The organism is Bacillus sp. MN7755 (genome assembly GCF_054771475.1).
The window spans coordinates 1-57,045 of record NZ_BTRL01000019.1 but is presented as its reverse complement, the minus strand read 5'-3'; the positions used below and the strand labels follow the sequence as shown (position 1 = coordinate 57,045).

At 36.1% G+C, this 57,045-nt stretch carries 62 protein-coding genes, 20 tRNA genes, 1 rRNA gene and 4 riboswitches; of the genes, 21 read left to right on the top strand and 62 right to left on the bottom strand.

The window, feature by feature from the left end; all coding sequences use genetic code 11:
* Positions 1-214 precede the first annotated feature (214 nt).
* On the top strand, positions 215-1,870 hold the full coding sequence (locus ACYVEC_RS22100; protein WP_000456268.1) for a Na/Pi cotransporter family protein: 1,656 nt from the start codon (positions 215-217) through the stop codon (positions 1,868-1,870).
* Between the two features lie 33 nt (positions 1,871-1,903).
* Here the strand turns inward: ACYVEC_RS22100 and ACYVEC_RS22095 are convergent, their stop codons facing one another.
* Entirely contained in the window at positions 1,904-2,902 is a 999-nt protein-coding gene (locus tag ACYVEC_RS22095) for a YhdH/YhfP family quinone oxidoreductase (RefSeq protein ID WP_063223716.1), read from the bottom strand.
* 316 nt (positions 2,903-3,218) lie between these two features.
* Here ACYVEC_RS22095 and ACYVEC_RS22090 point away from each other — a divergent pair, with 316 nt between their 5' ends.
* Complete coding sequence (locus ACYVEC_RS22090; RefSeq protein WP_063223715.1) at positions 3,219-4,427, top strand: LCP family protein; 1,209 nt, start codon at positions 3,219-3,221, stop codon at positions 4,425-4,427.
* A gap of 148 nt (positions 4,428-4,575) precedes the next feature.
* Complete coding sequence (locus ACYVEC_RS22085; protein WP_016089221.1) at positions 4,576-5,016, top strand: hypothetical protein; 441 nt, start codon at positions 4,576-4,578, stop codon at positions 5,014-5,016.
* Between the two features lie 60 nt (positions 5,017-5,076).
* Here the strand turns inward: ACYVEC_RS22085 and ACYVEC_RS22080 are convergent, their stop codons facing one another.
* The 11 genes from ACYVEC_RS22080 to ACYVEC_RS22030 all read right to left on the bottom strand — a co-directional run bounded on the left by ACYVEC_RS22080 (position 5,077) and on the right by ACYVEC_RS22030 (position 12,829).
* Positions 5,077-5,841, bottom strand: coding sequence for a sulfite exporter TauE/SafE family protein (locus tag ACYVEC_RS22080; protein WP_063223714.1), 765 nt, complete (start codon positions 5,839-5,841; stop codon positions 5,077-5,079).
* Between the two features lie 33 nt (positions 5,842-5,874).
* Positions 5,875-6,354, bottom strand: coding sequence for a DsrE/DsrF/DrsH-like family protein (locus ACYVEC_RS22075; protein ID WP_000437730.1), 480 nt, complete (start codon positions 6,352-6,354; stop codon positions 5,875-5,877).
* Between the two features lie 72 nt (positions 6,355-6,426).
* On the bottom strand, positions 6,427-6,723 hold the full coding sequence (locus tag ACYVEC_RS22070) for a rhodanese-like domain-containing protein (protein ID WP_063223713.1): 297 nt from the start codon (positions 6,721-6,723) through the stop codon (positions 6,427-6,429).
* Positions 6,724-6,737: 14 nt separating this feature from the next.
* On the bottom strand, positions 6,738-7,097 hold the full coding sequence (locus tag ACYVEC_RS22065) for a rhodanese-like domain-containing protein (protein ID WP_063223712.1): 360 nt from the start codon (positions 7,095-7,097) through the stop codon (positions 6,738-6,740).
* Positions 7,098-7,127: 30 nt separating this feature from the next.
* Positions 7,128-7,358: a sulfurtransferase TusA family protein gene (locus ACYVEC_RS22060; RefSeq protein WP_063223711.1), complete on the bottom strand. Its 231-nt coding sequence runs from the start codon at positions 7,356-7,358 to the stop codon at positions 7,128-7,130.
* A 27-nt stretch (positions 7,359-7,385) separates the two neighbouring features.
* The gene (locus ACYVEC_RS22055) at positions 7,386-8,516 is read right to left on the bottom strand and encodes an MBL fold metallo-hydrolase (RefSeq protein WP_063223710.1); all 1,131 of its coding nucleotides are present in this window, start codon (positions 8,514-8,516) and stop codon (positions 7,386-7,388) included.
* A gap of 56 nt (positions 8,517-8,572) precedes the next feature.
* A complete protein-coding gene (locus tag ACYVEC_RS22050; protein ID WP_098555124.1) occupies positions 8,573-9,115 on the bottom strand; it encodes a sulfurtransferase TusA family protein in 543 nt (180 codons plus the stop codon).
* A gap of 88 nt (positions 9,116-9,203) precedes the next feature.
* Entirely contained in the window at positions 9,204-9,467 is a 264-nt protein-coding gene (locus ACYVEC_RS22045; protein ID WP_000456206.1) for a metal-sensitive transcriptional regulator, read from the bottom strand.
* A 185-nt stretch (positions 9,468-9,652) separates the two neighbouring features.
* Positions 9,653-11,317, bottom strand: a complete 1,665-nt coding sequence (gene cdr / locus ACYVEC_RS22040; protein WP_063223708.1) for a CoA-disulfide reductase — start codon at positions 11,315-11,317, stop codon at positions 9,653-9,655.
* 209 nt (positions 11,318-11,526) lie between these two features.
* Positions 11,527-12,111, bottom strand: coding sequence for a DUF3238 domain-containing protein (locus tag ACYVEC_RS22035; protein ID WP_063223707.1), 585 nt, complete (start codon positions 12,109-12,111; stop codon positions 11,527-11,529).
* Positions 12,112-12,244: 133 nt separating this feature from the next.
* The gene (locus ACYVEC_RS22030; RefSeq protein WP_460508316.1) at positions 12,245-12,829 is read right to left on the bottom strand and encodes a DUF3238 domain-containing protein; all 585 of its coding nucleotides are present in this window, start codon (positions 12,827-12,829) and stop codon (positions 12,245-12,247) included.
* A 146-nt stretch (positions 12,830-12,975) separates the two neighbouring features.
* On the opposite strand from ACYVEC_RS22030, the gene ACYVEC_RS22025 reads away from it, so the two are divergent.
* Entirely contained in the window at positions 12,976-13,446 is a 471-nt protein-coding gene (locus ACYVEC_RS22025; RefSeq protein WP_063223705.1) for a MarR family winged helix-turn-helix transcriptional regulator, read from the top strand.
* A gap of 107 nt (positions 13,447-13,553) precedes the next feature.
* Here ACYVEC_RS22025 and ACYVEC_RS22020 read toward each other — a convergent pair whose 3' ends face one another.
* From ACYVEC_RS22020 to ACYVEC_RS22010, 3 genes are all read right to left on the bottom strand, one after another.
* Positions 13,554-14,816 (bottom strand): neutral/alkaline non-lysosomal ceramidase N-terminal domain-containing protein, encoded by a 1,263-nt coding sequence (locus ACYVEC_RS22020; RefSeq protein WP_460508312.1) that lies wholly within the window; start codon positions 14,814-14,816, stop codon positions 13,554-13,556.
* A 107-nt stretch (positions 14,817-14,923) separates the two neighbouring features.
* Positions 14,924-16,339 carry a stage V sporulation protein SpoVR gene (spoVR, locus tag ACYVEC_RS22015; RefSeq protein ID WP_063223703.1) on the bottom strand — a complete coding sequence of 472 codons (1,416 nt, stop codon included), beginning with the start codon at positions 16,337-16,339 and terminating at the stop codon, positions 14,924-14,926.
* A 114-nt stretch (positions 16,340-16,453) separates the two neighbouring features.
* Positions 16,454-17,014 (bottom strand): nitroreductase family protein, encoded by a 561-nt coding sequence (locus ACYVEC_RS22010; protein WP_000214810.1) that lies wholly within the window; start codon positions 17,012-17,014, stop codon positions 16,454-16,456.
* A 240-nt stretch (positions 17,015-17,254) separates the two neighbouring features.
* Between ACYVEC_RS22010 and ACYVEC_RS22005 the strand changes: the two genes are divergently transcribed.
* From ACYVEC_RS22005 to scrK, 13 genes are all read left to right on the top strand, one after another.
* A complete protein-coding gene (locus ACYVEC_RS22005) occupies positions 17,255-17,851 on the top strand; it encodes a hypothetical protein (RefSeq protein WP_063223702.1) in 597 nt (198 codons plus the stop codon).
* A 126-nt stretch (positions 17,852-17,977) separates the two neighbouring features.
* Positions 17,978-19,495 carry a spore germination protein gene (locus ACYVEC_RS22000; protein ID WP_063223701.1) on the top strand — a complete coding sequence of 506 codons (1,518 nt, stop codon included), beginning with the start codon at positions 17,978-17,980 and terminating at the stop codon, positions 19,493-19,495.
* Positions 19,492-20,574 carry a Ger(x)C family spore germination protein gene (locus tag ACYVEC_RS21995; RefSeq protein WP_063223700.1) on the top strand — a complete coding sequence of 361 codons (1,083 nt, stop codon included), beginning with the start codon at positions 19,492-19,494 and terminating at the stop codon, positions 20,572-20,574. The genes ACYVEC_RS22000 and ACYVEC_RS21995 overlap by 4 nt, the downstream gene beginning before the upstream one ends.
* A 16-nt stretch (positions 20,575-20,590) precedes the next feature.
* Positions 20,591-21,700 carry a GerAB/ArcD/ProY family transporter gene (locus ACYVEC_RS21990; RefSeq protein ID WP_063223699.1) on the top strand — a complete coding sequence of 370 codons (1,110 nt, stop codon included), beginning with the start codon at positions 20,591-20,593 and terminating at the stop codon, positions 21,698-21,700.
* Between the two features lie 45 nt (positions 21,701-21,745).
* Positions 21,746-22,255, top strand: a complete 510-nt coding sequence (locus ACYVEC_RS21985) for a PCYCGC domain-containing protein (RefSeq protein WP_000761021.1) — start codon at positions 21,746-21,748, stop codon at positions 22,253-22,255.
* A 116-nt stretch (positions 22,256-22,371) separates the two neighbouring features.
* Positions 22,372-22,620 carry a YhdB family protein gene (locus tag ACYVEC_RS21980; RefSeq protein WP_001195459.1) on the top strand — a complete coding sequence of 83 codons (249 nt, stop codon included), beginning with the start codon at positions 22,372-22,374 and terminating at the stop codon, positions 22,618-22,620.
* A 165-nt stretch (positions 22,621-22,785) separates the two neighbouring features.
* Positions 22,786-23,205: a disulfide formation protein C gene (locus ACYVEC_RS21975; RefSeq protein ID WP_000532269.1), complete on the top strand. Its 420-nt coding sequence runs from the start codon at positions 22,786-22,788 to the stop codon at positions 23,203-23,205.
* A 12-nt stretch (positions 23,206-23,217) separates the two neighbouring features.
* Positions 23,218-23,637 carry a thioredoxin family protein gene (locus tag ACYVEC_RS21970; RefSeq protein WP_000738460.1) on the top strand — a complete coding sequence of 140 codons (420 nt, stop codon included), beginning with the start codon at positions 23,218-23,220 and terminating at the stop codon, positions 23,635-23,637.
* Between the two features lie 72 nt (positions 23,638-23,709).
* Positions 23,710-23,925: a DUF1540 domain-containing protein gene (locus ACYVEC_RS21965; protein ID WP_063223698.1), complete on the top strand. Its 216-nt coding sequence runs from the start codon at positions 23,710-23,712 to the stop codon at positions 23,923-23,925.
* 117 nt (positions 23,926-24,042) lie between these two features.
* Positions 24,043-25,029 carry a LacI family DNA-binding transcriptional regulator gene (locus tag ACYVEC_RS21960; protein WP_063223697.1) on the top strand — a complete coding sequence of 329 codons (987 nt, stop codon included), beginning with the start codon at positions 24,043-24,045 and terminating at the stop codon, positions 25,027-25,029.
* 129 nt (positions 25,030-25,158) lie between these two features.
* Entirely contained in the window at positions 25,159-26,538 is a 1,380-nt protein-coding gene (locus tag ACYVEC_RS21955) for a sucrose-specific PTS transporter subunit IIBC (protein WP_098555119.1), read from the top strand.
* Between the two features lie 14 nt (positions 26,539-26,552).
* Positions 26,553-28,028: a glycoside hydrolase family 32 protein gene (locus ACYVEC_RS21950; RefSeq protein ID WP_063223695.1), complete on the top strand. Its 1,476-nt coding sequence runs from the start codon at positions 26,553-26,555 to the stop codon at positions 28,026-28,028.
* Entirely contained in the window at positions 28,025-28,966 is a 942-nt protein-coding gene (scrK, locus tag ACYVEC_RS21945) for a fructokinase (protein WP_063223694.1), read from the top strand. Before ACYVEC_RS21950 ends, scrK begins: the two co-directional genes overlap by 4 nt.
* Positions 28,967-28,977: 11 nt before the next feature.
* Here the strand turns inward: scrK and ACYVEC_RS21940 are convergent, their stop codons facing one another.
* The 3 genes from ACYVEC_RS21940 to ACYVEC_RS21930 all read right to left on the bottom strand — a co-directional run bounded on the left by ACYVEC_RS21940 (position 28,978) and on the right by ACYVEC_RS21930 (position 31,028).
* Entirely contained in the window at positions 28,978-29,229 is a 252-nt protein-coding gene (locus ACYVEC_RS21940) for a hypothetical protein (protein WP_000834195.1), read from the bottom strand.
* Between the two features lie 104 nt (positions 29,230-29,333).
* Positions 29,334-30,095 (bottom strand): L,D-transpeptidase, encoded by a 762-nt coding sequence (locus ACYVEC_RS21935; protein ID WP_063223693.1) that lies wholly within the window; start codon positions 30,093-30,095, stop codon positions 29,334-29,336.
* Between the two features lie 66 nt (positions 30,096-30,161).
* A complete protein-coding gene (locus ACYVEC_RS21930; protein ID WP_460508299.1) occupies positions 30,162-31,028 on the bottom strand; it encodes an SDR family oxidoreductase in 867 nt (288 codons plus the stop codon).
* 201 nt (positions 31,029-31,229) lie between these two features.
* Between ACYVEC_RS21930 and ACYVEC_RS21925 the strand changes: the two genes are divergently transcribed.
* Positions 31,230-32,531 carry an NCS2 family permease gene (locus tag ACYVEC_RS21925; protein ID WP_063223691.1) on the top strand — a complete coding sequence of 434 codons (1,302 nt, stop codon included), beginning with the start codon at positions 31,230-31,232 and terminating at the stop codon, positions 32,529-32,531.
* Between the two features lie 62 nt (positions 32,532-32,593).
* Here ACYVEC_RS21925 and ACYVEC_RS21920 read toward each other — a convergent pair whose 3' ends face one another.
* The 3 genes from ACYVEC_RS21920 to ACYVEC_RS21910 form a co-directional block, all read right to left on the bottom strand.
* The gene (locus ACYVEC_RS21920) at positions 32,594-32,827 is read right to left on the bottom strand and encodes a sugar ABC transporter ATPase (protein WP_098555116.1); all 234 of its coding nucleotides are present in this window, start codon (positions 32,825-32,827) and stop codon (positions 32,594-32,596) included.
* 60 nt (positions 32,828-32,887) lie between these two features.
* On the bottom strand, positions 32,888-33,742 hold the full coding sequence (locus tag ACYVEC_RS21915) for a patatin-like phospholipase family protein (RefSeq protein WP_063223689.1): 855 nt from the start codon (positions 33,740-33,742) through the stop codon (positions 32,888-32,890).
* Between the two features lie 128 nt (positions 33,743-33,870).
* Positions 33,871-34,332 carry a MarR family transcriptional regulator gene (locus ACYVEC_RS21910; protein ID WP_063223688.1) on the bottom strand — a complete coding sequence of 154 codons (462 nt, stop codon included), beginning with the start codon at positions 34,330-34,332 and terminating at the stop codon, positions 33,871-33,873.
* Between the two features lie 140 nt (positions 34,333-34,472).
* Here ACYVEC_RS21910 and ACYVEC_RS21905 point away from each other — a divergent pair, with 140 nt between their 5' ends.
* Entirely contained in the window at positions 34,473-35,654 is a 1,182-nt protein-coding gene (locus ACYVEC_RS21905; RefSeq protein WP_460508294.1) for an MFS transporter, read from the top strand.
* A gap of 22 nt (positions 35,655-35,676) precedes the next feature.
* On the opposite strand, the gene kdpDN is transcribed toward ACYVEC_RS21905, so the two are convergent.
* The 18 genes from kdpDN to tenA all read right to left on the bottom strand — a co-directional run bounded on the left by kdpDN (position 35,677) and on the right by tenA (position 50,648).
* Positions 35,677-36,831: a KdpD-like non-kinase potassium sensor gene (kdpDN, locus tag ACYVEC_RS21900; RefSeq protein ID WP_080468584.1), complete on the bottom strand. Its 1,155-nt coding sequence runs from the start codon at positions 36,829-36,831 to the stop codon at positions 35,677-35,679.
* A gap of 56 nt (positions 36,832-36,887) precedes the next feature.
* Positions 36,888-37,469, bottom strand: a complete 582-nt coding sequence (gene kdpC / locus ACYVEC_RS21895; protein ID WP_063223685.1) for a K(+)-transporting ATPase subunit C — start codon at positions 37,467-37,469, stop codon at positions 36,888-36,890.
* Between the two features lie 16 nt (positions 37,470-37,485).
* Positions 37,486-39,576, bottom strand: a complete 2,091-nt coding sequence (gene kdpB, locus ACYVEC_RS21890; RefSeq protein ID WP_063223684.1) for a potassium-transporting ATPase subunit KdpB — start codon at positions 39,574-39,576, stop codon at positions 37,486-37,488.
* Between the two features lie 13 nt (positions 39,577-39,589).
* Positions 39,590-41,257 carry a potassium-transporting ATPase subunit KdpA gene (gene kdpA, locus ACYVEC_RS21885; protein ID WP_063223683.1) on the bottom strand — a complete coding sequence of 556 codons (1,668 nt, stop codon included), beginning with the start codon at positions 41,255-41,257 and terminating at the stop codon, positions 39,590-39,592.
* A gap of 19 nt (positions 41,258-41,276) precedes the next feature.
* The gene (gene kdpF, locus ACYVEC_RS21880; RefSeq protein WP_000972378.1) at positions 41,277-41,357 is read right to left on the bottom strand and encodes a K(+)-transporting ATPase subunit F; all 81 of its coding nucleotides are present in this window, start codon (positions 41,355-41,357) and stop codon (positions 41,277-41,279) included.
* Entirely contained in the window at positions 41,354-41,458 is a 105-nt protein-coding gene (locus ACYVEC_RS21875; RefSeq protein ID WP_063223682.1) for a hypothetical protein, read from the bottom strand. The genes kdpF and ACYVEC_RS21875 overlap by 4 nt, the downstream gene beginning before the upstream one ends.
* 96 nt (positions 41,459-41,554) lie before the next feature.
* Positions 41,555-41,700: riboswitch (cyclic di-AMP (ydaO/yuaA leader) on the bottom strand.
* A gap of 260 nt (positions 41,701-41,960) precedes the next feature.
* Positions 41,961-42,191, bottom strand: a complete 231-nt coding sequence (locus ACYVEC_RS21870) for a hypothetical protein (protein WP_063223681.1) — start codon at positions 42,189-42,191, stop codon at positions 41,961-41,963.
* 16 nt (positions 42,192-42,207) lie between these two features.
* Positions 42,208-42,594: a hypothetical protein gene (locus tag ACYVEC_RS21865; RefSeq protein WP_063223680.1), complete on the bottom strand. Its 387-nt coding sequence runs from the start codon at positions 42,592-42,594 to the stop codon at positions 42,208-42,210.
* A gap of 93 nt (positions 42,595-42,687) precedes the next feature.
* Positions 42,688-42,835: riboswitch (cyclic di-AMP (ydaO/yuaA leader) on the bottom strand.
* 90 nt (positions 42,836-42,925) lie between these two features.
* Positions 42,926-43,741 carry a bifunctional hydroxymethylpyrimidine kinase/phosphomethylpyrimidine kinase gene (gene thiD, locus ACYVEC_RS21860; protein WP_142332669.1) on the bottom strand — a complete coding sequence of 272 codons (816 nt, stop codon included), beginning with the start codon at positions 43,739-43,741 and terminating at the stop codon, positions 42,926-42,928.
* 6 nt (positions 43,742-43,747) lie between these two features.
* Positions 43,748-44,767, bottom strand: a complete 1,020-nt coding sequence (gene thiF, locus ACYVEC_RS21855; protein WP_063223678.1) for a thiazole biosynthesis adenylyltransferase ThiF — start codon at positions 44,765-44,767, stop codon at positions 43,748-43,750.
* Entirely contained in the window at positions 44,760-45,530 is a 771-nt protein-coding gene (gene thiG / locus ACYVEC_RS21850) for a thiazole synthase (protein WP_063223677.1), read from the bottom strand. The genes thiF and thiG overlap by 8 nt, the downstream gene beginning before the upstream one ends.
* 2 nt (positions 45,531-45,532) lie before the next feature.
* The gene (gene thiS, locus ACYVEC_RS21845) at positions 45,533-45,736 is read right to left on the bottom strand and encodes a sulfur carrier protein ThiS (protein ID WP_063223676.1); all 204 of its coding nucleotides are present in this window, start codon (positions 45,734-45,736) and stop codon (positions 45,533-45,535) included.
* A gap of 15 nt (positions 45,737-45,751) precedes the next feature.
* Positions 45,752-46,861: a glycine oxidase ThiO gene (gene thiO / locus ACYVEC_RS21840; protein WP_063223675.1), complete on the bottom strand. Its 1,110-nt coding sequence runs from the start codon at positions 46,859-46,861 to the stop codon at positions 45,752-45,754.
* Positions 46,854-47,474 carry a thiazole tautomerase TenI gene (gene tenI / locus ACYVEC_RS21835; protein ID WP_063223674.1) on the bottom strand — a complete coding sequence of 207 codons (621 nt, stop codon included), beginning with the start codon at positions 47,472-47,474 and terminating at the stop codon, positions 46,854-46,856. Before tenI ends, thiO begins: the two co-directional genes overlap by 8 nt.
* Before the next feature lie 10 nt (positions 47,475-47,484).
* Entirely contained in the window at positions 47,485-48,486 is a 1,002-nt protein-coding gene (locus ACYVEC_RS21830) for an ABC transporter substrate-binding protein (protein WP_063223673.1), read from the bottom strand.
* On the bottom strand, positions 48,483-49,235 hold the full coding sequence (locus ACYVEC_RS21825; RefSeq protein WP_063223837.1) for an ABC transporter permease: 753 nt from the start codon (positions 49,233-49,235) through the stop codon (positions 48,483-48,485). The genes ACYVEC_RS21830 and ACYVEC_RS21825 overlap by 4 nt, the downstream gene beginning before the upstream one ends.
* Positions 49,235-49,984, bottom strand: a complete 750-nt coding sequence (locus ACYVEC_RS21820) for an ABC transporter ATP-binding protein (protein WP_098555115.1) — start codon at positions 49,982-49,984, stop codon at positions 49,235-49,237. The genes ACYVEC_RS21825 and ACYVEC_RS21820 overlap by 1 nt, the downstream gene beginning before the upstream one ends.
* Positions 49,953-50,648 (bottom strand): thiaminase II, encoded by a 696-nt coding sequence (gene tenA / locus ACYVEC_RS21815; protein WP_063223671.1) that lies wholly within the window; start codon positions 50,646-50,648, stop codon positions 49,953-49,955. Before tenA ends, ACYVEC_RS21820 begins: the two co-directional genes overlap by 32 nt.
* 82 nt (positions 50,649-50,730) lie before the next feature.
* A riboswitch (TPP riboswitch) is annotated at positions 50,731-50,833 on the bottom strand.
* Positions 50,834-50,893: 60 nt separating this feature from the next.
* Positions 50,894-51,005, bottom strand: a riboswitch (TPP riboswitch).
* Positions 51,006-51,274: 269 nt separating this feature from the next.
* Between tenA and ACYVEC_RS21810 the strand changes: the two genes are divergently transcribed.
* Together ACYVEC_RS21810 and ACYVEC_RS21805 are read left to right on the top strand one after the other, a co-directional pair.
* Positions 51,275-52,435, top strand: a complete 1,161-nt coding sequence (locus ACYVEC_RS21810; RefSeq protein ID WP_063223670.1) for an SH3 domain-containing protein — start codon at positions 51,275-51,277, stop codon at positions 52,433-52,435.
* Between the two features lie 5 nt (positions 52,436-52,440).
* Positions 52,441-52,779 carry a hypothetical protein gene (locus ACYVEC_RS21805; RefSeq protein WP_063223669.1) on the top strand — a complete coding sequence of 113 codons (339 nt, stop codon included), beginning with the start codon at positions 52,441-52,443 and terminating at the stop codon, positions 52,777-52,779.
* A 228-nt stretch (positions 52,780-53,007) separates the two neighbouring features.
* Here the strand turns inward: ACYVEC_RS21805 and ACYVEC_RS21800 are convergent, their stop codons facing one another.
* The 23 genes from ACYVEC_RS21800 to rrf all read right to left on the bottom strand — a co-directional run bounded on the left by ACYVEC_RS21800 (position 53,008) and on the right by rrf (position 56,937).
* Positions 53,008-54,159: a DUF3965 domain-containing protein gene (locus ACYVEC_RS21800; RefSeq protein WP_063223668.1), complete on the bottom strand. Its 1,152-nt coding sequence runs from the start codon at positions 54,157-54,159 to the stop codon at positions 53,008-53,010.
* A 295-nt stretch (positions 54,160-54,454) separates the two neighbouring features.
* Positions 54,455-54,874 (bottom strand): CBS domain-containing protein, encoded by a 420-nt coding sequence (locus tag ACYVEC_RS21795; RefSeq protein WP_063223667.1) that lies wholly within the window; start codon positions 54,872-54,874, stop codon positions 54,455-54,457.
* Positions 54,875-55,004: 130 nt separating this feature from the next.
* Positions 55,005-55,076 (bottom strand) — tRNA-Glu (locus tag ACYVEC_RS21790).
* A 1-nt stretch (position 55,077) separates the two neighbouring features.
* Positions 55,078-55,152, bottom strand: a tRNA-Asn gene (locus ACYVEC_RS21785).
* An 8-nt stretch (positions 55,153-55,160) separates the two neighbouring features.
* A tRNA-Ile gene (locus ACYVEC_RS21780) sits at positions 55,161-55,237 on the bottom strand.
* Between the two features lie 10 nt (positions 55,238-55,247).
* A tRNA-Trp gene (locus tag ACYVEC_RS21775) sits at positions 55,248-55,318 on the bottom strand.
* Between the two features lie 6 nt (positions 55,319-55,324).
* Positions 55,325-55,397: transfer RNA gene (locus ACYVEC_RS21770), tRNA-Thr, on the bottom strand.
* Positions 55,398-55,406: 9 nt separating this feature from the next.
* A tRNA-Phe gene (locus ACYVEC_RS21765) sits at positions 55,407-55,482 on the bottom strand.
* Positions 55,483-55,490: 8 nt separating this feature from the next.
* Positions 55,491-55,566, bottom strand: a tRNA-Asp gene (locus ACYVEC_RS21760).
* 3 nt (positions 55,567-55,569) lie between these two features.
* A tRNA-Met gene (locus ACYVEC_RS21755) sits at positions 55,570-55,646 on the bottom strand.
* 25 nt (positions 55,647-55,671) lie between these two features.
* A tRNA-Ser gene (locus ACYVEC_RS21750) sits at positions 55,672-55,764 on the bottom strand.
* A gap of 52 nt (positions 55,765-55,816) precedes the next feature.
* Positions 55,817-55,909, bottom strand: a tRNA-Ser gene (locus ACYVEC_RS21745).
* 20 nt (positions 55,910-55,929) lie between these two features.
* Positions 55,930-56,002: transfer RNA gene (locus ACYVEC_RS21740), tRNA-Ala, on the bottom strand.
* Between the two features lie 15 nt (positions 56,003-56,017).
* Positions 56,018-56,091 (bottom strand) — tRNA-Pro (locus ACYVEC_RS21735).
* A gap of 10 nt (positions 56,092-56,101) precedes the next feature.
* A tRNA-Arg gene (locus tag ACYVEC_RS21730) sits at positions 56,102-56,175 on the bottom strand.
* 3 nt (positions 56,176-56,178) lie between these two features.
* Positions 56,179-56,267, bottom strand: a tRNA-Leu gene (locus tag ACYVEC_RS21725).
* Positions 56,268-56,283: 16 nt separating this feature from the next.
* A tRNA-Gly gene (locus ACYVEC_RS21720) sits at positions 56,284-56,358 on the bottom strand.
* Positions 56,359-56,387: 29 nt separating this feature from the next.
* Positions 56,388-56,468, bottom strand: a tRNA-Leu gene (locus ACYVEC_RS21715).
* Between the two features lie 14 nt (positions 56,469-56,482).
* Positions 56,483-56,558 (bottom strand) — tRNA-Lys (locus ACYVEC_RS21710).
* A 4-nt stretch (positions 56,559-56,562) separates the two neighbouring features.
* Positions 56,563-56,637, bottom strand: a tRNA-Gln gene (locus ACYVEC_RS21705).
* An 11-nt stretch (positions 56,638-56,648) separates the two neighbouring features.
* Positions 56,649-56,732 (bottom strand) — tRNA-Tyr (locus ACYVEC_RS21700).
* An 8-nt stretch (positions 56,733-56,740) separates the two neighbouring features.
* A tRNA-Val gene (locus ACYVEC_RS21695) sits at positions 56,741-56,816 on the bottom strand.
* A 5-nt stretch (positions 56,817-56,821) separates the two neighbouring features.
* Positions 56,822-56,937, bottom strand: a 5S ribosomal RNA gene (gene rrf / locus ACYVEC_RS21690).
* Positions 56,938-57,045: the final 108 nt, after the last annotated feature.

Here is a 57,045-nt window from a genome sequence, read left to right as displayed (position 1 = left end):
CCACCTGAACAATACTATTCTAAAAAGTGTGATTTATTTACAAAATTAAGATTTATACAAGATGAAAACCAATAAAATACAGCTGTTTCTTTAAAGAATTGTAAACTTTTCATCCCTTTGTAAATTTAGTGTAAATTTTACTGATAAATCGTTTACAGTGCCTCAAGGTTTAGTTAATAATTACAGCGTACATGAAATTTAAGGAGTGGAATGCGTGGAATATAATGTTCAAGATATGATCTTCCAGTTCATTGGTGGATTAGGTATTTTCTTATTCGGGATTAAATACATGGGCGATGGACTGCAACAAGCAGCTGGTGATCGTCTTCGCGATATTTTAGATCGCTTTACAACAAACCCACTTATGGGTGTACTAGCAGGTATGTTAGTTACTGTATTAATCCAATCAAGTTCAGGAACAACCGCTTTAACAGTCGGACTTGTAAGTGCCGGATTTATGACATTAAGACAAGCAATCGGTGTTATTATGGGTGCGAACATCGGAACGACAGTTACTGCATTTATTATCGGAATTAAAATCGGAGAATATGCGCTCCCAGTTATGGCAATTGGAGCTATTTTACTATTCTTCTTTAAAAATAAAAAAGTACATTCTGTAGGTCAAGTTGTATTCGGTTTTGGTATGTTATTCTTCGGTTTAGAATTAATGAGCGCAGGTATGAAACCTCTTCGCTCTTTAGAGTCATTCCAAGAGTTAATGGTTAGCATGAGTGACAATCCAATTTTAGGAATTATTGTCGGTACAGTGTTCACTTTAATTGTACAAAGCTCAAGCGCAACAATCGGTATTTTACAAGAACTATTCGGTCAAGGTGCTATTGATTTACAAGCTTCTCTTCCTGTATTGTTCGGTGATAACATCGGTACAACAATTACAGCAGTATTAGCAGCAATCGGTACTTCAATTGCCGCAAGACGTGCAGCATTAGTTCACGTTATCTTTAATATTATCGGTACCATTATCTTTACAATTTTATTAGTACCATTTACAAGTTTAATCCAATATTTCCAAACGTCATTAAACTTAAATCCAGAAATGACAATTGCATTTGCACATGGAACATTTAACGTAACAAATACAATCATTCAGTTCCCATTTATTGCAGTATTAGCATGGATCGTAACAAAAATCATTCGTGGTGAAGATTCATCTATTAACTTCAAACCGCAACATTTAAATCCAATCTTTATTGAGCAATCTCCAGCTATTGCTTTAACTGAAGCTCAAAAAGAGGTTGTGCGTATGGCTGAATTTTCATTACACGGCTTAAAAGAAGCGAATCAATATTTAAATACACAAGACAAAAAGCATGAAAACATGGCTACTCAATTAGAAGGAGCTATTAACAATTTAGATAAAAAAATTACCGAGTATTTAGTTTTACTATCGGAAAAGCCGCTTTCACCTTCAGACTCTGAAAAACATTCCGTTTTAGCAGGTGTTGTTGGAGATATTGAACGTGTTGGTGATCATGTAGAAAACCTAGTAGAACTTGTAGATTTCCAAATTTCAAACCGTGTTTCCCTATCAGACGAAGCACTAGCTGAACTAAATGAAATGCTTGAATTAACAATTTCAACATTACAAGACGCAGTTGAAGCTTTAACAAACTTCGATACTGAACTAGCACAAACGGTTATTGCAAAAGAACGTAAAATCGACCAAATGGAACGTGTTCTTCGTAAACGTCACGTATTACGTCTAAACGAACGTAGCTGTTCAGGTGATGCAAGTATCATCTTCGTTGATATGGTAAGTAACTTAGAGCGTATCGGTGATCACGCTGTAAATATTGCTGATGGTGTTTTAGGTGAACAAGGTAAAATCAATTTAAAACAATCATTATAATAGGAAAGAGACGCTAATGTAAGCGTCTCTTTTTCATTTCATATTTACTATTGTTCTTCCTTTTAACTTTCCTTGCAATATAAGTGTAAACTTCTCATCTAACTCTTCTAATGTACATTCTTCTGTATAAGATAGTAACTCTTTATTTTCCCATTCACTTGCTAAGAGTGTCCATACATCTCTTCTCACATCCACTGGGCATTGCACAGAATCTACCCCTAAAAGGCTTATACCTCGCAAAATAAACGGGTATACCGTTGTTTGTAATTCCTGGCCGGCCACATTACCGCATGTCGTTACACAACCACCATACTTTACCGTTTTCAAAGCTGTTTCTAACATATGTCCACCTACAGTATCGATAACTCCGGCGTATATTCCTTTAAGCATTGGTCTTCCGGATTCATCATTCAATTCCGCGCGATGAATCACCTTTTTCGCCCCTAAACGTAGTAACACCTCTTCCTCTTCCATTTTCCCTGTCGCTCCTACTACGTTATATCCTAACTTACTTAAAATACTAACAGCCACACTCCCTACGCCGCCTGTAGCCCCCGTTACTAAAACATCGCCCATACTAGGCGTTACTCCTGCTCTAATAAGCTTATATACTGATAAAGCAGCTGTAAAACCTGCTGTCCCGTACATCATACTTTCCTTTAATGACATTCCCTCTGGCAAAGAGATAATCCAAGATGCTGGCACGCGAATATACTCTCCGAAACCACCAGAAGTATTCATACCTAAATCATATCCCGTTACAATGACTTGGTCTCCTAGCTTAATAGTTTCATCCTCACTACTCACAACTACTCCTGCTGCATCAATTCCTGGTGTATGAGGATATGTTCTCGTAACACCTTTATTACCTGTGGCTGAAAGAGCATCTTTATAATTTAATGAAGAATAATGAACCTGTATTAATACGTCTCCCTCAGGTAAACTACTTACTTCTCTCTCGACAACGTTTCTTACAAACTGCTTATTTTCTGTTTCGTTCACAACAATTGCTCGGAATGATGTATGATTCATTATGCTCTTTCTCCTTTATCCGTAAAATTCTTCTTTATTATATAGAAAATATACGTACGGCTACTCATTTCTTCTTGGCTATATTTCAACAAATCTTACTTCTCTATTACTTTCTCATAATACATATTTTCATTTCTACTAAAACAACTTATACTTATTCTACATCTCAAAAATAAAATATAGAAAATCTGACTTTTTATAAATAAATTGAATTTTTACGAAATGTAAATGATTTGTAATGTTTTTTTTCGCTAAATTTCATTATAATAAGTGGATATGAGTGTCGTATTTCAATCCAAATGAAGGAGTACAAGAAATGGAGCAAAACCCATCTTTGCAAGAAAATACACGCAGTAAACCGAAAAATAGTAAGAAAAAAATAAAAATTATTATAAGCGTTATTCTATTCTTTTTAATAGTAGGTGGCGGTTATACTTGGTTTTTAGTAAATAAAGCATCTTCTGCTGTTCGAAATGCCGCACACGATTTAGCACGCGGTGATAAATCTGATTTACGTGATAAAGCTGTAAAACCTATTACGAACAATGTCTCTGTCTTAGTAATGGGTGTTGATGAAAGCGATGTCCGCGGGAAAGAATACGGTGAAGCTATAAGAACGGATGCACTATTACTTGCAACGTTTAATAAAGATAGCAAAACTGTAAAACTATTAAGTATTCCACGAGATACATATACTTATATTCCAGTGGAAAAGAAAAAAGATAAAATTACACACGCTCATGCATACGGTTCTACTAAAAACGGAAAAGATGGTGGACCACAAGCAAGTATTGATGCAGTTGAAAAATTACTAAATGTTCCTGTTGATTACTTTGTAAAGTTTAACTTCAAATCATTTATGAAAATTGTAGATGATTTAGGCGGTATTGAAGTCGATGTACCAGTTGAATTTACTGAACAAGATAGTAATGATAATGCTGATGCAATTCACCTAAAAAAAGGTGTTCAAAAGCTAAATAGTGAAGAAGCTCTCGCTCTTGCTAGAACGCGCCACATCGATAGTGATGCAATGCGTGGACAACGTCAACAACTCGTTATTGAAGCAATTTTAAAGAAACTAACAAGCGTTGGATCTGTAACAAAAGTTGGTAATATTATTGATGATATTAACGGGCAATTCGTTACAAACTTAACATTCGATGATATGCTTTCATTCTATAAATATGGGGCGGATTCTTCAATTGAGAAATTACAAATTCAAGGTGACGACTGCTATATGGAAAAAGGTGACGATACATGTAGCAAATCTGCTGGTGGTGGCCGAACGTATTACTACAATCCAGATAAAAAAGAATTAGCAACTGTTACAAACCAACTTCGTACTCACCTTGGATTACCTGCATATACAAAAACAGACTCTGATTCGAAGAAAACAAGTACAGAGAAAACAAAAGAATCTAAGTCTGAAAATTCAAGTGAACGCGAATCAAGTAACAACGAATCTAAAAATAAGAATAAAAATAGCAATGAAGATACAGAAACATCGTCTAACGACAATGAATAAAAAAGAAGTAGTTCTCTATGGAGGTAGAGAACTGCTTCTTTTTATTTCTCTATAATTAAAAATCAGAACTTTCTAACTATCTTTTTTAATATTTTTAAATTATAATAAATAGTAGCAATCTATTCCAATTATCAGGGGGCTCATACATATGAAAGCTGCAGTAAAACATAACATCTCAGATTTTAAAGACTACTTAAAGTCAAACGATATATACATGGAAGAAAATATAGATGAAAATGATGGTTCTGTTCATTTTTCAGTAGGGTTAGAGACAGAAGCTGGAGCAAAAATTCAACTTATCGCTGCTTTCCAAAACGAACATCCTACTGTAGATATATACTGCTTCAATGTTGCTCACGTACCTAATGAAGCATCAACAAATGATATTTTGCACGTTATCAATGAATTAAACACATCTTATCGATTTGCAAAATTCACATTAAACAAGCAAAATGCAATTGATATTTCAGCATCTCTTGCATTCTCAGAACCAAACTTTAATCCAGCACTTGTCTTTGAACATACGAGAATGCTATATAAATTAGCAAATGACGAATATAAAAACTTAATGAAAGTTATTTGGGCATAATCAACCGGTCCTCAAATAGCGGGATAAATAAAAGGATGGGCTGCAAGCAGCGCCATCCTTTTATTTCGATATCATATCAAACCACATCTTAACAGCAGTGCCTACAATCAAAATCGATAACATATATTGTAGTGCTTTTTGATTGATCCTCTTCCCAACTCGCGCTCCAAGCGGCGCAGCAAAGATACTTGCAATCGCAATAATAAGAGCTGGAATTATAACTACTTGCCCAGTTATCACTTTTCCAGTTGTAATCCCTACTGAGGAAATAAACGTAATAGCGATAGATGTCGCTATTGTTGTACGTATTGGTAATTTTAAAATAACTAGCATAATTGGAACTAAAAGGAATGAACCTCCAGCACCTATAATGCCTGACGCTCCGCCTACAATAAAAGCTAACAAGCTTGCTAACCATTTATTATATTTCACTTCATTACCATTATTACGTTTCGGTACGAACATCATAATAGCAGCAATTGTTGCTAATGCTGCATAAACAACATTTACCGTATGTTCCTCCAATACGTTAGCACCAAAACTCCCTATGAAACTTCCTATTAATATACTAGCTCCCATATACACAACTAGCGTTTTATCCATATCATTACTTTTTCGATAGGCCCATGCCCCTGCAAAAGTTGCAAAGAATACTTGCACCGCTGTAATACCACTCACTTCATGTGACGTATAACCAGTAAATCCTAGCAATACCGGAATGTATAGGATCATCGGGTAATTAATAATCGCACCGCCAATTCCAACCATTCCCGATATAAATGATCCTATAAACCCAATTATAAAAAGTAATACGACTAAACTCACCTTATATCCCCCGCCTTCTAAAAAGAAGGTGATTTAAATGAATAAGTTCACATTCCCATCTGAAGCATCTGCTAAATAAGCTCCTACTCCTGCAAACTCTACCCCTTCCATAATCTCTTCCTCTTTTAACCCTAATAAATCTACTGTCATTTGACAAGCTACAAGTTTAATCCCCTGTTCTTTCGCCAAATCCATTAAATCTGGTAAAGGCATCGCATTATGTTTTTTCATAATACCTTTAATCATCTTTGGTCCCATACCGGCAAAATTCATTTTTGATAATCCCATCTTATCAGCTCCGCGCGGCATCATTTTTCCAAATACTTTTTCGATAAAAGTTTTCTTTACCTTCACATGTTCATCTTTCCTTAAAGCATTTAATCCCCAGAAAGTATGAAAAATAGTAACCTCTTGATCATAAGCAGCTGCACCATTGGCAATAATATAAGCAGCCATCGCTTTATCATAATCTCCACTAAACAAAACGATTGTTGTTTTCTTCTGTTGTTCCATGTTGTTCTCCCTCCAATTACCTATAGGGGTATTCGATTGTTTATAAAAAGGCTCAAATCATTTACCTCTGTACTATACGACTTTACCTTCCCAAGCTAACATACCACCTACCATATTGATCACTTGAAAACCATAACTTTCTAAAAACTGAACGGCTCTTGCACTTCTTCCGCCTGAACGACAAACGATAATATATTCCTGTTTTTTATTTAGCTCATGCATACGAAATTCTAATAGCCCTAGTGGAATATTACATGCTTCTGGAATTTTCCCTTCAGCTACTTCTTCTACTTCACGTACATCTATAATATTTACTGCTTCTTTACGTAACAATTTTTCTTCTAATTCTTTTGCTGTCATTTCTTTCATTTTAAATTTCCTCCTCACAAACCATTCATCCCGCCTGAAACATTAATAACATGCTGAAATCCTAATTTCTTTAATACTTTTGCTGCTTGCTTACTTCTCATCCCGCTCTGACAAATAACGATTACTTCCTTATTTTTATCTAACTGACTTGCTCTACTAGCTAACTCATTTAACGGGATATTTTGAAATCCTTTCATATGATTTCCTGTATATTCACCTACTGTACGAACATCGATAAAGTACTTTCCTTGTTTTCCTACTATACTTTTTAATTCTTTTCCGTTTATATTTTGAACACCTTTCACAGGTAAAAAGCGTGAAATAACAAACCATGCAGCAAGTACAATGAAAAGCGTACTTAATATTGTGTTCATATAACCAACCTCTCTATATTTATAAAACTACTACGCCTTCTTAATCCAAAACTTCAGCACATCAGCTTCTTCTACATGCTTTACGATGTCATGACCACTTTTATTTGCCCATGCTGGAATATCCTTAACTGACCCTTTATCCGTTACATGTACTTCTAACACTTCTCCAGTTTGTAACGTATCCATCGCTCTCTTCGTTCTTACAATCGGCATTGGACATGCTAAATCTTTCGCATCTAATACTTGTTTTACATTCATCATCTATTCCTCCAGTTTTTATTTATTTCATTATTCGTGCACTGCACAACGATTTGGACCAATCTCCATTTCACGCTCTTCATCTACACTCGGATGAATTTTACCCATATTTGTTTGGCGGATTTCTTCATATGCATTTGGCTGAGGTGGTAAGTTTTCTGTTACAGTTTTACGGAACTCTACCTCATCCTCAATATTTAACCCTGCATTATACGCAAACAAATCTTTTAATTTTGCGCTAACAATACCACTTTCGTTCATTTCACTTATTTTTGAATAATGAGCCGGTAACACAACTAAATTTTGAGATAGTTCTTTATATCGGCTATACAAAGTATTACGTAAATCACTTACCCAATCTTCAGCCTTCCCAGCAAGATCTGGACGCCCGATTGAATCTACAAATAAAATATCGCCCGATAATAAATAGGAATCGTCTACAATAAATGATGTACTTCCAATCGTATGCCCCGGTGAGTATAATGCGTCAATTTCAATTTTAGTACCCCCCACCGTAATAACAGATCCTTCTACAAGCGGTTCGTATGCGAAAACAACTTCCTCCGCATCTTTTGGCGGTAACCAATACGTACCACCTACTTTTTCCGCTAACTTACGTCCTCCAGAAATATGGTCTGCATGTAAATGTGTATCCATTACATTCGTAATCTTAACATCATGCTCTTTCGCAAATTCTTCATATGCTTCAACTGTTCTTACTGCATCAATAACTGCTGCTTCACCGTTTGAAACGACCATATAAGATAAACAGCCTTTTCCAAGACGGTTAAACTGATACATACTTCCCCCATTTTTTAAATCTCCAACTTTTATAGGCTTTACATATTCACTCCAAGCCTTCATACCACCAGCTAAATAATAAATATTTTCTAATCCAGCCTCTGTTAATTGCTCTGCCACAAATATAGAAGACCCTTCTTTTGCACACACTACTAAAACATCTTTATCTTTAGGTAATTCACTTACAATATGATCTACACCATCTAACAAATCAAAATATGGTTTATTTATAGAAGAAACTTGTTTCCCTTCAATTTTCCATTCTTCATAATCCTTCTCATTACGAACATCTAAAATGAATAACTCTCCGAATAAAACTTTCTCTGCCACATCTTTTGCTTGTAATGATTTAACGCTCATCTTCTTACCCCCTGAGGTATATTTTTATTTAAAAAAATTTAATTCTCTATATTCCCTTACCACTCTACCATACCTGGAATGACATTTTTCACATTTGCATAACCTTGCTCTTTCAACATTTGGCAAGCTACATCACTACGGTTACCAGTTCGGCAAACAACATAAATTTGTTTCGTCTTATCTAATCCTGCGCTTGCTAGTTCACCTAATGGCACCGAAATGGCCGATGGAATATGACCAAAGGCGAATTCCGCCGCTTCACGAACATCTACTACAGTACACTCTTCACCACTTAATACTATATCTTGCAATTCCGCATTCGTAATTGTATGAGGATACTTCACTACTTCATCCACTTCATGCTCATGTGCTTTCCTAACATAATGCATCAAAACATCACCCTCTTGTTTCGTCCCGATATATTGATGCCCTACTTTATTCGCCCAGCTTTGTATGTCTACTGTAGACCCTTTATCTGTTGCCTCAATTTCAATCACTTGCCCTGGCGTCAACCCTTCCATCGCCTTCTTCGTTTTCACAATCGGCATCGGACAAGCCAAACCTTTACAATCTAAACTCATATCCACTTTTATACTCATAGTCGATTCCTCCACAACTTATATACACATACCTGTAGGGGTATGATAAAATGTTTTTGAAAATCTGTCAACACTTACGTTTGACAGATTATCGGCTTTTCACAAGTAATTGAACAGCTTCTTTAATTAACTCTTCATTTGAACCATTACCACTTTCAAACTGTTCACGCAAACATTGCTCTAAATTCGTTCCAACAACAAGTCCAATTGTACGATCAAGTGCAGAACGAGATGCCGTTAACTGTGTAATAACCTCTCGGCAATCTTTTCCTTCTTCCATCATACGAAGCACACCACGAACTTGCCCTTCAATACGTTTCAATCTATTTTTCATATCTTGATTATATTCCATTGTATAATCACCTCATTACCATTATGTCACCATTTATAACTTATGACAATACAAAATACCCTATAGGGTATTTTGTAAACCCCTATTTTTAATATTTATCTTATGAGTTTGCAATGCAAGCAGTTAAACATTAATGTGTAGGCTTTCATCTTCCACTAAATTTTGAAGTGGAAGCTGAAAAAACATTAATATATAATACGGTCTGGTAATACTGTCCCATACAATTTAAAACCACCATCTACATTCTTTACCTTATATCCTTTTTCCATTAACATGCGCGCTGCAACATACCCTCTCATGCCAAGTTGACAAGTGATATATATTTCTTTATCCACTGGCACTTCATCTAAACGATCACGTAATTCATCTAATGGAATATTAATAGAGCCTTTAATCATTCCTTGTTTTAGTTCATTAGGCTCTCGAACATCAATAAGATATCCACCATTTTCAACAATACGATCTATCTCATGCCATTGTACTGTGTACACAAAACCATCTACTATATTACTTGCCGCATACCCTACCATGTTTACTGGGTCTTTTGCAGAAGAATAGGGCGGAGCATATGATAATTCTAAATCTGGCAAATCAATTACAGTTAAATTTGCTTTTATTGCCGTTGCGATAACATCGATACGCTTATCTACACCGTCACGTCCTAACGCCTGCGCTCCATAAATTTTTCCGCCATCTTTATCAAAAATTAATTTTATTAGCACTGGCGTAGCATTCGGATAGTATCCCGCATGCGAATTTGCCTGTACATGTACTACCTCATAGGGTATATTTAATCGTTTTAATATTTTCTCATTTACTCCCGTCGAAGCAACTGTTAAATCAAAAACTTTCGCTACCGAAGTTCCCAGCGTACCTTTATATAAAGAATCCGTATGACCATGAATAATATCTGCTAACATGCGACCTTGACGATTAGCCGGCCACGCTAAAGGAATCATCGTTTCTGTTTCAGTAACAAAATCTTTCACTTCAATCGCATCACCAATTGCATATATATGTGGATCCGATGTTTGAAATTTTTCATTTACTTTTATCGTTCCTCTAACTCCTAACGCTAATCCTGCATCTTTCGCTAAACTACTCTCTGGTTGTACACCAATTGCTAAAATAATCATATCTGTCTCTATGATTGAACCACTTTTTAAACGTACAACAGTCCCGCTCTTTTCTAATGCATCTACACCGTCTTCAAAAACAAGCTCAACATTATGATCTTTCATATGCTCATGCACATACGCTGCCATTTCATAATCGATTGGCGGCATCACTTGATTCGCCATCTCTACGAGAGTAACATCAATTCCTCGTTCTCTTAAGTTTTCAACCATTTCCACTCCAATAAATCCGCCACCAATAACCGTCGCATGATGTGGTTTCTTCTCATCAATATACGCTTTAATACGATCTGTATCAGGTACATTCCGTAACGTAAACAACGCCTTCGCTTCTTCAATACCTGGAATAGATGGAACAATTGGTTTTGCCCCTGGTGAAAGAATTAAAATATCATATTCCTCGTTATATGTTTCATTTGTCGTTACATTCTTTATAGTAATTGTTTTCTCTTCTTTATTAATCTGTACTACTTCACTCAATACACGTATATCTAAATTAAAACGCTTCGACATTCTTTCAACAGTTTGTACTAATAATTTTTGTCTTTCTGTAATGACACCGCCAATATAGTATGGTAACCCACAATTTGCAAATGAAATATACTCACCACGCTCCACCATAATAATTTCATCTTCTTCACTTAAACGACGAAGCCTTGCAGCCACTGATGCTCCGCCCGCAACTCCGCCTACTACAACTATTTTTCTAGACACATTTCAAACCTCCATATTATTTATTATTGAATTTTCTCATGTATCACATACACAAAACCTATACCTGTATGGGTATATGATAAATTATAAAAAATTTAATTTCAATCAATATGTCTTTCTTTCACAAATTCGAAACAAATAAAAAAAGAACCTAGATCTCTCCAAGTTCTTTACAAATGAAGCAACCCATCGTTCCATTACCATACTTCCTATAATCTCTTTGTAAAACTATAATCCATGTTCCCGCCTAGCGCTGCCGCTGTATCACCAGTTTCTCTAAAATCATGTGTATACATTTTTTCAAATAAACCGAAATCTACTTGCTTATAAAATTCAAAACAAGGGAATCCATCATGCTCCCCTTGAATATCCATACCACCATCCTGTTTCACACATACATTTAATACATAATCCACAGGAGGTGCATATACATTTAATGGATTACTTGCACTCGCACTCATTTTGAATTGCACACCTTCAGAATTCCATGTGATATCAGTACACACAATATTTTCTGTACTTGCTTTCCCTGTTCTTTTACTCACAGAACCATCTGGACTTGTAACCTTCTCGGTCGTAATACCCGTGTTCGCATATGAAAACACTTCTTCTTTATAAAAATCAACTACTACCTCTTGCTCAACTCTAGAGCGCATCGTATTTACCGCATGTGGGGTAAATTCACGCGAATCACCTTCGAATTGAACTACTTTTCCTGTTTCCATATCCTTTTTAGCTTCAGTCCAAGACATTGGAATAAATACACTGGCTCTAATTTTCACGATGTTAGTCATAAGAAACACCTCTATAATTTTATTTTAGATACTGAATACTATTGAGTAAAATAGACCATAATTTCAATGCTAAAACCAATAAATTTCTCTTTTACTTTTCTACTTCCTTCTAAAAATAGCGCTATATTTATGTTTAGACTGTCGTTTTAAAGTTATATTCCATCTCTCCAGCTAGTGCTGCTGGAGTATCATTTGTTTCTCTAAAATCATGTGTATACATTGATTCAAACGGACCAAAATCTACTTGTTTATAAAATTCATAGCAAGGGAAACCATCATGTACACCTTCAACATGCACAGTACCACTTTTATTAACTCGTATAGCCAACAAATAATCAGCTGCAGGTGCTGCCGCGTTTAACGGATTACTTGCACTTGCTCTCATTTCAAATGAAACTTCATCCTCGCCCCATACGATATTAGTACATACAATATTTTCTGTATTTGTTTCTCCTTTTTGATACTCAGTTGAGCCATCTGGATTTGCAATCTTCACTGTGACGATACAAGCATCTGCATATTTGAAAATTTCTCTTTTATAAAAATCAATATTCACTTCTTGTTCTAATCTTGAACGCTTTGCGTTCACCGCGTATGGTGTAAACTCACGTGCATCTCCAGCATATTCAAACGATCTTCCTGTTGCAGGATCCTTAATAGGTTCCAGCGATGCATATGGTGCAAAGACACTCCCTCTAATTTTCACAATATTAACCATGTGAAACCTCCATTGATTCTATATTATATAAATCATTATTTGTTCTACCAACAAAATATAGTCAATTTGATTGACTATATTGTATATAGTACAATAGGCATTACATATAGTCAACTTAATTGACTACAAGCGCGGAGGTTATATATATGGATCAAACATTTAACGAGTTAGATCTTACATCGCTTTTATCATTATCATTTAGCACATTAATTACTGAGCTACATGACAGATTAAGTGAATTGGGATTTAAAGATATTAGACCAGCACATGGTTTTATGTTCAAACGCATCCTTCCTAATGGGGCAACTGGTATAGAGCTAGCTGAATATTTAGGGGTTTCCAAACAAGCTATAAGTAAAATGGTGGATTCTCTTGAGAATAGTGGCTACGTTACACGTAAAACACACCCTACTGATAAAAGGGGTAAAATCATTGTTTTAACCGAACGTGGTTTAGCAGTAATGAAAGCAAAAGAAGAAATAGTAGCTGAAATAGAGCAGCGATGGATTGAAAATATAGGTACAGAACGAATGCAAATGCTAAAAGAAGATTTAACAACATTCGTTACTAAAGAAAATACAGAGAAGTTATCATCAAATATACGACCTGTCTGGTAAACAAAAACGAATCCACTTTGATTCATCTTTTTCAAAATGGATTCGTTTTCTACAGATATATTAAAAATCATTAATTTCTTTAAATTTTATTCTACTGAATATATTTTTTACGCGTTATATAATTCCATAATTCTCTTCACAACCAACTCCGCTGTGTTCTCCTCCGGTGGCATCAATAAATTCGTAGTTACCCCATACACAATAGGATTCAACTCTACTTCATATCCACCATATACAAATTCTTCCGTTGTCGGCAAGTAACCAATATACCCGTTCATATATCCACCAAAGAAAGCTAGTTCATTTTGAAGACGCTCTTTCACTTCTAATGACATTTCCGAAAAAGGTTCCATCGGTATACCGGAGAACATACCATCATTAACTTGAAACAGTTGCACTTCTAAATCAATACTTAACTGCCACATACCTTGCTTATATTTCTCTAAAACGATAGTAAGCCATTCATCCGTATTCACGCCCCACTGCTCTTCAGCTAACTGGGCCATGCTTCGTATCTCATCAATTTCAGGAATATCCTTCAACTTCATTTGCATCGTACTCGAAATCGTTCTTACAGTTACAATCGGGCTATATGTAACTGTCGGTAACATCGTTAATACATGTCCACTAAGCATGTAAGCCATTTGTGTTAATGCTTCCCTAGAACCACGATACTTCGCATTCACATTTCCAGCAGCACCTTGCACAATAATAACAGGACAGTTTTTGATTTTCTCAAGAATCTCTCTCGTTATTCCCGGATAATCTGCTGATAATACATCACTATCACCTTTTAAAACATTCGGATGCGCCGTACAAAACACTACAATCCCAGATAACTCTTTCGTTTCAGCATCTCTTATTGCTAACATCCCAATCCGTTTATCTACAACACCCTCTATATTTATTCCCATCTTTGCTCTTCCATCAGATGTTCTCTCTCTTCTGTTTACCCCAATATCACCTGTCGTAACTCCCCAGCCAATTTCACATCGCTTCAAGTTTTTATTCGCAGTAACAGCACCCTGCACTACATTATTTACTAAAATCGTTTTATACGACTGCACTAGCGGATCATCGCCGACTGTCTCTGGACCGGAGTGCGTATGAGTATAAACAACCGTTATTCGCTCAAATGGTACATGAAGCTCACTCGCTACTCGCTCACGAATCATATTCGTATCTTCTACTAACATCCCAATATTATCAATGCTTATAAATACAGTTTTCATTTTACCTTTTTCAAATACAAAAACCGTCCCATAAATACGCTCTTCAATATTATTTATTCCTGTCTCTCTATGATATCCGACAAAATCAATACCTATAGGCGGCGTAATATCCACCTTACATACCCCTACTTTGCTCATTTGAACCTCTCCATTTCTCTATGTAACTCCCTTTTTCAAGAATAGCATATTTGACCTTGTTCCAAATAAAAAAGAACGAACATAGCATTCTATGTCCGTTCTTTCCTTCACACATACTTCCGATGCACCATCTTCCCATCATAAGAAAACACAACGCCCTTACTCTCCACAATTGACTCCATATGCACCGTTCTTCCCCACAGCTGATGAAGATATGGTAATACCTTTTCTAAGTATTTTAAATCAAGCTCGATTCCTTCGTAACTATGTTTAATGTATAATTCTCCGTTCTTTAAGTAGTCTCCGTCTTCTACTACTAAGTACGGGAAGCCGCCATTTGTACGCATATTTACGAGTTGATCACGCACATGTTCCCACTCTTTATCTATTACTTTATACTCTTTTCCTTGGCGCTGGAATAAGTACATATCTTCTCGCATTACGAGGTCTTTATTTAAGTAGTTTCTTAAGAACGATACATCCCATTCAATTTCGCGTACTTCAAAGATTTTGTCACGACCAGACCCTGGTTTTACACCACGGCGTTTCATTTCTTCTGTCGGGTTGTTATAGCGTTCTTCAATATCTTCAAACATTTTAATACCGAGGTAGTATGGGTTAATGCTCGTTTTTGATGGCTGAACGACACCCGCATTAAGCTTTGCAAATTCGATCGCTTCAGAAGATGTTAAGTCCATTTCACGAAGTATGCGCTGGTGCCAGTAGGAAGCCCAGCCTTCGTTCATAATCTTCGTTTCAAGCTGCGGCCAGAAATATAACATTTCTTCACGCATCATCGTTAATATGTCCCGCTGCCAATCTTCTAGCTCACGGCTATATTCTTCAATAAAGAGGAGCAAGTCTTTCTCTGGTTGCGGTGGAATCTTCTTCTTTTTGCGTATATTGGATCGTTCTCTCTTTTTGTTTCGATCATCTAAATTCCATAGATCATCGTATTGTGATACCTTTTTCTTTTCTACTTCTTCTTCTAAATCATCAATACTCCACGCAAGTTTTGGGCGCATGAGCGAAGGATCAATGTGCTCTTGAATGGCAAGTACGGCATCTAAAAATGTTTCTACTTCTTCTTTTCCGTACTTATGCTCATATGCTTTCACCCGTTCAGCTGTCGCTGACATACTTTCTACCATATCTCGCTTCGTATTTGAAAAACGAATATTATTTTTAAAGAAATCACAGTGCGCTAAAACGTGCGCTACAATTAATTTATTTTGAATTAACGAGTTCGTATCTAGTAAAAAGGCATAACATGGATCAGAGTTAATAACGAGTTCGTATATTTTACTAAGACCTAAATCGTATTGTAATTTCATTCTGAAAAACTGTTTTCCAAAACTCCAATGTGAAAACCGCGTTGGCATCCCATATGCACCAAATGTATAAATAATTTCCGCTGGACATATTTCATAACGCATCGGATAAAAATCAAGCCCAAATCCAGTCGCAATTTCCGTAATTTCCGCAATCGCATATTGCAGTGCTTTATCGTCACTTGCTCTCATTATTTTCCCTCCTTACACTTTCCCTTAAGAAAGTGTATGATTGAGAACAAGCTTTCATGAGGATTGATTGCATAATAAAAAGACACCCTCGTAAAAACGAGAATGTCTCATCTATTAACCCTCAATAATCTCCATCTTCTCCGTAATCGGTGTACGAGCTTTTCCTTCTGGTGCTTTATCGAAATAGCCAAGATGAAGAATTCCAACAATACGTTGACCTCTTGTTAAACCAAGTCCTTCTATAAATAATGGATTGTAGTTCAATCCGCCTGATTTCCAAACACAACCTAATCCACGCTCCCAAGCAAGAAGTTGGAAGTTTTGCATAAATGCGCATGTTGCAGCGTAATCTTCGTCACGTTGAATTTGACGTGGATCTTCATTTATATATACAACGATTTGTGCAGGTGTGCTTAAGAAACGATCAGATAAAATTTTACCCCGTTTCGCTCTTTCTTCTTCTGTGAAAGAGTTTAATACTGCATCTACTAATTTCTGACGGCCTTCTCCAATGTATAATTTACAATTCCATGGTTCACGGTGTTTATGATTCGGTGCCCATGTTGCGTCGTTTAATAATTCAATTAATAACTCTTTGTCTACTGCTTTATCTGTAAATGTACGAACAGAACGTCTTTCTTTAATCACATTTGCGATGGAAGTATATGTAGTCATATTTTTCTCTCCCTTATTTTTATCTATATGTATAAGATTATTTTTAGTATTGATATTGATTTTCAATTTCGATTATACCCTAGTTTTTTACTATTAATCAATGTTTTATGTTGGAAAACTTTCAAAACATCATTTCATCATCCTGTGAATAAAAAAACTTAGCTTATTCACAAGTTTTTCACATTTTATGGAAATGATATGTGTAAAGTTTTCCACATTATCCATCTAGGAGGAGTTTATATGTACAAAAAAATCGCAGTAAGTATGACTATGGCAGCGTTATTATTTGGGGCAACCGTCTTCCCTATCCTCGCTGCTACGCCAAAAGAAGTAACATTGCATCACCATAAGCCTATTTCAGAAGAAGAAATGCAGTCACTCGAAAAACTCGGCTATAATAAACATGAAATTTGGAAAGCTGCCCACATTGCAAGAATTAGTAAAAAAGAAATAACAGACGTTTTAGCTTACTATAAACAAAATAAATCTTGGGAGAAAACAGCCGAATATTTCGGTGTAGATCCAAATAAATTGAAAAAGCATCATATGAATAAAGAAACAAAAAAAGCACTACTGCAAGAATTAGCAAATATGCAAAAATCTACACCAGATGGACTAAAACAAAAAATGAAAGAATATAATATCGGATTACGTCAGCTCACGGTATTAACAATCATCTCTCAAAAAAGTAATACTTCCCTTGATGATGTACTAAAAATGAAAAAAGACGGAATGGATATTAAACAAATTGCAGAAAAATTAAATGTAAACAAAGAAGATATACGCGCAGAAATGATTAAATTAGTAAAGTCGATTAAGGAAAAGAAAACAAATTAACACACCAAAAAGGAAGAGATTTTCAATACTCTTCCTTTTCTTTATGAACTTTCAATTTTCAAGTATAAATTCCCGTCTTTCCCAAAAACTAACACAAGTAAATGATATATGTCAGGGGGTGCGAAAATGTTCGGTTTATCATCTAAGAAATCCAAAAAGACTAATACAAAAACACTTTGTTCTATTCCAGAATTTATACAAACCATGACAGAATCTAGCGATTTTGTCTCTTATAACGTACTTGAAGATGAAACGTTATGCTTGTTTTATTATAAATCTGTCGTGGAAGCACTTATTATTAAACAATTCATTTTAACTCCTATAAAAAAGGAATCGGAACAAATCCAAAACATCTCTGATTTATGTAATATCGTCTCTATTGAAGATATTATTACCTCCCCTTCTATTGATGATATTCGTGAGAAATTATTAGGTGGATATATTTTAATACGCTTAAAAAACAATTTGAATCCCGATCAATATGCTTTAATTCGTGCCGAGAGTACTGTTTTAGGAACACGATTATATAACGATACAGAAAATGAGTATAGCGTAATCGGACCTAAAATCGGTTTCGTTGAAAACCTTGATACAAATATACACTTATTACGCCGAAACATTGTAACTGAGCAACTCATTTTTAAAGAAGTTACCGTGGGGTCTATGTCAAAAACGAAAGTAGCAGTTGCTTATATAGACGGAGTTACAAATGAACAATTTATCAATACTGCAATACAACGGCTAGAGGACATTGACTTTGATGTCCCATTTGATGCAACTATGATTGAGCAATTTATTAGTGATAATAGCAATTCACCTTTCCCTGTTCTATTACCTACAGAACGATTAGATCGAGCTGTATTTGCTTTAATTAACGGAGAAGTTTTAATTTTAACAGATGGCTCTCCATATGCTTTATCAGGACCAACAACGTTACTGGATTTTTTCATTTCACCAGAAGATTATTATTTACCGTGGATGATTGGATCTTTCTTTCGTATTATTCGTTTTTTCGGAGCTATATTTTCTCTTTTTTCCTCCGCTATTTATACAGCGGCTTTAACATATCATTATCAAATGATTCCTGCCGATTTACTAGGTCCTATTATTTTCTCGAGGGCTAACGTACCTTTCCCTCCTATTCTAGAAGCACTCTTTTTAGAAATTACAATCGAATTGCTTCGTGAAGCGGGAGCGCGTTTACCGACAAAAGTCGGACAAACAATTGGGATTGTTGGTGGGATTGTAATTGGACAAGCATCTGTTGAAGCAGCTTTAACGAGTACAATTCTATTAATTGCAGTTGCTTTATCCGCCCTTGCATCTTTCACAACACCGACTGTGAAGATGTCTTCTACTATCCGTTTGTTACGCTTTCCGCTTATTCTTTTAGCTGGCGCATTCGGAGGATTAGGCCTTATTGTCGGATTTGTATTTATTTTAGCTCATTTAATTAAATTAAAATCACTTGGATCACCTTATTTATTACCTTTATATCCATTTCGTGGTTTAGGTACAGCAGAAGGTTTTCTTCGATTACCATTTAGTCAAACGGCACAAAGGCCTTCTTTCCTTAGACCAAAATCAAAATGGCGTTATAATCCGAATAAAGCAAAACAGAAACGTGATGGTGATAATGAATGAAAAAACTTTTATTGTACCTTATTATTATCTTTTTCATTCTACAAACTGGCTGTACACAAACGTATATAGTGGATGCACAGCGTATTATTCATATTGTTGGATTCGACATCACAAAAAACAAAAGATTCCAAGGGACTATCTTATTCCCAGAGTACACACATGGTGTAAAGTCTAAACCAGAAACTCAATCAACATCTGCCCGTTCACTTGAGACAATCGCCTCACGACTAAATGCGAAATCGCCTCACAATGTTGTTGTAGGTCAAATGCGTGTCGTCCTATTTGGAAAGGCTCTAGGAGAACGCGGAATGGGAGAAATTATTACTAACTTACAACGTGACCCAAATATCGGGCGTGATGTACAACTAGCAATTGTAGATGGATCGGCTGAAGAACTTTTAAATTACGGAAAAAAAAATGGATCGTTATATATTGCTGATTTACTCGAGCAAAATATAAGAAATGAGAACATTCCACAAACCTCATTAAACATTTTTTTATATAATTACTACTCTTCTGTATGTGATGCCTACGTCCCCTATATTAGAATGGGCGATAATCATTCTGTCGCTGTCAAAGGACTTGCTTTTTTAAAAGGCGATAAAGTCGTTATGTATACGGATAAAAGACATTCTGTTTTAGCAAAATTACTTATTAATCCTACGAAAAATGGACGTTACGAGGCAGCGATAACAAAGGATAAACATAAAGGTATGGTTGTTATACAAAACTTAGCTGGGAAAAATAAATATGATATAGATCAAACTGGCGACATACCTAAGGTAAAAATCCATTTAAAATTAAATGGATTAATTAAAAACTCTCCTGATTGGATTGATTTAAGAAAAAAAACAAATATCAATTATATAAAAAAACAAATTGAACGAAACGTTGAAAAAGACTGCGAAGATTTAATAAAACAATTTCAAGAAAAGGAAATTGATCCTTTAGGAATACGAGATGAAATTAGAAGCCATACGAGAAAATGGAATATAAAACAAATTCGAAATATGTATAAAAATGTAGCAGTGGATATAAATTTAGATCTTAATATTGTACAATCTGGAATCGGGGAATAGTGAGGTGAAATAAGCAATGAATACAATGAGTAAAGCAAAGACAGTCTCTCCATACTTTGCATTTATCTTATTACATTCTCTTCAAATTGGAATAGGAGTTCTTGGATATCAACGTGTAATTTTAAAAAACGCTGGTTATGATGCCTGGATTTCTCTCATTATTGCGGGAATTGCAACTCATATTGTGCTGTTTTGTATGTTAAAAATGTTAGAAAAAGATGGAGATTTAATTAGCATTCACACAACAACTTTTGGAAAATGGATTGGTTCTATATTTTCCATGATTTTTACTCTTTATTGCTTATTATTCTGCCTTACTGTTCTTCGTACATATATGGAAGTAATACAAGTTTGGATTTTCCCTACTATTAAATTGTGGAAACTTACACTTATGTTTTTATTAGTCACTTACTACATTATAAAGGGCGGCTTCCGCTCTGTGACAGGGATATGCTTTTGGGGAATTGTACTTCCTATTTTCGTTGTATTCTTTTTAATCTATCCAATGAAATATGCTCATTTTCGTAATATTTTACCTATTTTTACACATTCACCTGTTGACATACTTATATCTGCAAAACAATCTGCATTAGAGTTTCTTGGCTTTGAAACAATTCTTATCTTCTATCCACTTATTGAAAAAGGAAAATCTTTAAAAAGATGGGCTCATGCAGGAATTGTTTTTAGCACTTTAATTTATGTAGTTTTAGCTATTGTATCTTTTATGTATTATAGTGAAGGACAATTAAATCATACTATTTGGCCTACTTTAACAATGTTGAAAATAATTAAAGTTCCTTTCATTCAACGGTTTGAATATATTATTATTTTTGTTTGGTTTTTAATTATTTTGCCGAACCTTTGTTTAACTATTTGGTCATCATGTCAAACGATGAAGCGTTCATTTCATATTTCATTTAAATTTACATTACCGTTTTTTATTTTCATCGTTTTTATAGCTTCTTTATTTTTTAAAAACCGTGAAAGTATAAACACATTAAATACAATACTGTCTCAAGCTGGCTTATATATTGTATACGCTTATATCCCGATTTTATTTCTATTCCATTCACTACGATGGCATTTCAAAAATCGGTCAAAAAAATCTTCACCCGACACACCATAATCTCTGATACAATTTGATTAATACATTTGTAAAGGGGACAAGCGTATGAAGAAATATGTATTTTCTTTACTTGCAGTACTGAGTTTAATTCTTGCTGGATGCGGAAGCAGTGGTACAAATGAAAAAAAATCATCTGAATCAAAAGAAGAGCACGACCATGCATCGCACACTCAGCAAGCTGACATTCAAGAGAAAACAAAAGGAGTCGACACACTTCCTACCTTCCTAGACAAGCTTGATCCACAAATGAAAGATATCTACACTGTCGCTGGACAAAATGCAGAGCTATTAGATTGGATTCCATGTTACTGTGGTTGCGGTGAAAGTGTAGGACATAAAAATAATAAAAATTGCTTTATTCGTGAAATTAAAAAGAATGGTGAAGTTGTTTGGGATTCCCATGCAACGACTTGCGTCAATTGCTTAGAAATCGCTGTTGAATCTGCTTCGATGAAACAAAAAGGAAAATCAACGCTTGAAATTCGTAACTATATCGATAATAAATACAAAGAAGGTTATGGCAAACCAACACCTACGCCAATGCCAAAAGCTTAAAAAACGAGGACACACCTCGTTTTTTTCATTCACTTTTTTTCTTAACAAATTCTTTCAAGTGTATTTCTCCTTACTTATCACACACTATATATAACTCTCGGTAAGGAGGGTACACAGTGCAAACATATAACGATTATGATAAAGCTCTCTATTACACGTATTGCTGTAATTGGGATAAATTACTCGTTCTCATGGTTCAAACGAACGATCAATTATTTTCTAAGCGTATTGAGCATTTTTTACACGCTTATCAATACAGTAAAGAACTGCCAGAAGTTGATAAACAATTGCAGCTCCTATTTCAATATATTGACCACGCATCCCAAAAGTCACATGTAGAAGAAGTAGAGCAAATTCAAATGTAAAATATAGCGCTATTCTCTTCTGGAGAATGGCGCTTTTTTAAAATATTTATATCAATAAAAGTTTCCCCTTATAAAACTTTTATTGATAAACATATTTTTTCTTTCTTTTCTGTGCCACTTCATACTATAATTTAGTATGTAACTATTATAAGTGAGGTATAAAATATGGGACGAGAAAAAAAGCAAGAATATGCTTTACTTACCGCTTGGGGAGCTTCTTTTATCGCTACACTAGGAAGTTTATACTTTTCCGAAATCATGAAATTTGAGCCTTGTGTTCTTTGTTGGTATCAACGTATTTTTATGTATCCATTCGTGTTATGGCTCGGTATCGCTGTAGTAAAAAAAGACTATCGCATCGCAAGTTATTCTTTACCAATTGCAAGTATTGGTGCTTGTATTTCTTTATATCACTATGCGATTCAAAAAATCGCAGCATTTTCAGCTGCTGGGGCAGCTTGCGGTCGTGTACCATGTACGGGAGAATACATAAACTGGTTCGGCTTTGTGACAATCCCGTTTTTAGCACTTATCGGCTTTATTACAATCGCTGTTTGTAGCTTTATTGTCATCAAAAACAAATAAGGAGATGAAAGAATGAAAAAAATGCTTATATTTGGCGGTATTATTATCGTCTTATTTGCGGCAATCTTTGCTGTAACACAAATGGAAAAGAAAAACGCATCGACAGATGAAAAAGGTTACTACTCAAATAAAATTTCTCTTGAGGATCTCAATAAAAATATAGAAGATAAAAAAGAACAAACGATTTACTTTTATCAAACCTCTTGCGTTCATTGTCAAAAGGTCTCTCCTATTGTTGTACCTTTAGCGAAAGATTTAAATGTTGATATGAAGGTAATTGATATTGAAAATTTAAACGAGCCTTGGGATAAATACAATATCCAAGGAACACCGACAATTATTCATTTTAAAGATGGTAAAGAAGTAAGCCGTATTAGCGGAGAACAATCAAAAGAAAAATTCAAAGAATGGTTTGAACAAACGAAGAAATAACGAGAAAAGGAAACTCCTTCTACACATGAAATGGGCGTAAATTCCCAAACTAATGTATAAGGAGGGGGTTTTATGCCAGAAGTAAGATGCTCTGTTTCCAATTGCTCATTTTGGGGACAAGGTAACTTTTGTCAAGCCAGTGCGATTATCGTTCAGCCAGATGCAGATGAATCGGGTCAAACTGAAAATGATTCGTATACAAGTGCAGTTTTAACAAACGAGACGCTAGAAAGTTCTGTAGCAACGAGTGTAGAAACTTGTTGTCATACTTTTAAACCAAGGTATTAACACATACTCCACCTCATATACGTGAGGTGGTTTTTTCTTTTCCTCTTCTTGTTTACGTCCTCCCCAATTCTCCCTATAATAAAATTAATATTTTTATGAATATGAAGGTGAAATAATATGACTAAAACAATTGCAGATATCGCCAAATTGGCTGGAGTTGCAAAAAGCACAGTTTCTCGTTACTTAAACGGTGGATACGTAAGTGATAAAACAAAACTTAAAATCGAAAGTATTATTCAAGAAACAAATTTTTCTCCCAATACATTTGCTCAAAGCTTAAAAGCAAAAACAACAAATTTAATTGGTGTTATTATCCCCCGATTAGACTCCTTCGCTACAATGAAAACACTTATTGGGATTGATAATACGTTACAGAAAAATAACTATCAAATGCTTGTAGCAAATGCAAATCAAACAATTGAAACTGAAATACAAGCAATGGAAAACTTTATAAAACAAAGAGTAGCTGGCATTATTTTATTAACCAAAACTTTAACAAATAAGCATCAACAAATTATTGTTAATTCAAATATCCCTATTTTATTCGTTGGGCAAGAATATAAAGATCAATATTGCCTCGTTCATGATGATTATGATGCAGCTTATGAGTTAGGAGCATACGTGTTATCACAAGGGCATAGAAATATCGCCTATTTAGGAGTAGAGAAAGATGATATTTCTGTTGGTATAAATCGAAAAAACGGTTTTCAAAAAGCCATTGAAAATTTAGAACCAACTTGCAGTGTTTGTTATTACGAAACATCTTTCCAAATAGAAGATGCCATGAAACAAGTACAACATATTTTAAGTAATAACCGTCCAACGCTTATCGTATGTGCTACAGATAACATTGCACTTGGGGCAATGAAAGTCATTCACTCCCATTCTCTTTCTGTACCAAATGATATTTCTGTAACAGGATTTGGGGGATATGATATTTCAGAAATGGTACACCCTAGCTTAACGACAATTGCGTTTGACTATGAGTATGCCGGAAAGCTTGCTGCCACTTCTCTTTCACAGCTTGTCGAAAACAAAACTATACCAAAAATATTACACTCTCGTTATACATTAAAAATCCAAGAAAGCGTTGACAAAATTTAAAGGCACTCTATAATAAAAATAAAACCGGTTCCACATAAAAAAACAGGATTCTTCACATCAATTCCCTGTTTTTTTATTTTAACTATTTACGGAACCGGTTCCACAAAAATATAGTAAGGGGGAATTTTTATGAATATGAAACAAATTGCAACACAAGTATTACAAAACATCGGTGGAAAGGAAAACATTGTTCGCGCTACACATTGCGCTACTCGCCTTCGTCTTGTACTAAAAGATGAAACCAAAATAAACGCCTCCGAAATCGAAAACATCGATGAAGTGAAAGGTGCTTTTGCAACGACTGAACAATACCAAATTATTTTTGGAACTGGCATAGTAAACAAAGTATATGCTGAGTTTTCGAAACTAATTGGAATATCTGAACTGGATTCTACAACATCAAATGATATATCTAAGAAAAAAATGAATCCCATTGCTCGCCTAGCAAAGACATTATCTAATATTTTCGTTCCAATTATTCCAGCTATCGTCGCAAGCGGTTTACTTATGGGATTACTCGGAATGTTGAAAGCGTTTAAATTAATTCCTGGAGATCACTCACTTATCCAATTACTTGATATGTTCTCAAGTGCAGCTTTCATTATTTTACCTATTTTAATTGGGGTTAGTGCCGCTAAAGAATTTGGTGGAAATATTTTCTTAGGCGCAGTTGTTGGTGGTATATTAACTCACCCAAGCTTAACGAATCCTTGGACTCTTTCAAATGCAAAACCAACTGTTTTACATTTTCTTGGTATGAATATTGATATGATTGGCTATCAAGGCACTGTTTTACCTATTCTGTTATGTGTATATGTCATGAGTACAATTGAAAAAGAACTTCGAAAACGCGTTCCGAACTCTTTAGATTTATTAGTTACACCATTCTTAACGATTATTATAACTGGCTTTTTATCACTTATTATTATTGGACCAATTGGATATAAAATCGGTGACGGCATTACGTACCTTTTAAATACAATTTATCAATTTGCAGGACCAGTAGCTGGTCTTATATTCGGTGGTCTATATTCAACAATCGTTCTTACTGGCTTACATCATAGCTTCCATGCTATTGAAGCAGGCTTACTCGCAAATAAAGATATCGGTGTCAATTTCTTACTCCCTATTTGGTCAATGGCGAACGTTGCTCAAGGAGGGGCTACTTTAGCAGTTTATTTCAAAACAAAAAACAAAAAAACGAAAGAAATTGCAATTCCAGCAGCAGCTTCAGCATTTTTAGGAATTACAGAACCAGCTATTTTTGGTGTCAATTTAAAACTTGGTAAACCATTTATTGCAGCAGCTATTGGTGGCGCAATTGGTGGCGCTTACGTTGTTTGGATGCAAGTAGCGGCTAATGCATACGGTTTAACAGGTATTCCAATGCTTACAATTGTTGCACCTCTTGGCATAATGAATATGATTCACTATATAATTGGATTAGCTATTGCAATTATCACTGCTTTTGTTGCCACATTCATTTTATATAAAGAAAGTAAACAATAGCGAGGAGAAAACCTATGTCAAAATATAAAACAATATTGCAATCTGATAAAGACGAATTACATTCTTTATATGAAATTGCAAACCAAGATTCATGGAAACCAATTTATCATATCCACCCATCCTTTGGACTAATGAATGATCCTAACGGTGTATCATACTACAATGATGAATATCATGTTTTTTATCAGTGGTATCCATTTGGTCCCATTCACGGAATGAAGCATTGGGGGCATGTGAAATCAAAAGATCTTATTAACTGGGAGCGTATGCCTGTAGCTATCATACCTACTGAAAGCTATGAATCGCACGGTGCATATTCTGGGAGCGCTATCGTAAAAGACGGACTTCTTCACTTACTGTATACAGGAAATATAAAAAAATCTGATAATTCCCGTGATGCAAAACAATGTATGGCAACAATGGATTCTCAATATAAGATGACGAAATATAGTAATAATCCTATTATTGATGTAATCCCTGACGGATATACAAAACATGTGCGTGATCCAAAAGTATGGAAACATAACGATATATACTATATGTTACTCGGTGCACAACGCAAAAATAAAACTGGAACTCTTTTACTATATAAGTCACAAGACCTATACAATTGGAATTTCCAAGGTGAAATTACAACAAACTTAAAAGAATTTGGATTCATGTGGGAATGCCCCGATTACTTCCAATTATCGGGGAAAGATGTACTTCTCTTTTCACCTCAAGGAATTGAAAAAGAAGAAGAAAATTTCCAAAATGTATACAATGTTGTTTATGCTATAGGACATTTCGATATTGAAAATTTACATTTCCATGTTGATTCATATTACGAGGTTGATAAAGGATTCGATTTTTATGCCCCTCAAACTCTAAAAGACTCTACTAGTCGCCGCCTATTGTTTGCTTGGGCAGGATCGAGTGAAATCACATATCCTTCTGATGATTATATGTGGGCTCATTGTTTAACACTTCCACGTGAACTAACATTAGAGGACCACATATTAAAACAAAAACCAGTTTCAGAACTAGCAAAACTACGAACAACAAAAAAAGAAATTTCAGGAGATATAAAAGCTGGATTAAATATATTATCAACACTTGATCATGAGGACTCTTATGAATTAATTGTCACTTTCAAAACAGAGAATGCAAACCTATTCGGACTTTCTCTTTTCCATAATGAAGAGGAATGTTTTCCAATTACATTTAATCGGAAAGAAGGTACTGTTTCTATAGACAGGAGCAACTTCTGCCATCAATTTGGCGGAGAATATGGTTATGAACGCTATAAAAAAATTAATATTCAAGATACGATAGAACTACAAATATTTGTAGATACAAGCATCGTGGAAATTTTCTTATGCGATGGTTCAACAGTCTTTACGTCCCGAGTTTTTCCTCGAAAAGACTTGAAACATCATATAGCAATCTTTTCAGATGCAAAACTAAACTTTATCATTACACAATATAAGCTGAAAAGAGGGATTGTATGAGAAATGTCTTTTGTATCGGTGAACTATTAATTGATTTCGTTTGCCGAAATACCAATGTTTCTTTAGTAAACGGTTCAAATTTCGAAAAAAAGGCTGGTGGAGCACCTGCTAACGTTGCTGCTGCTATTACAAAATTAGGTGGACACGCTACATTTATGGGACAAGTAGGAAACGATCCATTTGGTGAATTTCTTGAACAAACTTTACAACATGCATATGTGGACACTTCCATGCTCATCAAGGATAAACAAACCACACTTGCATTCGTATCTATCGATCAAAATGGTGAGCGTGATTTTACCTTTATGCGTGGCGCAGACGGTGAATATCATTTCAATAGCATTGATTTATCAAAAATAAAAACGAATGATTTAATCCATTTTGGTTCAGCGACAGCTTTATTGTCCAGCCCGTTAAAAGACACATATTTTCAACTTCTACAACATGCAAGAGAAAGTGGCCAGTTTATTTCTTTTGATCCAAATTACCGAAATGCGCTCATTACAAATACCGAACAATTTATTCAAGATTGCTTAACTTTTATAAAACATGCTCATTTTGTAAAAGTAAGTCAAGAAGAAGCGATTATGCTTTCTAAAGAGAGTGATTTACAACAATCTGCACTCAAATTATTAAATCATGGTGCGAAAGCCGTAGCTATTACACTCGGAAAAGACGGTACTCTTCTTGCAACAAAGGATAAGCAAACTATTGTACCTTCTATCTCTATTCAACAAGTTGATACTACTGGCGCTGGTGATGCTTTCGTTGGAGCAATGTTATACCAAATTGCTAAAAGTGAACAAATGTTTCTTCATAATTTTGAAGATTTAACAACGTTTATCTCCTTTGCAAATAAAGTAGGTGCTCTCACATGTACAAATTACGGAGCCATTTCCTCTCTTCCATCATTAACAGATGTAAAAGCATACGAGTAATCGTATGCTTTTTACATTCCCCTCCAAAAATCATGCATAATAAAAAAGTACAAAATAACGAGAACTGCCGTCCCGCATAAGGTAATACGCCGATATATACTCTTCTCTCCTTCCCTTGCCTTAACAAACGCCCAAATAAATCCGAAGAACAATATTAAATCAACATATGGAACATAAAACGAAAAGACGAGAAACGCATACAAATACACGATAAATAAACAGGTCGTTACTAAGAAAACTTTAAAAGCAAATTCACTTTTCATAATGTAACCGCCCCCCTATCCGTACTGTATTATATTCAGCAAAATACAATAGTTGCAGTTAAACTCAAAGTAGAAATAAGCTACCGTCTATAATACGGTAGCCATTACGGAACATTATATTTCCGTTTATATATATTACTTAAAGTCGAAGAAGGAATTTGTTCATAACGAATTTTTTCTCCTGTTTCATCCACAATATACAAATTGTTTCCTATATAATATATTCCATCTTTTCGTTTTGAGTACACTGCATATCTTTCGTTTGGCAATACCGTTTTCACTTTCGTTAGCTGCCCATTTGGTTCTTGCCAATATATATCGGCACGGTCTACTAACGTAAGCATGCCAATTTGCTCTTCTTTTACTTTACGACCACTCCAACTCACAACGCGGTAACCAAGCTTATTTGCTTCATATTCGGGGCTCGTATGAAAACGAGAAATGATTACTTTTGTTTGTAATTGGACTCGATCATATAACCACTGTATATCCCTGTCATGCATGCGAATACACCCATTTGATTCCCTACTTCCAATCGTCCATTCCCGATTTGTCCCATGAATCGCATATTCATTCTTATCTAGCCCAAGCCATCTCGTACCAAGAGGGTTATTTGGTGCACCCCCAGCTATTTTTTTTCGATGGTATTCTTTATTTTTATATTTAGTTATAATACAAAAATTACCTTCAGGCGTAGGTGTACGATCTCTTCCAGTTGTTACGGGGAATGTTTTTGTATAATTTCCATTTTCAAAAAAAGACAACTGGTTTGTCGTAAGATTCACTAATATTAAATGATCTGTATCAGCAAAAGCACTAACCGGTAGGATGAAAAATAATAGTATGACGAAACATAACTTTTTCATCTATATCCCCCCTAGCGCTCACTATAATAAGTGGAATTAACTTTACTTTGCTCTTATAAATGAAAACTATCCATTTACAATAACTCCCCCATTTACATGTATCATCTGCCCCGTAACATAGGATGAATCGTCAGACGCTAAGTATACGTATGCTGGCGCTAATTCATATGGTTGACCAGGCCTCTGCATCGGAACATTGCTCCCGAACTGTGATACTTTCTTCTCATCAAAGCTTGATGGGATAAGTGGTGTCCAAATTGGCCCCGGCGCAACACCATTTACACGAATCCCTTTTTGCACTAACGATTGAGAAAGTGATCTTGTAAAAGCTACGATCGCTCCTTTCGTTGCGGAATAATCAATTAACGTTTCATTTCCTTCATACGCAACGATAGATGCCGTATTTATAATGACATCCCCTTGCTTTAAATGAGAAAGTGCTGCTTTCGCAACGTGAAAATAAGAAAAAATATTAATACGAAACGTTTTTTCTAACTGTTCCGCTGTAATATATTCTAATCCTTGCTGCGGATATTGCTGCGCGACATTATTTACTAAAACATTTAAGCTGCCTAACTGCTTTATGGTCTCTTGCACAATATCTTTACAATGCTGTTCATTACTTAAATCACCTGGCAACAATACACACTTTACGCCTTCTTTCTCAACATATTGTTTCGTCTCATTTGCATCTCCCTCCTCATCTAAATACGCAATCGCAATATTTGCCCCCTCTTTCGCAAAAGCAATGGAAACAGCTCGTCCAATTCCGCTATCTCCACCTGTAATTAATACGTTCTTTCCTTTTAACTTTTCGCTTCCTTTATAATTGGGATCTTCAAACTGTGGTAGAGGATTCATTAATGATTCAATGCCAGGCTGTTTATTTTGATGTTGCGCAGGCATTGTTACAAAGTTTTTTTGCTGCGGCATAGCTTCTTTCAACTCCTTTTCCTTATCATGTGCATAATAAAAACTGAAATTCACACATCATGTTACGATTAATATTCGAATTTAAGACACAAAATATGAATTGTTGTAAACTTTTTATGCAAAACTATTGCAAAATAGTTAAAAAGCGAATATTATATATAACTGTTGTGAAAATTATTCGTAAACAGAAAGGATGTTTATATGTTTAACCTTTCAAAACATAAAACTTCTATTAAAACTGAAATTATGGCAGGTATTATTACCTTCTTAACAATGGCATATATCATTGTGGTAAACCCTGTTATCCTTGGGGATGCAGGTGTTCCATTTGAACAAGCATTTACAGCAACAATTATCGCTGCTGTTGTCGGAACATTATTTATGGCAATCTTTACAAACTTACCAATCGCAATTGCACCAGGTATGGGATTAAATGCTTACTTCTCTTACTCTGTTGTAAAAGCTCATGAAGGCATGACTTTCGCAATTGCATTCTCTGCTGTATTCGTAGCAGGTATGATTTTAATTTTGTTATCATTCACATCTTTCCGTACAAAATTAATGGAAGCAATTCCTGAAAACTTAAAACATGCAATTACTGCTGGTATCGGTCTTTTCATCGCCTTTATCGGTTTACGTTTAACAGGTATCGTTACAAAAAATGAAGCAAACTTAGTTGGGCTTGGTGACCTTCACTCTGCTCCAGTACTACTAGCATTAGCTGGACTAGGAATTACAATTGTCCTTATGTCTTTAAATGTAAATGGCGCACTATTTATCGGTATGCTATTAACTGGTGTTATTGCTTTCTTCACAGGACAATTAACATTCTCAAACGGTGTTACATCAATGCCGGGATTACCAGAAGGAATTATCGTTTCAAATCCAATTACTGCTGTATCTGACGTAATTAACTACGGATTATACGGCGTTGTATTCTCATTCTTCCTTGTTACACTATTCGATACAACAGGTACATTACTTGGCGTTGCTCAACAAGGTGGATTTATGAAAGACGGAAAGCTTCCAAAAGCTGGACGAGCTCTTTTATCTGACTCATTCTCAGCAACAATCGGTTCTATGTTCGGAACAACACCATCAACAGCTTACATTGAATCTTCTGCTGGTGTTGCAGCTGGTGGTCGTACTGGTTTAACAACAGTTACAGTAGCTGTTCTATTCGCACTAGCAGCATTCTTCGGACCATTAGTAAGTGCCGTTTCTGGTGTATCAGCTATTACTGCACCATCATTAATTATCGTTGGTAGTCTTATGATGGGTTCAGTTCGCCACATCGATTGGGACGCATTTGATGAAGCATTCCCAGCATTCTTAGTAATCTTAAGCATGCCACTTACATCAAGTATCGCAACAGGTATCGCACTTGGATTTATTTCATACCCACTTATGAAAGTGGCAAAAGGTAAATTCCGTGCTGTTCACCCACTTGTATATGTATTTGGAATCTTGTTTGCTTATCAATTGATTTTCTTACCACATTAAAATTCCTTATAAAGAGGGATTTTTTTTTTACATAAAAAAATAGAGCATCGAAATTCGATGCTCTATCTTCCCTTTGCAACAATCACACGAACTACTTTCAATGCAAGAAGTAAAAGACCGTTCACTATCGCTGCAATCCCTAAAGAGACCGCTATCATCAACTCTCCCATTCCGTTATTCAATACAAACATAACAGAAGAAATGAAAGCCAAAATAAACAATATTAACGTTGGTATATATTTAATAACAGGCTTCTTATATGATTTTTTTGAAAGAAGAAACGTAATTACCGATATTTGTAATTAAAACCAATAATAAAAAAGACTGCAGAGAAATTCTTCTCCACAGCCTAATACTTATTTTTGCAAAAACGCCTGCAAATCTGCAAACTGTCTCTTTGCATCTTCATAGCCTTGCTCATATAAACTTTGTAGTTTTATCGCATCTTTTTCCATACGATCTACTTGAAGCGGCACTTCTGGACGAATAACAAATAAATTACCCGCTTGCTCTTCTTTTTCAATGTAGTGAAGTGTTTCATTATACACTTCATAACGACTCAGCATCGTGTTAACAAGGTTCGGATATTTTTTATATGCTTTCGCTGCAACCCAGCCAAATTTTGATTTCTTTTTTGCATAACCATGATTTCTCGTCAAAATAACGACTGATTTTTTAAATCCATCCTCCTGTGCTTTTCGAACTGGAATTGGATCAGAAATCCCGCCATCTAATAATTGCTTACCACGGTAATTTACTACTGGTGCAATAAAAGGTAATGAGCTAGACGCTTGTAATAAATTTAGCGCATCATCATTCGTTCCCTCTTTTTCAAAATAAACAGACTGTCCTGTTTCACAATCCGTTGTTCCTACAAGAAAGCGTTCGGGACTATTAAAGTATGTTTCAAAATCAAACGGCACATGCTTTTCTGGTATTTCATGAAAAATGAAATCCATATCAAATAACTGACGTTTTCTCCATAAGTTTTTATACGATAAATACTTCGGATGTGATACATAATCAATATTGACCGTTTTATTTCTATTTCTTTGTCTGGAAAGATACGACGCTGCATGACAAGCACCAGCTGATACACCGACTACATATGGAAAATATAAATCTTGTTCCATAAAGTATTCTAGTATCCCGCCCGTATATACACCACGCATACCGCCGCCTTCTAATACTAACCCCGTATTTTCAAGCATGTTATTCTCTCCTCTTTATATATTGACTCTTTAATTATTCACTATGTTAAGTATCTTTTTCTATTATATATGAGTTCTTTTAGAAATTATATTCAAACAGCTTGAAATGAAGGAGTTTTTTCTTCCAATTATATTTCCAAATGATCGGAGACATCCTTTATAAACCTTTGAATAAAGTCTTGCTCTTCTTTCGTATATCCATCTAAAAGTAACAGCCACTTTTCTTCAGCTTGTTTATGCAATTTATCATGAGCTTTATATATTTCATTTCCGCTTTCCGTTAAGCGGAAAAAAATTTCTTTTTGATTATCTAACATTTGTATCTTCTCAACGAATTGCTTTTGAAACAACTTTGTACAAATTTTAGAGATTGCGCCCTTCGTTATTCCCATTTCTGTCGTAATTGCCGTTACATTCATCAGATCATTTTTCCCGATACACTCGATCACATGTAACTCAGATAAAGACATACCACTTACACCTGTCTCACGAAGAAACTTCTCATTTTGTCCTTTCAAATGTTCTTCTTTTTTATGCAAAAGTGTACGAATGTCCGAAAGTATTTCCATTTGCTTCGTTGCATAATCCAATCCGTTCGCCCCCTAAGTTTCCAAAGAAACAATTTCACTATATACCATTTTAAAATCATTTTTTCATATTTACAAGTGAGAAAAACATGTTAAAATAAATTTAGTTTCCAAGGAAACAAAATAAAAAGGAGGTTAACACAATGAAAAAATCCAAACTAAATTTCATTTTATATGTTATCTGTATTAGTGCCTTACTCGGTTCCTTCGCTCAAAGTATTTACACACCTATCTTGCCTATGATTCAAGCTTCTTTTCACACTTCTCTTTATCTTGTAAATTTAACAGTTTCAATTTTCACATTCGTTCTTGCGATTATGCAGCTCTTCTATGGACCTTTAATTGATACAAAAGGGAGAAAATCTGTCCTTATCCCTAGTTTAGTCATTAGTACAATTGGTTCAATTGGATGTGCTTTTTCGGCGAACGTTTATTTATTTCTATTTTTTAGAGCTGTTCAAGCTATAGGAATAGCAGCTATACCTGTAGTCGCAGCAACGATTATTGGTGATTTATTTGAAGGAAAAGAACGTGGAGAAGCAATGAGCCTCTATCAAATGTTACTTGCTCTCGCACCTGCGATTGGCCCTCTCATAGGTGGTTATCTCGGCAGTATAAATGGCCACTTATCCGTATTTCTGTTTTTATCTATACTTGGCATTCTCTTATTAATTATAAACATTTCACTACTTCCAGAAACAAAACCAACTGTAATGAAGCAACCGCAAGCAAAAAAGAATTACTGGCTTATCTTAAAAAATACAACTGGATTTTCTATTACTCTTATTGGCTTTATTCAATTTTGTATTTACTTTTGCTTTCTCGTTTTTTTACCGAGCATTTTAACAAATTCATTTCACCTAACTGCAAGTGAAATCGGTCTTATGTTTATACCAATGTCCCTTTCCATCATGTTAGGAAGTTATTGCTATAAACTTTTGCAAAAACTTCTCACAACAAAGCAAGCTTTATTCATTACTAGTTTCTTCAATATTATATGTGTCACTTTATTCTCTTTCACATATAGCATCAACATTCCATTCATCATTATCGTTACCTCTTTATACGGTTTTAGTATGGGACTGTCTATGCCAACTCACACTACTTTATTAACGGAAGAATTCGTACAAGAACGCGCAACTGCTATCGGTATGTACAACTTTATCCGCTATTTCGGTATGAGCACAGGGCCACTTGTAGGTGGATTTCTTTTATTTAATCAAAATTACTTTTGGATTTTCTTCCTAGGTGCAATTATGTTTCTAATCATAATCTTATATGCGATGAAAATGCTACGCTTCCCCGCCACACAAAAAGTAAAATAGAGACCTACAGATGGTCTCTATTTTACGCTCGTTGATCCGCAACAATATGAATATCAATATACTTCGTTTGTCTCATAATCTCATTTACAATCGAGCCTTTTCTTATTTCTTCCCACCTTGTTCTTGCCGATTGCCCCAGTAAAATTTGCGTTACTTGTAATCTTTTCGCGACTTCAATAATAACATCCGCTGGCTTTCTCCCTTTCGCCTCTTCTAACACAAAACTCGCATCAAATTGATTCGTGAGCGCCTTCCATTCTTCAATTGTTTGCTTTTTACCAGCTGAAAGAGAGTCTATATTTTCTCTTTCAACATTTAATACATACAATTCAGCGTTTAACCGATCAGCCATGCGCCATCCTCGTCTTATTAATTTCTCCGCTGTTGAGCTATATTGTACACAAACAAGAATTTTTTCTTTTACGCCAATCGGTTCTATTACTGTTTGGCTAATTTTCTCGTCCATATCATCGGCAACTTCACGAAGCGATAACTCTCTGAGTGCCCCTAGATTATTAAGCGTAAAGAAATTTTGTAAGCTTTGCTGAATTTTTTCTTCCTTATATATCTTTCCATCTATTAATCTCTTCCTTAATACCTCAGGTGTTGCATCAACGAGCTGAATTTCATTCGCCTTTTGCAAAATAAAATCTGGAATTCGTTCTCGTACTTTTATATTCGTAATTTGAGCTACAATATCATGAACACTTTCTAAATGCTGAATATTAAACGCTGATAATACGGATATACCAGCCTCTAGCAATTCTTGCACATCCATGTAACGTTTTTTATGTTTGGAACCTGGTATATTACTATGTGCCAGTTCATCAACTACGACTACTTGCGGTGCACGTTTTATAATTTCTTCCACATCAAGTTCATAAAATATTTTTCCTTTATACTGTATTTCTTTTAAAGAAACCTTTTCTAAATCTGCAATTGCTTCTTCCGTCTCTTTTCTTCCGTGCGTTTCAATTAAACCAATTACAATATCCATACCATCTTTTTTCATCTCTCTTGCATCAAAGAGCATTTTATAACTTTTCCCTACTCCTGGAGCAGCCCCCACATATAACTTTAACTTCCCGCGATTTTGCTGACGAATATATTCTAAATACTCTTCTGGTGTTCGCCTTTGAAAAGTTGGTTTATAGTCATCCGCATACAAAACATTCACAACCTTTCTTTCGAAACAACGCTACCTCAATCCGTTAGATTGAGGTAGCGTTGTTACTATTTCATTAATTTCTGTAATTGTAAATTTAACTTTAAAACGTTCACGCGGTTTTCTCCAAATAAGCCAAGTGCCGCATCTTCCGTTTGATCTTTAATCAATTGATCCAGCGTTTCTTTCGGAATATTCGTTAATTTCGATATGCGCTCTACCTGTACGGAAGCTGCCTTCGGACTAATGTCAGGATCAAGCCCTGAACCTGAATTCGTCACTAAATCGATCGGCACTTCTGTAACCGGAACAGTGGGATTTTGTTTCTTCCACTCTTCAATACTTTTCTCTACTCGTTTCTCTAAATCTGGATTAGACGGTGCATAGTTATTTGAACCAGACGCTTCTGCTTTATATTCAATACTAGAGACACGTCCATGAAAATAACGTGGATCTGTGAAATTTTGACCAATTAATTTAGAACCAATCACTTCATTTTTATCATTATATATTAGACTTCCATCCGCATTATCCTTCATTACTGCTTGTGCAATACCAGTAACAATAAGCGGATATACAAAGCCGCACAACACTAAAAATGTAAAAGTAATACGTATAATCGGTGATAGTATACTTTGTTTCTTCGCCATCTTTTTCCCCTCTTCCTTATATGAACAAGCCGACAATCATATCAATTACTTTAATTCCAATGAACGGTACAATCACTCCGCCCAGCCCATAAATAAGTAGGTTTCGGCCAAGTAGTGCATTCGAACTCATCGGTTTATATGCGATACCTTTCATCGCCAATGGAATGAGTAATGGAATAATAACTGCATTAAATATTAATGCTGATAAAATCGCTGACAGTGGTGATGTTAGTTTCATAATGTTCAATGCTTCCATTTGTGGGATCGCAAGTGTAAACATCGCTGGAATAATAGCGAAATATTTAGCGATATCATTTGCAATACTAAACGTCGTTAACGCACCACGTGTCATTAACAATTGCTTACCGATTCCTACAACCTCAATAATTTTTGTTGGGTTCGAATCTAAATCAATCATATTTGCTGCTTCTTTTGCAGCTGTCGTCCCGCTATTCATTGCTAATCCAACGTCAGCCTGCGCTAATGCCGGCGCATCATTTGTACCATCACCTGTCATCGCTACAAGTTTCCCTTTATCTTGCTCTGCTTTAATAACAGCAATTTTATCTTCTGGTTTACACTCGGCAACGAATTCATCTACCCCTGCTTCTTTTGCAATTGTTGCTGCTGTTAATGGGTTATCCCCTGTACACATAACCGTTTTAATCCCCATTTGACGCAACTGTTCAAAACGTTCACGCATGCCAGGTTTTACTGTATCTTTTAAATAGATTAAACCGTAAATACGATTATCCACTGCAACTACAAGTGGTGTTCCGCCCTCTTTTGAAATGAAGTCTGCTTTTTGATTTACATCTTTCGGAATCGTTCCACCTTGTGACTGAACCCATTCAATTACGCTACCTACAGCACCTTTTCTCACTTTCGTTCCGTCCTGTAAATCAACACCACTCATTCTCGTTTCTGCTTTAAATGGAACAAATTCACCTTGTTCTGCAATTTCTCGATTATATGATATAGACTTCGTTTTTACATATTCTATAACTGATCGACCTTCTGGTGTTTCATCTAAAACTGAGCTAATAGCAGCCCACTTTCCAACTTGCTCAATCGTTTCATTTCCTACAGGTAATAATGTATGAGCCATTCGGTTCCCGAAAGTAATCGTACCCGTTTTATCTAAAATAATTGTATTAATATCACCCGCAGCTTCCACTGCTTTACCCGACATCGCTAACACATTAAACTTTGTCACGCGGTCCATCCCAGCAATACCAATTGCCGATAATAATCCACCAATTGTCGTTGGAATTAAACAAACTAACAACGCTACAAGTACAGCTGTATCAATTTGAAATCCTAAGTAATTTGTAAAAATCGGCAGCGTCACAACAACGATTAAGAAAATAAGCGTTAAACTCGTTAATACTGTATTTAAAGCAATCTCATTCGGCGTTTTTTGACGAGAAGCCCCTTCTACTAACGAAATCATTTTATCAATAAATGATTCACCAGGATTACTCGTAATGACAATCGTAATCTCATCACTTACAACCATCGTACCGCCTGTTACGGAGCAAAAATCACCTCCGGCTTCTTTTATTACAGGAGCTGATTCCCCTGTAATCGCAGATTCATCGACAGACGCTAATCCTTTTATTACTTCCCCATCACTTGGAATCATTTCTCCTTGTTTTACAATAACAACGTCACCTTTTCTAAGATCAGTTGCTGAAACTTGAACGATGTCTCCATTTTCTTTTACAACATTTGCAAATACATCTTTCTTCGACTGTTTTAAGGAATCGGCTTGCGCTTTTCCCCGACCTTCCGCTAAAGCTTCTGCAAAGTTAGCAAATAAAACTGTAAATAATAGAATGAGAGAAACTGTTATATTAAACCATCCTGGTATACTACTAGAACTGCTTGGAAGAAAAGATAAAATGAACGTAATGATAAATCCAATTTCCACAACGAACATAATCGGATTCTTTATCATGACCTTCGGGTTCAATTTCGCAACAGATTGCTTCATCGCATGTGTTACGATATCACGATCCATCGTTTTCGCTTGTCTAACTTCATCTTCTACAGCATGTATTTGTGACTGATTTACTCTTTTTTCTTTTACTACTACCGGTCTCATCATTTACCCTCCATTACTTCAATGTAAGAAATTCTGCAATTGGACCGAGTACTAACATCGGGAAGAATGTTAATGCACCGACAATTACAATTGTTCCGATGAAAATGCCGCCAAATAAACTATTATCCGTACGGAACGTTCCGACTGTTTCTGGTACAACCGTCTTTTCTTTCAATGAAGCTGCCACAGCTAGCATCGTAATTAAACTGAAATAGCGACCTAAAAACATAACTAAACCAGTTGTAATATTCCAAAACGGTGTATTATCTGCTAATCCTTCAAATCCAGATCCGTTATTCGCAGCTGACGATGTATATTCATATACCACTTGCGTCAAACCGTGGAAACCGGAATGAGAAATAGCATCCGTTCCTAAACTTGTTGAAAGAGCTAATGCTGAAAATCCTAAAATAAGCAGTGGATGAAATAGTATCGTTACCGCAATTAACTTCATTTCCTTACCTTCAATTTTCTTACCTAAAAACTCTGGTGTCCGTCCAACCATCAATCCAGATATAAAGACTGCGATAATCGCATACATAATAATGTTCACAAAACCTGCCCCAACGCCGCCATATACTGTATTTAACATCATATTTACAAGTGGAACTAACCCACCAATTGGTGTTAACGTATCATGCATCGTATTAACAGCCCCTGTTTCAGCAGCTGTCGTTACAGTCGCATAAAGGGAAGAAAATACTGTTCCGAACCTTACTTCTTTTCCTTCTGTACTTCCTTGTACGTGTTCAATACCCATTCCATTTAATGCCGGATTCCCGTTTAGTTCAGATGTCGTAATCGTTATAAACCCTAGTAAAAACACCATGAATAGTGAAACGAAAAGAATACGTCCTTGTTTTTTATTTCCTACCATTCGTCCGTACGTGAATGGTAGTGCTGTTGGCAATAACATCATAAGCATCATTTGCAAAATATTACTCATTTGTCCTGGGTTTTCAAAAGGATGTGTAGAGTTTGCCCCGAAAAATCCACCACCGTTATTCCCAAGTTCCTTAATTGAAACGAATGATGCAACTGGCCCACGTAAAATACTTTGCTTCGCGCCATCAATCGTTTGTGCCGTAACTGCTCCGTCTAACGTTTGTGGTACGCCAAGTGCAACAAAGGCTAGTGCCGCAATACATGCGATAGGAAGAAAAACTCTCGTTAACGCTCTCGTAAAATCAACGAAAAAGTTACCGAGTTCTTTTCCAGCCAGTCCTCTTATAAATGCCATAACGAGCGCTAAAGTCGTTGCCGGTGCTGCAAACATTAAGAATGTAATTCCAATTAATTGTGATAAATAAGATAAACCATTTTCACCGCTATAATGCTGTAAGTTTGTATCAGCCATAAAACTAATTGCTGTATTAAAAGCGAGCGTAGGTTCCATTCCTTCAATGTGTGCTGGATTTAATGGCAATACTCCTTGTAATCTGAAAATGAAATATACGACAACAATCATAAATCCATTTAATAAAACTAATGATAATGCGTACTGTTTCCACGTTTGATTGTATTCTTTTACACCCGTAATTTTAAAAATAAGTTTTTCAAAAGGCCCGAATACTTTATCTAGCTTTTTACTACCTTGAAAGGCTTTCTCTAAATAAATTCCCGTTGGCTTTGCCACAAGAATAAACAATAGCATTGTAATAACGACTGCAACCCAAATCATAATGAATGATTCCCCCTAATTAAAACTTCTCCGGATTTAATAATGCATACACTAAGTACACCGTAATTGCTGCAACAATAACCGATAAGGCAATCATCATGATTGCTTCTCTTCTTTCACAACTTTATCTGACCAACTTGCAAGACTTGCCATCGATGCAACTAACACAACAAAAATCCCGATCATTACCACATCTAACATAGTTACCTCTCTCCTCTTTGTAAAAATTTACCATTTAATTATCAAAAAAAGAACACTAAGCTCTACTTAGTGTTCGAAATGAACAACACAAAGTAAACCTCCTCTCTAAACGCTTACGAGGTTAGCTGTCGGATTCGGGCCTAAAGAGTAGCCCTACTTTCAAAACTGAAAGATTCACCCCAAGTGACGATGCACAAAATTGGTTCCCCCGCTCCATTTCTGGAACTCAGCGATTTTAGGTTTTTTTGGAAATTTCATGAATGATTTATGAGAGTAAATATACTCCTCTATATTTAACTTGTAAAGAGGCAAATTACTGAAAATAAGAAAATATCCATCTGTTTAAACGCTTACATTTAGTGTTATTAATATTCTTTCATCTGTTTTCTCGTCTTTTCTTTCTTTTTCACAGAAATAACCTTTTAAATACGAAATAAAAAGAGCGAATGACATGAAGTGCATAGCTTGTTGCACTTAGCATTCGCTCTTTTTTATTCACTATTTATTCCCCTCGTAAAAAAGCACGTAAATTTCTCCCGCGAATATAAACTTGTGACAACTCTGCGTGTAGCTGCTCATATTCGATAACATCTGATTTTAAATATAAAGCGTCTTTTGATGGTAATATGATATAGGGCCTTGGAAAAATAGGATCGAGCACCACCAATTCTTGAACTCTCTCTACCGATACCGCCCAACGATTCGCTATATCTCCTAGTAATAACACCTTCATTTTCTTCTCCCCCGCCTTATTCAAAACATAAAAAAGAAATATTATCACAATTCGTAAACACGACAAATGTAGCTCCAATTGTTTCATAGAGCCTCGCTGGATATCGTTTATTCCTTGTAACAACAGTAATAGGCGCTTGGAAAGAAAAACGAATGTGTTCTGTGAAGAAGCTAACGATCGGAAGCTCATCCCCTAGCAGAATCACCTTCTTAATACACTCACAAATACTAGTAAAATCCTGCTTCTTACTACAACTATACGTCCAATCAAATCCACAATTCCTAACTTCAGCCGCTATCTCTTCATTTGCTGTAAAAATAATTAACTCATGTTGAAAAGCTACTAAATCTATTAAACTATTTACCTTGCTTTCTTCTCCAACACAAATAAGTGTTAGTTCCATATACCTCATCCTCCTTAGCATAAAAGAACTCAAACATAGATTGATATTCCCCTATACTAATCAGATCGATGAAGTGATGTATCCATCATGGCACCGTCCTCTCTCAAGACGCTTACGAAGTTAGCTGTCGGATTCGGACTTTGAGAGTAGCCCTACTTTCAAAATTGAAAGATTCACCCCTAGTGACACTGCACAAATTGGTTCCTCCGCTCCATAGAATTGGACTCAGCGTATTACAAAAATGTATTCTGGCTGATATATTACTCCTGTATTTGGAAAAAGTAAACAGAAAAAAAGCCAGTTATAAAACTGACTTTTCTATTATTCATGCTTATGCTTTATTCAATTTGTATGCAAAGTGATTCGTCGGTCCATGACCACTTCCAATATTCAACGGTTCTTCAATTGCTATACTAATAAATTGTTTAGCCTCTTGAACTGCCTCTTCCATCGAGTATCCTTTCGCAAGTCCAGCTGTAACTGCTGACGCAAATGTACAGCCGCTTCCGTGCGTTTGCTTTGAAGGAATTCTCTCACTTCTAAATTCAATAAACTCTTCTCCATCAAAGAGTAAATCAATTACTTCATTACCTTGATATTCTGCATGTCCGCCCTTCATGAGTACATATTTCGCACCTAATTCATGAAGTACTTTTGCAGCCTCTTTACTATCTTCAACGTTATGAATTTCCAGCCCAGTTAACACTTCTGCTTCCGGAACATTCGGTGTTATAACAGTTGCTACTGGTAATAAATATTCCTTTAATGCTTGTACTGCTTCTTGTTGTAATAATGATGCTCCACCCTTAGCAATCATAACAGGGTCTAGCACAATATTATTCCAGCCAAATTTATTAATATGTTCTGCTACAATTTGAATGATTTCACTACTAAATAACATTCCTAGTTTCACAGCATCTGGTGTTAAATCCGTACCAATAGAATTCAGCTGTTCCGTAATACCTTCTAATGGAACAGGATATACCCCTTGAACGCCAAGCGTGTTTTGAGCAGTAATTGCCGTAATAGCCGTCATCCCATATACACCAAGCTCTTGGAATGTTTTTAAATCCGCTTGAATGCCAGCACCGCCTCCGCTATCAGATCCTGCAATTGTTAAAGCTTTATTCACTTTCATCCCACTCATCCTTTTCTAACCAAAATAGCGATGATAAATCGTCTTTGCTTCGCTTATATCTTTCGTTCCATGTACAAGTACACGACCATCTTTGAAGGCAACTAATCTCTTTTCTTCAACAGAAAATGATAGTAAATATGGATTTACATTTAAAGCCGTAACGCGACCTTCCAGCAGCCCCTTATATTGTTCAAAATCCATTTCCCCTTTATGAGGTGGTCTAATTTGAACTGTATTTCGTCCGCATAAAACTGCTGTTTTCGATGTATTTTCTTTATTTAAATACGGATATAATGCATTCTCCCCGCATGAAGGACAATTGTGTTTACGAAGCTTTTGCACATTCATACATGAATATTCATTCTTCCATACATCAAACGACGCAAGTCCCTCTCGAAGTGATTCGTAATCTTCCACTAATAGTTTAAGAGCTTCCGTTACTTGATGAGAAACGACGAGAGATACAGCAGGTGATATAATGCCCGCTGTATCACATGTCGCACCGCCAAGCGGAATCGATTGTAATAAACATGATAAACATGGTGTTTTACTAGGAAGAATTGTGTAAGAAAGTCCGTAACTCCCTACACAAGCCCCGTAAATCCATGGAATAGAATATTTTTGCGCTATATCATTTACAATGAAACGCGTTTCGAAATTATCAGTTGCATCAATGATTACATCAACATTTGTAACAAGCTCTTCTAATTCCTCAGCCGTTACATCTTGCACGAGTGCTTCTACTCTTACTTCACTATTAATCTCTTCTAGACGCTTTTTTGCTGCTACAGCCTTCGGAAGATTATTTTTCACATCACTCTCTGCGTACAATTGCTGCCTTTGTAAATTACTCCAATCGACATAATCACGGTCAACAATTGTTACCTTCCCAACACCAGCTCTTACAAACATTTCTGCATTTGCACTACCTAATGCGCCTGCGCCAATAATAAGCACATGCTTTTCTCTTATCTTTTGCTGTCCTTCTTCCCCAATGGGAGAAAATAGTTCTTGGCGAGAATATCGATTATTCAACTACACTCATTCCTTCTAAAGGACTACTTGCAGTTGCACAGCGTTTACGTGCGATACGACCTGCTTCAAAGCCTATGCGACCTGCTTCGATACCTAATTTCATTGCGTATGCCATTTTAATAGGATCTTTTGCTCCTGATACAGCCGTATTTAATAACACACCATCCGCTCCTAATTCCATCGCGAATGCCGCATCAGCTGGGCTACCAATACCAGCGTCAACGATAACTGGTACTGTCGCTTGTTCAATAATGAAGCTTAAATTTAACGGATTTACAATACCAAGTCCTGATCCGATTGGTGATGCTCCTGGCATAATCGCATGCACGCCAAGTTCTTGTAATTTGCGGGCTAATACAACATCATCAGATGTGTAAGGAAGTACGATAAATCCTTCTTCTAGTAACATTTCAGATGCCTTTAATGTTTCTACTGGATCAGGTAATAACGTTCTATCATCACCAATAACCTCTACTTTGATCATGTCACAAAGTCCTGAAGCTTTCGCTAATTTTGCAATACGAACAGCTTCTTCAGCATTTTTCGCTCCGGCTGTATTCGGTAATAACGTATATTTTTTCACATCAAGCTTATCTAATAAATTAGGTTGCTTTGCATCAAATATATCCATACGACGTACTGCAAACGTTAAAATTTCAGCTTCAGAAACGTCAATTGCTTTTTGCTGTACGTCAAAATCAGGGAATTTCCCTGTTCCTAATAAAAGTCTAGACTGAAATGACAATGGTCCAATGTTTAACATAATCAACCGCCTCCTACGAAAGTTACAATCTCAATTTGGTCTCCATCAAAAACAGATGTATCTGTATGATTATCTTTTTGTAAAATATCTTTATTACGCTCAACTACAACAATTCTGTTATCTAACTCTAAATATGTAAGTAGTTCAGCTACTGTTTTCACACTCGCTGGCACTTCAATTTGATTACCATTAATTTTTAAATTCAAACTTCCATCCCCTTTCTAAACTCTTTTAGAAAGCAATGAATCTAACAAGTGATTCTCCTGCTTTCCTTCTATTAAATCCGCCATATATTGACCAGAAACAGGACTTAATAAAATGCCGTTTCGATAATGGCCCGTGCAAGCATATAAACCTTTTATTTCTTCATGCTCTCCCATATAAGGAGCTTCGTGATTTGATTGTGGCCTTAATCCTGCCCATGCACTTTCCCATTCCGCTTCTTTTAAAGCCGGCAATATTGTATAAGCACGCTCTAATATAGAAGTAATACTTTCTGGTTGCACAGTTTTATTAAACGTATGAGACTTCATCGTTGCTCCAATTACGTACCGTCCACCGCGCTTTGGTGCAATATAAAATCTTTCTTGGAAAATAGGCGCATTTAAAAGTGATTTTCTACTTCTTACCGCTACTACTTCTCCTTTAACTGGATATGTACCCCATTCGCGGTGAAAATAACCTAGTAACTTCGTGCTCCATGAACCACCTGCAATCACAACTTTCTCGCACGCAATAATACCTTCGCTTGTAACAATTCCTGTTACGTTATCATTTTCAATACGAATATCAAATACTTCTGTTTGTTCATATATATCAGTACCGGAAATTGCTGCAGAGTGTGCAAATGCTTTTGTAAGCTCTGGTGCAATAACATGACCATCTTTCGGATAATATACCGCACCTATAATGGATTCAGATAGAAATGGCTCTTTTTCCCGCAATTTTTCTCCCGTTAGAAAATAGGAATCTTCACCTGTTTTCTGCTGCCAATCCATAATATGAAGAATTCTTTCCTTCTCATCTTCATTTTGAGCAATGCGATAAATGCCTTTTTCTTCATACCCAATATCGATGCCTGTTTTTTCACGTAAAACTGCTGCAAGTTGTGGAAATATAGCACGGCTTTCTCTAGCAAGTTCAAATAACGGATCATACGCATCCCATTCTGCCTGAACCCCAAGTAAACCAGCAGCTGCTTTCGAGGCTTCAGATGCAATCTGTTGCTTCTCTACAATCGCTACTTTATGCCCTCGTTCTGCTAGAAAATGTGCAACTGAACTACCAATTACACCTCCGCCAATTATCGCTACATCATACTTCTTACACATGTTTTTCCGCCCACTTTCTTATTGATTCCTTATAAGATTTCGCTTTGCTATACGGGTTACTACTACTTATAATTCCAGACATAACAGCAATACCACTGACACCATTAGTAAGAACATCCCCTGTGTTTTCCGTGGTGATTCCTCCAATTGCTGTAATCGGTATGGATAAACACTTTGCAATGTCTGAAACTTCTTCAAGCCCTCTCGCTGGCACACCTTTTTTACAATCTGTCGGAAATACATGACCATAGACGAGTGAATCCGCTCCATTCTTAAATGCATCGATCGCCTCTTCTAAAGAATGCACAGAATAACCGACATGCAAATAAGAAAACTTTTCTTTCACTGACCTTACATCTGCGCTTCGATATCCTAGCTGCACACGCGGAATATTTAATAAAATAGCAATATCAATTCGATCATTTATTACTATCTTCGATGCAGGAAAGCCTTTCTTCAAAAGACTTTCCACACCTTCATACAATTCCTTCGTACTTTTCTCACGCTCACGAACATGTAAATAATCAATCTCACTCTCAATTTGCATTGCTACATTCACTAGCTCTTCGAATGACATGTGACCATTTGAGATTACATGAAGCTCATTTTTCATATTCATTCGCCTACTTTAAAATGTTTTCGAATAATTCCTCAGCTGGAACGATTTCTTTCGTCATCCCTTTATCTTTCAGCCATTTATTTTGTTTCTCCCATGACTCTTTTGAATCCGATAGGAATGGCTCATCTTTCGTTTCCATCTTCTCTAATAAAATTTTCATACTTTCTTTTTCAACTTCTGGTACAAGCGGGAAGTTTTCTTTTTCTTGATGATTTAATAAAATATTTAATGCTTCATCTGGATTTTTCTTCATGAAGTCATAACCTTTTTTCGTACCACGTAAGAAAGCTTGCAACGCTTCCTTATCTTTTTTCAACGTTTTATCACCTGTTACAAATACAAGCTCATGATAGTTTGGCACACCATAATCAGCTGGATTAAAGTACGCTGGTTCATGGCCTTCATGTCGCATAACAGGTACTTCATGGTTAATGTATGCTCCTGTTACTGCATCTACTTTTTTCGTAATTAACGCTGGTACTAAATCAAAGCCAACATCGACTACTTTCACTGTATCTGGATTACCACCAGCTTCTTTTACCATCGTTTTTAAATACATCTCACTTAAAGGTGTCCCCGAATATCCTACTGTTTTTCCTTCTAAATCTTTCGGTGATTGAATGCCTGCTGATTTCAGTGATACAACATGATTTAACGGGGAACGTACGACAGCTCCAATTGATTTCACTGGAATTTGTTCATTTGCTCTTGCCATAACAACATCTGGTTGATAATACAAGCCAACCGTTACTTTTCCTGCCGCTGCTAAAGTTAATGGGTCAGTCGGATTGGAAGGGAATTTAATATTCACCTTTACTCCTTCTTCTTTAAAGTAGCCTTTTTCAATTGCCGCATAAATAAAGCTATGTACCGCATTTGGGTACCAATCAAGCATGACCGTTATTTCTTTTTCTTTCTTACCCTTATCTGATGCTGAATTACTAGAACATCCAGCAATCATTGCAACTAATAATGTAAACACAAAGATGCGTTTTAAAAATTTCATGAATGCTTCCTCCAACTAATAAATTTCTTTTCTAAAATCGAAATAAGGATGACAAAGGAAATAGCTAATAATGATAACAATACAATGGGTGCAAATACACCCGCTCCGTCTAATTGCGTCATCATCCTTTTACTGAAATATCCTAACCCGGCTTGTGCACCGAGCCATTCACCAATTGCTGCCCCAATCACACTAAGCGGAACTGCAATTTTTAAAGCTGAGAAAAAATAAGGAAGAGCAGATGGTAACTTTAATTTAAGAAAAACATCTTTTTTCGTTGCTCCATACGTAACTAAGAGCTCCTCCCATTCTATTTTTGTACTACGTAGTCCATCATACGTATTGACCGCAATTGGAAAAAACGTAATTAAAACCGTAACAACAACCTTACTCCAAATCGTATATCCAAACCATAAAACGAAGAGTGGAGCAAGCGCTGTAATCGGAATCGTTTGTGAGGCAACTAATAATGGATAAAATGCTCTCTCCATCCAATTACTCGCATTCATTAACATCGCTAGCCCTACCCCAAGTACGATAGAAATAGCCACCCCTATTAAAACGACATTTAATGTTGCCGGCAAATGAACCGTAAATAATATATCTTTTAGTTTCCATATCTTCATTACAATTGCAGACGGTGACGGTAAAATGTACATCTCATCTACAACTCTTGCGCCTATTTCCCACATGACAAGTAAAATACTAGAAAGTGTAAGGGCAGGTAATAGTTCCTTCAACCGGTTCATCATACGAGTACCTGCCTTTGTAACATACTAAGAAGCTCATCTTTAAGCGCTAACACTTCATGCTTATATAAATCTTTTCTTGTCCGATTACAATCAAGCGGTACAATCTTCTCGGTTAAAGTAGTTATCGGTTGATTTTCTACAACGAAAATTCGATTAGAAAGAAATAATGCTTCTTCCACATCATGAGTGATAAATAAAATTGTTTTTTCCCACTCTTTCCATTGTTCAAACAGCCATTCTTGCAAAGATGCCTTCGTTAAAGCATCCAACGCGCTAAACGGTTCATCTAACAGCAATATCTCCCCGCCTGTTAATAAAGTTCGAATAAAAGATACGCGTTGTCTCATACCGCCAGATAAATCTTTCGGATATTTTGTCTCATACCCTTGTAAGCCAAATTTATGTAACAGTTCCTTTGCCTTTATTTGTGCTTCTTTCTTCTGTACACCTTGGCACTCTAGCGGCAGGGCAGCATTCTCAATAATCGTTCTCCATGGCAGGAGCATATCTTTTTGGGGCATATATCCTACAGGATGGCTCTTTGTTTCTGTCAGCTCTATCTGTCCCGTACTTGCTTCTTCTAAACCTGTAATAAGGCGAAATAAAGTACTTTTCCCGCATCCACTCGGTCCGATAATACTTACAAACTCTTTATCTCGTATAGAAGCATTTAATTCATTGATGATTGGTTTCTCATCATAATGAAAAGAAACATTATGAAACTGTAGTATGTTCTTGCTCCTCAAATCCCCACATCTCCTTACGATAGGACATATCCCAGAATAAATATTCAAATCGACTGGAATATAGGAAAATCTCCTCTAATCGATCTAGCTCTTTGTCAGACTTTCCAACTGCCATTTCATTTAATAAATCTATTAACCAAATACAAAGGTTACCGTATTCTTCCGAACTATATCCTTGAATCCACTCACCAAAGAACTCATGATCTCTTGCTCCAGGAATATCGTTTAAACGCTTTCCAATTTCCCAGTAGCTCCACATACATGGAAGAAGTGCTGCTATTAATTCCGCAAGTGTGCCATTTTGAGATACAGACATCATGTAATTTGTATAGGCTAAATTTTTAGCAGATGGTTTGGCAGATTCTATCTCTTCTATAGAAATATCAAGTCTTTTTGCATATTGTTTATGGATCGTCATTTCTCCATTTAATATGCCATCAATTTGTTCAGCAAATTTCCCCATTACTTGTGGATTCGTTGCTTTTACAACACCAATCGCATATAGCTTTGCATAATCTAACAAATATAAATAATCTTGAATAATATAATACTGAAACTTATCTTTTTCTAACGTGCCATCTCCCATACCTACTACAAACGGATGATTATGACTCATCTCCCAAACTGGTTGTACAGTTTCTAATAATCTATCGCAAAATTTCATTTCTCTATCCCCTTTCAATTTATATATCTAAATAAAAAACCACTTCTAAATAAGAAGTGGTTACAGCAAATAAAATTATAATTTATTCGTTGCTCCACTTCCCTTCGCTAGTATTACCTAGATCAGGTCTATAAGGGTTAAGGATTATTCCTCTCTCAGCACAACAAGCACCCCTAGTGGTTTCAATATGAAATTTTCAAATAAAAAAGCCCCGTTTCTATACGCAAAGAAACGGGGACTCATTATTAGTGTCCGAATTGCTTCCCTACGCTAGCATAATCTAGATCAGGTAATGAAAAGGATCAAAGGCTTACGGCCTACTCTCAGCTGGCAACACCAGCTCTCCTAGCAAACTATGAAATTATCACTGTCAGTATAACACCGTAATAAGACATCATCAACTGTTTTAATTTTCTCAATTGTCAACAAAATAACAAAACTATATAATACTTATATTCTATCTTAGAAATTATTATCCCAATTAATTGGATAATAAGGAATCATTATCCTCAAAAAATTTATTTTTTTATTGATTTCATATTACATTTATGTGAATACACCCACTATATTATATCTTTATACTATAATAAAATTACAACTATACAACTAGAGGAGGTCTCTATTATATGAATATGAAAGCTACTGCTTTAACAGCAACTACTGTCGCAATTGCCTCTTTACTTCCTTCTATGGGAGAAACAACTGTACAAACAGCCAACGCTGAACAATTATCTAACGTGAAAACTGGATATGTCAAAGTCGATCAAGTAGCCTTACATACACAAGATAACGCAAATAGCTCATCAATTGATACAATTCGCTTTAATACGAAAGTAAACATACTTGAAACAACTAATAGCTGGTATAAAGTATCTGTTAATAATAAAGTAGGTTACGTACAAAAAGATGCTATTCTACTAAAAAACAAACTTCAATCTAATAATCAATACATTGTTAATGCCAATGCATTAAACGTTCGTTCTGAACCTAATTTAGAATCTTCAATTTTAGATGTATTACCAAATGGGAAATTCGTTACCATTCAAGAAGAACAAGGTGAGTGGTATAAAATTTTACATAATGGCAAAACAGGTTACGTACAAAAGGCGTTCGTGTCTAATGGTTCACAGCCTTTAGTAAAAGGCATCACAGTTCAAAATAATACGAAATACACAGTTGCAACACCTAAACTTAATGTACGTAGCAATGCTAGTACAAGTAGTGCACTACTTGGTTCATTACAAAATGGTACACAAATACAAGTAGTGGAAACTGTCGGAACTTGGTATAAAATTCGTTTTGGCACAGGATACGGATATGTAGCAAAGCATTATGTGGTGCAAAATCAAACGCAATCACAAACTCAAACAGCTCAACCTACTTCCATTCCAGCAGTTTTCAAATTCCCTACTCAAGGAAGAATTAGCTCAACCTTTGATATGCGCTGGGAACAAATGCATTATGGGATAGATATTGCAGCTCAGGGTAATGTCTCTATCCAAGCTGCGGCTGCAGGTAAAGTTGTGAAATCATATTATTCAGCTAGCTATGGCAATGTTGTGTTCATCGCTCATCAACTAAACGGGAAACTATATACAACAGTCTATGCTCATATGAAAGATCGCACTGTACAAGCTGGTGATCAAGTACAGGCTGGACAATTAGTAGGTCATATGGGAAACACAGGTCATTCATACGGGCAACATCTTCATTTTGAATTACACAATGGAGAATGGAATTTTGAAAAAACAAATGCAGTAAACCCACTGCCATATTTAGTTAGGTAAATTGTATGCCACGCAATATCAATATACCTCTCTTAATTGAATACTTAGCCTTTTTAGGTTTAATCTGTTGTTTAATCATTTACAATACAAATACTGTATTTTTATCTATTATCATTGCTTTTGTCGCTTTAGAAATTATGATGGAATCCTTTCAAGTTAAACTAAAACAAAAAATTGCACATATTTATAATGCCATCTTTCTATTAAGTGCCCTAATAACAAATATTATTAGTAATGGTTTTTATTTATCTACCGTATTTCCTGTGTTCTTTATGGCTGTTTTACTATTCATAGCTAGATACATTCATGTCCCTAATAACAAAAAACACGAACAAGAAGCTTAGAAAGAGGAGACACTGTGTACCAATCTTTCAAAGATAATCCGCTAAAATATATATTGAATTTATATAAAAAAATAAATACTTTTTTTGGTATACAAGAAAGCAATACGGCACAATTTTTCCTTTATGGAATGTTATTTCTCGTCTTAATCACATTCTCCTTGCTTTACTAACAAAAAAAGGATCTCACGTTTATGTGAGATCCTTTTTAATTTATATAGAAAATGCTCTTTACCCACAAGCATATTTTTCATAAATAAAGCTAAGATTATATTTTTTCTCCAAGCTCATCCTTTGTTCATCATCGCACCAATAGAACAGAATGTCATGAATCGTTGCATAACGCTTATTTTTAAGAAATAGTTTAAAGAATGATGGCAGACAATCATGTAATTGTATAAATATATAATTGCGTAATATTTCTTCTTTATATTCAATGCCCTTACAAATATACAGTAATTCTTCACAATAATATGCATGCTGTGGAACTTGAATCATTTCGAAAAATGGCACATATGATAATAACTTTCCGATAAAATGATCATATCGATCCATTATTCCTATCGTCATATGCTCCATCATATCTTTCATTACATATAAATAATCATCTACATGAGTAGTCTTTAATGGGTCTAATCGATCTGAAATTTGAGAAAGTACAGCTCTTTGACAAGCTAATACCGCTTGACTAGGTCCATAATATGATAGGAAGTCTGTACACTTACGATATTTCCGTAATAAGTCATGTGTATATAAATCATACACAAAAGTATTACAATACATCGCTAGACTCATCATATCACTATTTAATTGTTCCTTTGATAGGAATTTAGCTCTCTTACACATATAAAAGAATGTAAATTCCAATACTTCTTTATGGGATAATAGATGTTTACAATCCTTTATACATTTCTCATTAAATTTAACTCTATCCCAAATTTCTACATCCCCATCAGTCAATTCACCAATACGATATTTAATAATTAAATAGTTTAAAGCAACCGCTTGCGTCAAAAGATCCCACGTTTCATATTCCAATGAAGTGTGAACAAACTCAGCTAGTCCTTGATTTACCATAAAAGTATTTGCTTCTTCATACCAACCAATCTCTTGGCATAAGCGAAGAATACGTACTAAAGTTGGAATTTCATCTTTATGAAACTGCGGTAAATTCTTTGCTTTATTCATTCCATATACGATAAATGCCGCTAAATTTTCTTCTTTATAAAATTCTTTTTCTTTCCACACTAATATAGTTCGTTCTTTCCCTTCACCTTTTGGATGACAAGGTACAAGCAAAGAAAATAATTCAGCGAAATTATTTGGTTCTATATATGTATCTGTAACCAAATTCCAATTTGGATCGCGCTGTACAGCCCTCATATAATTCCCCTTCCCTTTTGTCTACATAGGAAATATTAATCCATTATTACATCATTAATAATAAATATTGTTATATTCGAAATCTATCATAATACTTATATCTATCAGTATATCATTTTTTCTCTTATTTAAAATTAGGAATGACAAATTTAAATAAACTGTCGAAATTACTAACCGTATACTTATTATATAATGTCTCAGATACATCATGCTAACATATTAGCTTAATCCATATATACTAGAATAATGCATCTGATTTTTATACGTAACTTATCCCACTAATTAAAGTCTCTCTTCATTCCGTATGCTCCGAGATTTCACTTAAAGCAAATCCCGCTTGATCATCTGCCGATTCTCTTGTAGCTAAATCACCTAATGCTAGCATTCCAACAAGTTGACCACTCTCAACTACTGGTAATCGTCTAATTTGATACTGTGCCATTAACTCTGTAGCTTTTTCAATAGAATCATCAGGAGAAACTGAAACAATATTTGTTGTCATTACATTTGTAATTTTATTAGATCCAGGATGTTTCTCAGCAATGCCTCTAACAACTAAATCTCGGTCTGTAACAAGCCCAACAACTTGCTCATTTTCAACAACCGGAATCAATCCAATCGATTCTTCTTTCATCTTTACAGCAGCCTCGTATACGTTGTCTAGCGGTGTACAATGTACAATATGAGTACTCATAAGGTCTCTCACTCGTGTCATTTTTGTCTCCTCCTTTTTATACATACCATAGTTTTTCCTAAATCCCTTTATTTATTTCAGGAAAATCAGTAGATAAAAGAGGATTAACGCACAATAAAAAAGAGTCAGCAATGTGCTGACTCTTTTTTTATGACCCGTACGGGATTCGAACCCGTGTTACCGCCGTGAAAGGGCGGTGTCTTAACCACTTGACCAACGGGCCATGGCTCCGCAGGTAGGACTCGAACCTACGACCGATCGGTTAACAGCCGATAGCTCTACCACTGAGCTACTGCGGAATAATATATGGTGGGCCTAAATGGACTCGAACCATCGACCTCACGCTTATCAGGCGTGCGCTCTAACCAGCTGAGCTATAGGCCCATATACTTTACAGGGGCAGTAGGAATCGAACCCACACTGGAGGTTTTGGAGACCTCAGTTCTACCTTTAAACTATGCCCCTAAAGGATGCCGACTAGAGGACTTGAACCCCCAACCTACTGATTACAAGTCAGTTGCTCTACCAATTGAGCTAAGTCGGCATAAAAAAATGGTGGCTCGGGACGGAATCGAACCGCCGACACGAGGATTTTCAGTCCTCTGCTCTACCGACTGAGCTACCGAGCCAACATAAATGGCGGTCCCGACCGGGGTCGAACCGGCGATCTCCTGCGTGACAGGCAGGCATGTTAACCACTACACCACGGGACCATTTGGTTGCGGGGACAGGATTTGAACCTGCGACCTTCGGGTTATGAGCCCGACGAGCTACCGTGCTGCTCCACCCCGCGACAATATAATATTTTTTTAAAAAAATGGAGGAGGTAGAGGGATTCGAACCCCCGCGCGACTCTCGCCGCCTGTCGGTTTTCAAGACCGATCCCTTCAGCCGAACTTGGGTATACCTCCATGAAGGAAAAAAGAAATATTTTATTATTTATGTCTAAACCATTAAAGAAAATGGAGGAGGTAGAGGGATTCGAACCCCCGCGCGATTCTCACCGCCTGTCGGTTTTCAAGACCGATCCCTTCAGCCGAACTTGGGTATACCTCCGAGACATATAATAAATAAAGTGGAGCCTAGCGGGATCGAACCGCTGACCTCCTGCGTGCAAGGCAGGCGCTCTCCCAGCTGAGCTAAGGCCCCATGTTTTTGGGAATATCGGGAAGACAGGATTTGAACCTGCGACCCCCTGGTCCCAAACCAGGTGCTCTACCAAGCTGAGCCACTTCCCGTTAATAAAAGCGCGCCCGAGAGGAGTCGAACCCCTAACCTCTTGATCCGTAGTCAAACGCTCTATCCAATTGAGCTACGGGCGCATATGGTGCCGAGGGCGGGGGTCGAACCCGCACGGTGGTCACCCACCGCAGGATTTTAAGTCCTGTGCGTCTGCCTGTTCCGCCACCCCGGCATGTCATATTGAAAATTGGAGCGGAAGACGGGATTCGAACCCGCGACCCCAACCTTGGCAAGGTTGTATTCTACCACTGAACTACTTCCGCAAGACATGTTTGAGTTATTTTATTAAAAGTGCGGGTGAAGGGAGTCGAACCCCCACGCCAAAGGCGCTAGATCCTAAGTCTAGTGCGTCTGCCAATTCCGCCACACCCGCATATTTTGTTAAAATGGTGAGCCATGAAGGACTCGAACCTTCGACCCTCTGATTAAAAGTCAGATGCTCTACCAACTGAGCTAATGGCTCTTAATGGCTGGGCTAGCTGGATTCGAACCAGCGCATGACGGAGTCAAAGTCCGTTGCCTTACCGCTTGGCTATAGCCCATTAATTAAGAATGGTGGAGGGGGGCAGATTCGAACTGCCGAACCCGAAGGAGCGGATTTACAGTCCGCCGCGTTTAGCCACTTCGCTACCCCTCCGACATATATGGTGGAGGATGACGGGATCGAACCGCCGACCCCCTGCTTGTAAGGCAGGTGCTCTCCCAGCTGAGCTAATCCTCCATTTTGCCTGGCAACGTCCTACTCTCACAGGGACAAGGTCCCAACTACCATCGGCGCTAGAGAGCTTAACTTCCGTGTTCGGTATGGGAACGGGTGTGACCTCTCTGCCATCATTACCAGACTGTATTCATTTAAGACAAGAATCATTTTAACTTATTCAACTTTTAAAGTCAACAAGTTTTTTATATTCTTTCAAAACTAGATAACATTGCTTCATATTATATGGTTA

Bases quoted from the DNA above. Each gene is read 5' to 3' on its own strand.
- ACYVEC_RS22095 (WP_063223716.1), bottom strand. From the start codon at position 2,902: ATGAATCATACATCATTCCGAGCAATTGTTGTGAACGAAACAGAAAAT.
- ACYVEC_RS22090 (WP_063223715.1), top strand. From the start codon at position 3,219: ATGGAGCAAAACCCATCTTTGCAAGAAAATACACGCAGTAAACCGAAA.
- ACYVEC_RS22085 (WP_016089221.1), top strand. From the start codon at position 4,576: ATGAAAGCTGCAGTAAAACATAACATCTCAGATTTTAAAGACTACTTA.
- ACYVEC_RS22075 (WP_000437730.1), bottom strand. From the start codon at position 6,354: ATGGAACAACAGAAGAAAACAACAATCGTTTTGTTTAGTGGAGATTAT.
- ACYVEC_RS22070 (WP_063223713.1), bottom strand. From the start codon at position 6,723: ATGAAAGAAATGACAGCAAAAGAATTAGAAGAAAAATTGTTACGTAAA.
- ACYVEC_RS22065 (WP_063223712.1), bottom strand. From the start codon at position 7,097: ATGAACACAATATTAAGTACGCTTTTCATTGTACTTGCTGCATGGTTT.
- ACYVEC_RS22060 (WP_063223711.1), bottom strand. From the start codon at position 7,358: ATGATGAATGTAAAACAAGTATTAGATGCGAAAGATTTAGCATGTCCA.
- ACYVEC_RS22055 (WP_063223710.1), bottom strand. From the start codon at position 8,516: ATGAGCGTTAAATCATTACAAGCAAAAGATGTGGCAGAGAAAGTTTTA.
- ACYVEC_RS22050 (WP_098555124.1), bottom strand. From the start codon at position 9,115: ATGAGTATAAAAGTGGATATGAGTTTAGATTGTAAAGGTTTGGCTTGT.
- ACYVEC_RS22045 (WP_000456206.1), bottom strand. From the start codon at position 9,467: ATGGAATATAATCAAGATATGAAAAATAGATTGAAACGTATTGAAGGG.
- ACYVEC_RS22035 (WP_063223707.1), bottom strand. From the start codon at position 12,111: ATGACTAACATCGTGAAAATTAGAGCCAGTGTATTTATTCCAATGTCT.
- ACYVEC_RS22030 (WP_460508316.1), bottom strand. From the start codon at position 12,829: ATGGTTAATATTGTGAAAATTAGAGGGAGTGTCTTTGCACCATATGCA.
- ACYVEC_RS22025 (WP_063223705.1), top strand. From the start codon at position 12,976: ATGGATCAAACATTTAACGAGTTAGATCTTACATCGCTTTTATCATTA.
- ACYVEC_RS22020 (WP_460508312.1), bottom strand. From the start codon at position 14,816: ATGAGCAAAGTAGGGGTATGTAAGGTGGATATTACGCCGCCTATAGGT.
- spoVR (WP_063223703.1), bottom strand. From the start codon at position 16,339: ATGAGAGCAAGTGACGATAAAGCACTGCAATATGCGATTGCGGAAATT.
- ACYVEC_RS22010 (WP_000214810.1), bottom strand. From the start codon at position 17,014: ATGACTACATATACTTCCATCGCAAATGTGATTAAAGAAAGACGTTCT.
- ACYVEC_RS22005 (WP_063223702.1), top strand. From the start codon at position 17,255: ATGTACAAAAAAATCGCAGTAAGTATGACTATGGCAGCGTTATTATTT.
- ACYVEC_RS22000 (WP_063223701.1), top strand. From the start codon at position 17,978: ATGTTCGGTTTATCATCTAAGAAATCCAAAAAGACTAATACAAAAACA.
- ACYVEC_RS21995 (WP_063223700.1), top strand. From the start codon at position 19,492: ATGAAAAAACTTTTATTGTACCTTATTATTATCTTTTTCATTCTACAA.
- ACYVEC_RS21990 (WP_063223699.1), top strand. From the start codon at position 20,591: ATGAATACAATGAGTAAAGCAAAGACAGTCTCTCCATACTTTGCATTT.
- ACYVEC_RS21985 (WP_000761021.1), top strand. From the start codon at position 21,746: ATGAAGAAATATGTATTTTCTTTACTTGCAGTACTGAGTTTAATTCTT.
- ACYVEC_RS21975 (WP_000532269.1), top strand. From the start codon at position 22,786: ATGGGACGAGAAAAAAAGCAAGAATATGCTTTACTTACCGCTTGGGGA.
- ACYVEC_RS21970 (WP_000738460.1), top strand. From the start codon at position 23,218: ATGAAAAAAATGCTTATATTTGGCGGTATTATTATCGTCTTATTTGCG.
- ACYVEC_RS21965 (WP_063223698.1), top strand. From the start codon at position 23,710: ATGCCAGAAGTAAGATGCTCTGTTTCCAATTGCTCATTTTGGGGACAA.
- ACYVEC_RS21960 (WP_063223697.1), top strand. From the start codon at position 24,043: ATGACTAAAACAATTGCAGATATCGCCAAATTGGCTGGAGTTGCAAAA.
- ACYVEC_RS21955 (WP_098555119.1), top strand. From the start codon at position 25,159: ATGAATATGAAACAAATTGCAACACAAGTATTACAAAACATCGGTGGA.
- ACYVEC_RS21950 (WP_063223695.1), top strand. From the start codon at position 26,553: ATGTCAAAATATAAAACAATATTGCAATCTGATAAAGACGAATTACAT.
- scrK (WP_063223694.1), top strand. From the start codon at position 28,025: ATGAGAAATGTCTTTTGTATCGGTGAACTATTAATTGATTTCGTTTGC.
- ACYVEC_RS21940 (WP_000834195.1), bottom strand. From the start codon at position 29,229: ATGAAAAGTGAATTTGCTTTTAAAGTTTTCTTAGTAACGACCTGTTTA.
- ACYVEC_RS21935 (WP_063223693.1), bottom strand. From the start codon at position 30,095: ATGAAAAAGTTATGTTTCGTCATACTATTATTTTTCATCCTACCGGTT.
- ACYVEC_RS21930 (WP_460508299.1), bottom strand. From the start codon at position 31,028: ATGCCGCAGCAAAAAAACTTTGTAACAATGCCTGCGCAACATCAAAAT.
- ACYVEC_RS21925 (WP_063223691.1), top strand. From the start codon at position 31,230: ATGTTTAACCTTTCAAAACATAAAACTTCTATTAAAACTGAAATTATG.
- ACYVEC_RS21915 (WP_063223689.1), bottom strand. From the start codon at position 33,742: ATGCTTGAAAATACGGGGTTAGTATTAGAAGGCGGCGGTATGCGTGGT.
- ACYVEC_RS21905 (WP_460508294.1), top strand. From the start codon at position 34,473: ATGAAAAAATCCAAACTAAATTTCATTTTATATGTTATCTGTATTAGT.
- kdpC (WP_063223685.1), bottom strand. From the start codon at position 37,469: ATGGCGAAGAAACAAAGTATACTATCACCGATTATACGTATTACTTTT.
- kdpB (WP_063223684.1), bottom strand. From the start codon at position 39,576: ATGAGACCGGTAGTAGTAAAAGAAAAAAGAGTAAATCAGTCACAAATA.
- kdpA (WP_063223683.1), bottom strand. From the start codon at position 41,257: ATGATTTGGGTTGCAGTCGTTATTACAATGCTATTGTTTATTCTTGTG.
- kdpF (WP_000972378.1), bottom strand. From the start codon at position 41,357: ATGATGATTGCCTTATCGGTTATTGTTGCAGCAATTACGGTGTACTTA.
- ACYVEC_RS21875 (WP_063223682.1), bottom strand. From the start codon at position 41,458: ATGTTAGATGTGGTAATGATCGGGATTTTTGTTGTGTTAGTTGCATCG.
- ACYVEC_RS21870 (WP_063223681.1), bottom strand. From the start codon at position 42,191: ATGAAGGTGTTATTACTAGGAGATATAGCGAATCGTTGGGCGGTATCG.
- ACYVEC_RS21865 (WP_063223680.1), bottom strand. From the start codon at position 42,594: ATGGAACTAACACTTATTTGTGTTGGAGAAGAAAGCAAGGTAAATAGT.
- thiD (WP_142332669.1), bottom strand. From the start codon at position 43,741: ATGAGTGGGATGAAAGTGAATAAAGCTTTAACAATTGCAGGATCTGAT.
- thiG (WP_063223677.1), bottom strand. From the start codon at position 45,530: ATGTTAAACATTGGACCATTGTCATTTCAGTCTAGACTTTTATTAGGA.
- thiO (WP_063223675.1), bottom strand. From the start codon at position 46,861: ATGTGTAAGAAGTATGATGTAGCGATAATTGGCGGAGGTGTAATTGGT.
- tenI (WP_063223674.1), bottom strand. From the start codon at position 47,474: ATGAAAAATGAGCTTCATGTAATCTCAAATGGTCACATGTCATTCGAA.
- ACYVEC_RS21830 (WP_063223673.1), bottom strand. From the start codon at position 48,486: ATGAAATTTTTAAAACGCATCTTTGTGTTTACATTATTAGTTGCAATG.
- ACYVEC_RS21825 (WP_063223837.1), bottom strand. From the start codon at position 49,235: ATGAACCGGTTGAAGGAACTATTACCTGCCCTTACACTTTCTAGTATT.
- tenA (WP_063223671.1), bottom strand. From the start codon at position 50,648: ATGAAATTTTGCGATAGATTATTAGAAACTGTACAACCAGTTTGGGAG.
- ACYVEC_RS21810 (WP_063223670.1), top strand. From the start codon at position 51,275: ATGAATATGAAAGCTACTGCTTTAACAGCAACTACTGTCGCAATTGCC.
- ACYVEC_RS21805 (WP_063223669.1), top strand. From the start codon at position 52,441: ATGCCACGCAATATCAATATACCTCTCTTAATTGAATACTTAGCCTTT.
- ACYVEC_RS21800 (WP_063223668.1), bottom strand. From the start codon at position 54,159: ATGAGGGCTGTACAGCGCGATCCAAATTGGAATTTGGTTACAGATACA.
- ACYVEC_RS21795 (WP_063223667.1), bottom strand. From the start codon at position 54,874: ATGACACGAGTGAGAGACCTTATGAGTACTCATATTGTACATTGTACA.